A 55410-nucleotide genomic window follows, 5' to 3' on the forward strand; every position below is an offset into this window, starting at 1 on the left:
GTGGTCACCGATGGCCACTGGGCCACCCGCCTGCGCTACCAGCAACGCCGCCTGCAACGGCAACTGGCGCTGTTCGACGAGTTCGCCAGCCTGACCCGCATCCAGTTCAAGGTCCAGCCATCGACACCGCAACAGGGCGCCGCAACCCACACCCTCGACCTGTCCCACAGCGCGGCAGAGAACATCCAGGCAACCGCTGAAGGCATCACCGACCCCAAGCTGCGCGCCGCCCTGGAGCGCCTGGCCAGCCACGCCAAAGATCGTTCCTGAGCCAAACAGAGTCTGGCTGGCCAGCAGCATCTGCCGTCAGGACATGCGACGCCTGGATGCTTTCTGCTGCCTCGCCGCCCGTGAACCAAAGGGGTGTATGGAACCGCAATCCGCTTACTCACCAGGTACCGGCATTTTCCGTCCCTATAAAAAAGGGCCACCCGAAGGCAGCCCTGAAAGAATAAGGAAAGAGAGTAAAGCTTTTTTACTACGCTGCGGCCACAGGACGCATGTAGGAAATAGGAGCGGTGCTGGCGTCTTCGAAGACAACCGTTTCCCAGGCATCCTTTTGTGCGATCAGTGCGCGCAGCAAGCGGTTGTTCAGCGCGTGACCGGACTTGAAGCCGCGGAATTCACCGATCAGGCTGTTACCCAGCAGATACAGGTCGCCGATGGCGTCCAGGATCTTGTGTTTGACGAACTCGTCTTCGTAACGCAGGCCGTCTTCGTTCAGCACGCCTTCCTTGTCGACCACGATGGCGTTTTCCACGCTGCCACCCAAGGCCAGGTTGTGCTTGCGCAGGTACTCGATGTCGCTCATGAAGCCAAAGGTACGGGCCCGGCTGACTTCCTTGACGAACGAAGTGCTGGAGAAGTCCACACTGGCGCTCTGCGTGCGATCCCGGAATACCGGGTGATCGAAGTCGATCTCGAAGCTCACCTTGAAGCCTTCGAAAGGCACGAAGGTGGCACGCTTGCCGTCTTCTTCGACGGTGACTTCACGCAGGATACGGATGAACTGCTTCGGCGCTTCCTGCTCCTGCAGGCCGGCCGACTGGATCAGGAACACGAAGGGACCCGCGCTGCCGTCCATGATCGGGACTTCGGACGCCGAGAGTTCGACATAGGCGTTGTCGATACCCAGGCCAGCCATCGCCGAAAGCAGATGCTCGACAGTGTCCACCTTGATGTCGCCCTGGACCAGCGTGGTCGACAGGGTGGTTTCTCCGACGTTTTCCGCACGGGCCTGGATCTGGACAACCGGGTCCAGGTCGGTACGGACGAAGACGATACCGGTGTTCACAGGTGCGGGCTTCAGGGTCAGGTAAACCTTTTCCCCGGAATGCAGACCGACACCTGTGGCACGGATAATATTTTTCAGGGTACGTTGTTTAATCATGGCATTGGCCGCTTGAGCACTAGTTGCGAACGGGTATCAACAAAGGCTGGCGATAATAGCAGACCGAGCCTTTGCTGAACACCAATCAGCCTAATCCCCCTGATAAATTCCATCAATCGGCCTGGCGACGCAGGAAGGCCGGGATGTCTAGATAGTCCAGATCATCGTTGGGGTTGAGCTTGGTCGCAGCGCTGGCGCCGGCGTGTGCCTGGTTGCGCATCACGGTCGGACGCTCCAGGTCACGGTAGTTCACCGCGGCCGGTTCACGCACGGTAGCAGCCGGTTGCTGAACCTGCTGTTGCGGCGCAGCGCTCTGCAGGGTGTTGTCGATGACCTTGACCGGCTTCTCGATACGCGCACCCAGACCGGTGGCCACTACGGTAACGTGCAGCTCGTCGCGCATGTCCGGATCGATAACGGTACCGACCTTGACCATCGCGTGCTCGGAAGCGAAAGCCTCGATGATGCTACCCACGTCGGAGTACTCACCCAGCGACAGGTCGGGACCTGCGGTGATGTTGACCAGGATGCCGCGAGCGCCCTGCAGGTTGACGTCTTCGAGCAGCGGGTTGCGGATTGCCGCTTCGGTGGCCTCGCGTGCACGGTTCGGACCGCTGGCGGCACCGGTGCCCATCATGGCCATGCCCATCTCGCTCATCACGGTACGTACGTCGGCGAAGTCGACGTTGATCATGCCGGGACGCTTGATGATGTCGGAGATACCGCGAACGGCACCGGCCAGTACGTCGTCGGCCTTGGCGAAGGCGGACAGCAGGCTGGCATCCTTGCCCAGGATGGTCAGCAGCTTCTCGTTGGGGATGGTGATCAGCGAGTCGACGCTTTCGGCCAGCATGCGGATGCCTTCATCGGCGATCTGCATACGCTTGCGACCTTCGAACGGGAACGGACGGGTCACCACCGCAACGGTGAGGATACCCAGCTCCTTGGCCACTTCGGCGATGATCGGCGCAGCACCGGTACCGGTACCGCCGCCCATGCCGGTGGTGATGAACACCATGTTGGTGCCCTGCAGGACTTCCGCGATGCGCTCGCGGTCTTCCAGCGCAGCCTGGCGGCCGACTTCAGGGTTGGCGCCAGCGCCGAGGCCCTTGGTCACACCGGTACCCAATTGCAGGATGGTGCGCGCGCCGATGTTCTTCAGCGCTTGTGCATCGGTGTTGGCGCAGATGAATTCGACGCCTTCGATGCTGCTCTTGACCATGTGGTTGACCGCGTTGCCGCCACCACCACCCACGCCGATAACTTTGATTACCGGGCTTTGCGGGACATTGTCTACGAGTTCGAACATTTTCCCTCTCCTTCAGCTCTCTATTTTATTTACGCCTATCGCCTGCCGTTACCACTGGCCAAGCGTGGGGTTCAGAAGTTGCCCTGGACCCAGCGCTTGAAGCGCTCCAGTACCGGAGCCTTTGGTTCATCGCCATAAGAACCGTTACCGACACCGAGACCGGACAGCGAAATGCCATCCGATTGTTTCTGCAGCCCGTACTGCAGCAAACCTACACCCGTGGAATAGATCGGGTTGCGCACGACGTCGGCCAGTCCCTTGACGCTGTGTGGTACGCCCAGGCGTACCGGCATGTGGAAGATCTCCTCGGCCAACTCGACCGCGCCTTCCATTTTCGAGGTCCCGCCGGTCAGCACGATGCCCGCCGGGATCAGGTCTTCATAGCCGCTGCGACGCAGTTCGGCCTGGATCAGGGTGAACAGCTCGTCGTAACGAGGTTCGACCACTTCGGCCAGGGCCTGGCGCGACAGCTCGCGAGGTGGACGGTCGCCCACGCTCGGTACTTTGATGGTTTCACCGGCGCCGGCCAGTTTGGCCAGGGCGCAGGCATAGCGAATCTTGATTTCCTCGGCGTACTGGGTCGGCGTACGCAGGGCCATGGCGATGTCGTTGGTGACCTGGTCACCGGCGATCGGAATCACCGCCGTATGGCGAATAGCGCCTTCGGTGAAGATGGCGATGTCGGTGGTACCGCCACCGATGTCCACCAGGCACACGCCCAGCTCTTTCTCGTCGTCGGTCAGCACCGAATAGGCCGATGCCAGTTGCTCGAGGATGATGTCGTCGACTTCCAGGCCGCAGCGACGCACGCACTTTTCGATGTTCTGCGCAGCGTTCACCGCGCAGGTGACTACATGCACCTTGGCTTCCAGGCGCACGCCCGACATGCCGAGCGGCTCGCGCACGCCCTCCTGGTTATCGATCACATAGTCCTGCGGCAGCGTGTGCAGCACACGCTGGTCGGCCGGAATGGCCACGGCCTGGGCGGCATCCAGCACGCGCTCCAGGTCGGCAGAGCTGACCTCGCGATCGCGGATCGCCACGATGCCGTGGGAGTTCAGGCTGCGGATGTGATTGCCGGCCACGCCGACGAACGCCGAGTGGATACGGCAGCCGGCCATGATCTGCGCTTCTTCCACCGCACGCTGGATCGACTGGACGGTGGACTCGATGTTCACCACGACGCCCTTCTTCAGGCCGCGGGACGGATGGGTACCGATCCCGACGATCTCCAGCGAACCATCGGCCGCGACTTCGCCTACCAGCGCCACCACCTTGGAGGTGCCGATATCCAGTCCGACGATCATTTTGCCGCTTTGCACATTTGCCATGGTTCTGCCTCTAGTCAATTCTTCGCAACGGCGGGTTTGTCCGTCGCCGGCGCTGCCTGCTCACGCCATCCGACCGCAAGGCCGTTGGAATAGCGCAAGTCGACGCGCGCAATATTCGTAATTTGTTCTTTCAGCGTCTTGTCGTAGATCGAGATGAAGCGGCGCATCTTCTCGACCAGATGGTCACGCCCCAGCAATAGCTCGATCCCTGGTCCCGCACTGCCAGCCCCCGTGGTCAGGAACCAGCTGCCTCGCTCACGCAATTCCAGGCGCGCGATGGAAAAGCCCAGCGGTCGCAGCATCTGGCTCAACACCTGGTACTGCTGCATCACCTGCTGCTGGGCCCGCTGCGGGCCGAACAGCTGCGGAAGATGCTCGTAATTGGACAATTCACGCGGGGTGAACGCCTGCCCCTGGTTGTTCAGCAATGCCTCATCGCCCCAGCGCGCCACCGGGAGTTGCTCCTCCAGGCGGATCACCACCTGGTCCGGCCACACCCGCCGAACCTCGGCATGAGCGATCCATGGCATCTGTTCCAGCTCGGTACGCATGCCGGTCAGGTCGATGGTGAAGAACCTCGCCGCCACATAGGGCGCGATACGCTGCTGCACCGCCTGCTGGCTGATGTAGCTCAGGTCGCCCTGCACGTTGATCCGGCTGATCGGCCGGTCGACGTACGGCAGCAGGTACTGCGCGCCGTAGTAGGTGCCGAAGCCGAGACCTACCAGCATCACCGGCCACATCAGACGCTTGAAGAATCCTGCGCTGGGCTTGGGCATGCGCGCCGACAGCGGCTCCTTGGCCACCATGCGGCTCGCACCCCGTGGCGCCGGCTTGCGGCCGGAAACCGGGGGCTGATGACGTGCCGATGCGCCGTGCATGCTCAACCTCGCACCTGAACGCTGTCAGCGAGAATCGCCAACACCAGTTGCTGGAAATCCAGCCCCGCCGCGCGCGCCGCCATGGGTACCAGGCTGTGGTCGGTCATGCCGGGCACGGTATTGACCTCCAGCAACCAGAAGCGCCCCTCGGCGTCCTGCATCACGTCGGTACGCGCCCAGCCGCTCACGCCCAGGGCCTGGCAAGCGCTGGCGGCCAGGTCCTTGAGGGCCTGCTCGCTGGCTTCGCTGAGCCCGGAGGGAATCCGGTACTGGGTGTCGTCGGCCAGGTACTTGGCCTCGTAATCGTAGAAACTGTGGGGCGTGCCCAGGCCGATTGGCGGCAGGACCTGGCCACGCAGGCTGGCAACGGTGAACTCCGGACCTTCGATCCATTGTTCGACCATCACTTGCGAATCGTAGGTACTGGCATTCTTCCAGGCGGCGATCAATTCCTCGACGCTGCTCACCTTAGCCATCCCGATACTGGAACCTTCATGGGCCGGTTTGACGATCAAAGGCAGGCCCAGTTCCGTCGCTGTAAAAATACAGTCATCTTCGCTGGCGAGCACGGCGTACAAGGGCGTCGGCAGGCCAAGGCTGTGCCAGATCTGCTTGGTGCGCAGCTTGTCCATGGCCAGTGCAGAAGCCAGTACGCCGCTGCCGGTGTAAGGGATGCCCAGACACTCCAGCAGGCCCTGCATGCTGCCATCTTCGCCGCCACGGCCGTGCAGTACGATGAACGCACGGTCGATCTTCTCGCCGCTCAGGCGCTGCAACAGGTCGGCCCCTACGTCGATGCCGAACGCGTCCACCCCGGCGCTCAGCAGCGCATCGAGCACGGCTCGCCCAGACTTGAGCGAGACTTCGCGCTCGGCGCTGTTGCCGCCGAAAAGCACTGCCACCCGGCCGAAGGATTCCGGTGCCAGGTTGCAGGACAAGGTGGATACGCTCAGATCGGTCATTTGAGCTTCCCTTCGGTGGGCGCCACTACGGCGCCAGCGAACAGCGGACTCTTGAGCAACTGCGGCGCCAGCCCACCGATGTCACCGGCACCCTGGCAGAGCAGGATGTCGCCGGCACGCAGCAGCGGCTTGACCAGCGGCGCCAGCTCGGTGCCACGCTCGATGTAGATCGGGTCCAGCTGGCCCCGCTGACGAATGCTGTGGCACAGGTTGCGGCTGTCCGCACCGGGAATCGGCTCTTCGCCGGCCGGGTAGACTTCCATCAGCAGCAGTACGTTGGACTCGGCCAGGACCTGGACGAAATCGTCGTACAGGTCGCGGGTGCGGCTGAAACGGTGCGGCTGGTAGACCATCACCAGGCGACGCTCCGGCCAGCCGCCGCGCACGGCGTTGATCACGGCAGCCACTTCACGCGGGTGGTGGCCATAGTCGTCGACCAGCATCACGTGGCCACCCTCGACCGGCAGCTCGCCGTAGACCTGGAAGCGTCGGCCCACACCCTGGAAGCCCGACAGGCCCTGGATGATGGCGTCGTCGCTGATGCCTTCGTCGGTGGCGATGGCGATGGTCGCCAGCGAGTTGAGCACGTTGTGGTTGCCCGGCATGTTCACCGACACATCCAGCGGCTCACGGTCGCGACGCAGCACGGTGAAGAAGGTGCGCATGCCTTCCTGGCGCACGTTGATGGCACGCACGTCGGCGGCTTCGTCGAAGCCGTAGGTGACGATCGGACGCTTGACCTGGGCCATGATCTCGCGCACCACCGGGTCGTCGATGCACATCACCGCCAGACCATAGAACGGCAGGTTGTGCAGGAACTCGACGAAGGTCTTCTTCAGCTTGTTGAAGTCGCCTTCGTAGGTGGCCATGTGATCGGCATCGATGTTGGTGACCACGGCGACCAGCGGCTGCAGGTGCAGGAAGCTGGCGTCGCTTTCGTCGGCCTCGGCGATCAGGTAACGGCTGGTGCCCAGCTGGGCATTGGTGCCCGCAGCATTGAGGCGGCCACCGATGACGAAGGTCGGGTCCAGGCCACCAGCGGCGAATACCGAGGCCAGCAGGCTGGTGGTGGTGGTCTTGCCGTGGGTGCCGGCCACGGCAATGCCATGCCGGTAGCGCATCAGCTCGGCGAGCATCTCGGCACGCGGCACCACGGGGATACGGCGCTCCAGGGCGGTGGCGACTTCCGGGTTGGAGGTGTTGACCGCACTGGAGACCACCAGCACGTCGGCGCCCACGGTGTTCTCGGCCTGGTGGCCGATGAAGATCTCGGCACCGAAGGATTTCAGGCGTTCGGTGACCGCCGAACTCTTGAGGTCGGAACCGGACACCTGGTAACCCAGGTTGAGCAGCACTTCAGCGATGCCGCACATGCCGACGCCGCCGATACCGACGAAGTGGATACGGCGGATACGGCGCATTTCCGGTTGCGGCATGGCGCGTTGACTCTCAACCACGGGCCACCTCCACACAGGTATCGACGACGGTACGGGTAGCATCGGGCATGGCCAGTCGGCGGGCGGTCCGGGCCATGCTGTTCATTTGTTCGGGCTGCATCAGAACCTCTTTCAGGCGGCTGGCCATTTCGGCGGCGCCAGTTGTCGCTTGTGGCATGACGAAGGCAGCGCCTTCGCGGGCCAGATAATCGGCATTGCGGGACTGGTGGTCGTCGATCGCATGGGGCAGCGGGATCAGCAGCGCAGGCAGGCCGGCGGCCGCCAGTTCACTGATGGTCAGCGCGCCGGCACGGCACACCACCAGGTCGGCCCAGGCATAGGCCTGGGCCATGTCCTGGATGAAAGGCGCGACCTGGGCATGCACACCGGCACTGCGGTAGCGCTCGGCGGTCACCTGGTCGTGCTGCTTGCCGGCCTGGTGGAAGATTTCCGGGCGGATCTCTTCCGGCACCAGGGCCAGGGCCTCGGGCAGCAGTTTGTTCAAGGGTTCGGCCCCCAGGCTGCCGCCCAGCACCAGCAAGCGTGCCTTGCGGCCGGCCAGGGGCTGTCGCGGCGTCTCGAAAAACAGCTCGACACGCACCGGGTTACCGGTAGTGCGGCGCTTGGCGGACGCGGCAAAGGTATCAGGGAAGGCTTCGCAGATACGACTGGCGAACGAAGCCAGGCTGCGGTTGGCGGTACCGGCCACGGCGTTCTGCTCGTGGATGATCAGCGGCACGCCGGCCAGTTTCGCGGCCAGGCCGCCCGGCCCAGTGACATAACCGCCGAAGCCGACCACGAAGGCCGGCTTGAGCTGACGCATGATGCGCCGCGCCTGCAGCAGTGACTTGAGCAGCATGAACGGCGCCTTGAGCAGCGACAGGCGCCCCTTGCCGCGCAGGCCGGTGGCATCGATGCGGTGCAAGGTGATACCGGCCTGCGGCACCAGGTCGTTCTCGATGCCGCGCGGCGTGCCCAGCCAGTGGACCTTGTAGCCACGGTCGCGGAACTCGCGAGCGCAGGCCAGCGCCGGGAACACGTGCCCGCCGGTACCGCCGGCCATGATCAGCACGTTAGCGTCCATGGGGCGGCTCCTCGGCAAAATCGCTTTCCTTGAATTCGGTTTCCTCACTGCCCATGTTGTTGCGCGATTCCCATTCGATACGCAGCAACAGGCCCAGGCTGGCGCAGCAGATTACCAGCGAGCTGCCACCGTAGCTGAGGAATGGCAGGGTCAGGCCCTTGGTCGGCAACAGGCCGACGTTCACGCCGATGTTGATCAGGAACTGGCCGATCCACAGGAACGACAGGCCATAGGCGGTGTAGGCACCGAAGAACTGCTTGGCACGCTCGGCCCAGAAGCCGATGTACATGCCGCGGATACTGACGAACAGGAACAGCGCGACGGTAATCAGCGAACCGACCACGCCAAGCTCTTCGGCCAATACCGAGAACACGAAGTCGGTGTGCGCCTCAGGCAGGTAGAACTGCTTCTGCACACTGTTGCCCAGGCCCACGCCGAACCACTCGCCACGACCAAAGGCGATCAGCGCCTGGGTCAGCTGGTAGCCCGAACCGTACTGGTCGGCCCAGGGGTCGGTGAAGTTGGTCAGACGCGCCATGCGGTAAGGCTGGGCCTGCACCAGGACGAACACGGCCACCACCGCCAGCACCACCATCAGCGAGAAGCGGAACAAGCCGACGCCCCCCAGAAACAGCATCGCCGCCGCCGCGCCCATCATCACCACGGTAGCCCCGAAGTCCGGCTCCATCAGCAACAGGCCGGCCATCGGCAGCAGGACGATGAACGGCTTGAAGAAGCCCATCCAGCTTTCCCGCACTTCCTGCTGACGACGCACCAGGTAACCGGCCAGGAACAGCACCACGAACACCTTGGCGATTTCAGAGGGCTGCACGTTGAACGCGCCGAAGCCGATCCAGCGCATCGAGCCGTTGACCTCACGACCGATGCCCGGTACCAGCACCATCAGCAACAGGCCGAAGGCGCCGAGCAGCATCATCCAGCCCATGCGTTGCCAGGTGGCGACCGGGACCATCATGGTGGCGCCACAGGCACCCAGGCCGATGAGCAGGTAGACCAGATGCCGGGTCATCATGTACAGGCTGTTGCCCGACTGCGCCGCCGCGACTTCCGACGATGACGAGGTGATCATCACCAGGCCCAGGCCCAGCAGTGCCAGGCAGCCGGCCAGCATCGGGAAGTCCACGTCGATGCCGCGGCCGCTGATCAACGGCGAAGGGTAAGGTTTGAGGACGCCGAAGATCATGCCAGCGCCTCCACGGCCTGGGCGAACAGACGCCCACGCTCTTCATAGTTCTTGAACATGTCCAGACTCGCGCAGGCCGGCGACAGCAGTACCGCATCGCCGGCCTGGGCCAGCTCCGCACTGCGCTGCACGGCTTCTTCAAGGGTGGCCACACGTACCAGCGGCAGTGCATCCCCCAGGGCTTGGGCGAGGCGTTCGGCATCCCGCCCGAGCAGCACCACGGCGCGGCAATGGGCCGCCACGGGTGCGCGCAAGCCGCTGAAGTCGGCACCCTTGCCATCGCCACCGGCGATCAGCACCAGCTTGCCGGTGATGTCCGCGCCCAGGCCTTCGATAGCCGCCAGCGCGGCACCGACGTTGGTGGCCTTGGAGTCGTTGTAGTACTGCACGCCAGCGCGCTCACGCACCCACTGGCAACGATGCTCCAGGCCGGTGAAGGTGCGCAGGCTGGCCAGCATGGCGTCCATCGGCAACCCGGCGGCATGACCCAGGGCCAGGGCGGCCAGAGCATTGGCCTGGTTGTGTGCACCGCGTACTTTCAGCTCACTGGCCGGCATCAGCAGGTCGAACTGGAAGGCCAGGTATTTCTCGCCGTTTTCCTCGCGGATACCGAAGGCATGGAAGTCTGGCTTGTTCAGGCCGAAGGTCCAGCATGGCAAGCCCTCGCCGATCAGCGGCCGCGACAGGGCGTCCTGGCGGTTGACCACCACCTGCCTGGCACCACGGAAGATCCGGTGCTTGGCCAGGTGGTAGGCCGGGAGGCCGCTGTAGCGGTCCATGTGGTCTTCGCTGATGTTCAGCACGGTGGCCACTTCGGCGTTCAGCTGGTCGGTAGTTTCCAGCTGGAAGCTGGACAGCTCCATCACGTACAGCTCCACCGCGTCGTCCAGCAGATCCAGCGCCGGAGTACCGAGGTTGCCGCCCACGGCGACACGCTTGCCAGCTGCGGCGGCCATTTCGCCGACCAGCGTGGTGACCGTGCTCTTGGCATTGGAGCCGGTGATGGCCACGATCGGTGCCTTGGCATGCCGGGCGAACAATTCGATGTCACCGGACAGCCGCACGCCACGGGCCTGGGCCTGCTGCAGCGCCGGTGTAGCCAGTGCCAGGCCGGGGCTGACGTACAGCTCACTGGCGCGGCAGAGGAACTCGACGTCCAGTTCGCCACACCGAACCTCCAACTGCGGATACTCGCGACGCAGGGTCGCCAGCTCCGGTGGATTGTCCCGCGTGTCGGCCACGGCAAAGGCGACGCCCTGGTTCGCCAGGAAGCGAACCAGGGACATGCCGCTCTTGCCGAGGCCGACAACGATGCGGAACTGGTCGGTAACGATCAAAGACACTCGCGATTACCTCAGTTTCAGCGTGGCAAGGCCGATCAGCACGAGAATCACGGTGATGATCCAGAAACGGACGATCACCCGAGGCTCGGGCCAGCCCTTGAGTTCGAAATGGTGGTGAATGGGCGCCATGCGGAACACGCGGCGACCGGTCAGTTTGAACGAGGCCACCTGAATGACCACTGAAAGGGTTTCCATGACGAACACGCCGCCCATGATGAACAGCACGATTTCCTGGCGCACGATCACTGCGATGGTGCCCAGCGCGGCCCCCAGCGCCAGCGCGCCGACGTCGCCCATGAACACTTGGGCCGGATAGGTGTTGAACCACAGGAAGCCCAGGCCGGCACCGATCAGCGCGCTGCAGAACACGATCAGCTCGCCCGCGCCTGGCACGTAGGGAATCAGCAGGTATTCGGCGAATTTCACGTTACCCGACAGGTAGCAGAAAATGCCCAGGGCACCGCCGACCATCACCGTCGGCATGATCGCCAGGCCGTCCAGGCCATCGGTGAGGTTGACGGCGTTGCTGGAGCCGACGATGACGAAATAAGTCAGTACCACGAAGCCGATACCCAGCTGCCAGTGCATGTCCTTGAACATCGGCACGATCAGGGTGGTCTCGACCGGCGATTGCGCGGTGACGAACAGGAAGATGGCGGCGCACAGGCCGAACACCGACTGCCAGAAATATTTCCAGCGGCTCGGCAGGCCACGGGAGTTCTTCTCGATGACCTTGCGGTAGTCGTCGACCCAGCCGATGCCACCGAACAGCAGGGTCACCAGCAGTACCACCCACACGTAGCGGTTGGTCAGGTCGGCCCACAGCAGGGTGCTCACCGCGATGGACGAAAGGATCAGCGCACCGCCCATGGTCGGGGTGCCGGACTTGGACAGGTGCGATTGCGGACCGTCGTTACGCACTGCCTGGCCGATCTGACGGATCTGCAGGGTGCGGATCATCCATGGCCCGAGCCACAACGACAGGCTCAACGCAGTCAGCACACCCAGAATCCCGCGCAGGGTCAGGTACTGAAAGACTGCGAAGCCTTTATAGAACTGTTGTAGAAATTCGGCCAACAGCAACAGCATCAATGTTTCTCCAGGCTGGAGCCGCACAGGGCCGCGACGACATGTTCCATGGCGGCGCTGCGCGATCCCTTGATCAATAAAGTGGTGTTTGAATCTTGTTCGCCTTGCAGCGCAGCGATCAGCTCGGCCTGGGTTGCGAAGTGCCGGGCCTGCGGGCCGAAGGCCTCGGCGGCATGGCGCATCAGCGGGCCGACGGCATACAGGGCATCGACCTTGCCGACGGCATAGGCGCCCACTTCACGGTGGCCCTGCTCGGCCCACTCGCCCAGTTCGCCGATGTCGCCCAGCACCAGGACGCGTCGGCCGTCGAAACCGGCCAACACGTCGGTAGCGGCCTTGATCGAGCCCGGGTTGGCGTTGTAGGTGTCGTCGATGACACGCTGGCCGTTGGCGGCGATCTGCGCCACGGCACGGCCCTTGACTGGCTGCAAGGCTTCGAGGCCGGCGACGATGCCGTCCAGGCTGACGCCCATTGCATGGGCCGCTGCAGCAGAGGCCAGGGCGTTGCTGACGTTATGTACGCCCAGCAGGTTCAATTGCACCCGCGCCGAGCCTTGAGGGCCCTGCAGCACGAACACCGGGCAACCGCGTGCATCACGACCCAGCTCGTTGGCGTGGAAATCGGCCTGGGGGTTTTCCAGGGCGAAGCTCAGTACCTTGCGGTCACCGGCACGCATGACCCACAGCGGGTAGGCTTTGTCGTCCAGGTTCAGTACCGCGACACCCTGGCTGTCCAGCCCCTCGATGATCTCGCCCTTGGCCTCGACGATGCGCTCAGGACCGCCGAATTCACCCACATGAGCGGTGCCGGCGTTGGTCAGGATGGACACGTGGGGCTTGGTCAGGCTTGCGGTGTAGGCAATCTCGCCGACCCGCGAAGCGCCCAGCTCGATGACTGCCGCGGTGTGCTCGGGCGCCAGCTCCAGCAGGGTCAGCGGCACACCGAGGTCGTTGTTCAGGTTGCCACGGGTCGCCAGGACCGGCCCACGGGTGCGCAGGATACTGGCGAGCATTTCCTTCACCGTGGTCTTGCCACTGGAGCCGGTAACGGCAGCCACCGGGCGGTCGACGAAGGCGTTGCGATTCAGGGCACCCAGCTGGGCCAGGGCCTTGCGCGTGTCGAGTACCACCAGCTGCGGCAGGTCGACGCCTGGCACCTCGCGCTCGACCAACGCACCGACGGCGCCCTTGGCAGCCACCTGGGCCAGGTAGTCATGACCATCGAAGCGCGGGCCGGTCAGGGCCACGAACAATTGCCCGGGGGCGATGCTGCGGCTATCGGTGCTGACCCCGGAGAAACGGCAGTCGGCACCGGTGCGGCGGGCGTCCAGCGGGGTCAGCAGTTCGCTGAAGCTCAGGGCGTCAAACATGCGCAGCCTCCCAGGCAGCCAGGGCGATGCCGGCCTGTTCAAGATCGGAGAACGGATGACGCTGGCCATCGATCTCCTGGTAGTCTTCGTGTCCCTTGCCAGCCAGCAGCACCACGTCGTCGGCGCCAGCGGCGGCAACGAACTCGGCAATGGCCTGACCACGCCCCTCGACGAAACGTACCTGGTTGGCGTTGGCGAAACCGGCACGAATGTCGTCGAAGATCTGCGCAGGCGCTTCGCTGCGCGGGTTGTCATCGGTGACCAGCACGCTGTCGGCCAGGCGTTCGGCAACCTCGGCCATCAACGGGCGCTTGCCACGGTCACGGTCACCACCGCAACCGAACAGGCACAGCAGGCGCCCCTTGGCATGCGGACGCAGGGCTTCAAGCACCTTCTCCAAAGCGTCTGGGGTGTGCGCATAGTCGACCACCACCAGCGGCTGCTTGCCGCCACCCAGACGCTGCATACGGCCAACCGGGCCGACCAGTTGCGGCAGCACCTTGAGGATTTCGTCCAGGGCATAGTCCAGCCCCAGCAGTGCGCCGATGGCCGCCAGTACGTTGCTCAGGTTGAAACGGCCGAGCAGACTGCTGCGCAGGAAGTGTTCGCCCTGCGGCGTGACCAGCGTGGCGCGCACGCCATCGTCATCGAAGCGCGCATCACGACAGAACAGGTAGGCGCTCTTGTCGGTCAGGCTGTAGGTGATCAGCTTCGAGCGATGCGGCGCGTCGGCCAGCTCACGACCAAAGGCGTCGTCCAGGTTGATGACCCGGCAGCTCAGGTCTGGCCAGGCGAACAGCTTGGCCTTGGCGGCGCCATAGGCTTCCATGGTGCCGTGGTAGTCGAGGTGATCACGAGACAGGTTGGTGAACACCGCAACGTCGAATTCAACGGCCTTGACCCGACCCTGCTCCAGGCCATGGGACGAGACCTCCATGGCCACGGCACGCGCTTCGGCCTGCTTGAGGTCAGCCAGAGTGGCCTGCACGGCAATCGGATCAGGGGTGGTGTGACGGCCGCTTTCCAGGGCGCCATAGAAGCCGGTGCCGAGCGTGCCGACGATACCGCAGCGCTGGCCCAGCAGGTCGAGGGCCTGGGCCACCAGCTGGGTCACGCTGGTCTTGCCGTTGGTGCCGGTGACCCCCACCAGGTTCAGGCGGCGGCTCGGTTCGCCGTAGAAACGCCCGGCGATGGCCGACAGCTGGCCGACCAGGCCCTTGACCGGAATCAGCGGCACCTCGGTAAGTGGCAGCACGCTGGAGCCTTCGGCTTCATAGGCCACGGCAGCAGCACCACGTTGCAGGGCGTCGGCGATGTGCTCGCGACCATCGACCCGGATACCCGGTACGGCCAGGAACAGGTCGCCCGGACGCACCTTGCGGCTGTCCAGGGTCAGTTCGCGGATCAGCGGGTCACGGTCGGTGCCCGGGAAGATCTTGCTCAGATTGAACGACATCAGCCACGCCCTCCTTTGGCGACCGGGGCCGCTGCGGCCTGTTCCGGCTCCAGGTTATCCGGCGGAATGTTCATCAACCGCAACGTACCGGACATCACCTTGCTGAATACCGGGGCCGAGACCAGGCCACCGAAGTAACCGCCCTTGCTCGGCTCGTCGATCACCACGACGATCGCATAGCGCGGGTTGCTCATCGGCCCGAAGCCGGCGAACAGCGAACGGTAGGAATTCTCGGCGTAGCCTTTGGTGCCGATGGAGGTCTTGCGCGCCGTACCACTCTTGCCGGCCACGTGGTAGGAAGGCACGCGTGCGCGGTAGACGCCACGGGTGTCTTCGATCACCTGTTGAAGCATGCCGTGCAGGGTCTTGGCGGTGGCCTCCGGAATGGCCTGAACCGCGGTCGGCTCGGTGCTGGTCTTGAGAATGCTCAGGGGCACGATACGACCATTGTTCGCCAGGGCGCCGTAGGCGTGGGCGAGCTGCAGGGCGGTGACCGAAACACCGTAGCCGTAAGACAGCGTGGCAGTTTCCGCCTTGCGCCATTCGCGGTAGTTGGGCAGGTTGCCGACGCGCTCACCCGGGAAACCCAGGCCGGTGTACTGGCCGAAGCCCATGCGCTGCATGGTGCGGAAGATCGCCTCGCCACCCACGTCGAAGGCCACCTTGCTCATGCCGACGTTACTGGAGTTGATCAGGATGCCGGTCAGATCGAGCACCGGGCCTTCGGTCTTGCTTACGTCACGAATGGTGTAGCGACCGATCTGCAAGGTGCCGGGATACACCTCGACCTTATCGGAAGGCTTCCAGCGACCGCTTTCCAGCGCGGCACTCATGGAGATCGGCTTCATGGTCGAGCCAGGCTCGAACACATCGATGATCGCCCGGTTGCGCATGGCCGCCGGCACCATGGTGCGACGGTTATTGGGGTTGTAGGTCGGGCTGTTGACCATGGCGAGGATCTCGCCGGTCTTGACGTCCATGATCACCAGGCTGCCGGCCTTGGCTTCGTTCTCGACGATGGCGTTGCGCAGTTCACGGGTCGCTAGGTACTGCAGGCGCAGGTCGATAGACAACGCCAAGGTCTTGCCAGCCTTGGCGTTCTTGGTCACCTGAACATCCTTGATCAGTCGGCCGCGCCGGTCCTTGATCACCTGCCGCTTGCCCGGCACACCGGCCAGCCAGTCGTCGTAGGCAAGCTCGACACCCTCGCGGCCATGATCGTCCAGGTCGGTGAAGCCGACCATGTGCGCAGTCACATCGCCGGCGGGATAGAAGCGGCGGAACTCTTCGATGCCATAGACGCCCGGCACCTTGAGGTCGAGCACGGCCTGGCCGTGTTCAGGGGTCAGGCCGCGAACCAGATAAATGAATTCCTTGTTGGCCTGGGACTCCAGGCGTTCGGCCAGCGCCTTGGGATCCTGGCCGATCGACTGGGCGAGCAGCGGCCACTTGCTGCGATCCTGGAGCATTTCCTTGGGGTTGGCCCACAGGGTGGTGACCGGCGTACTCACCGCCAATGGTTCGCCGTTGCGATCGGTGATCAAGCCACGGTGTGCCGGAATTGGAATATGCCGCAAGCTGCGGGCGTCGCCCTGTTCCTGAAGGAAGGTGTGGTCGACGACCTGCAGGTCGATGATGCGCCAGGAAATGGCGAGCACCAGCAACGACAGCAGAGCCACGACGAGGCGGAAGCGCCAGGGGTACAAAGCCCCTTCAAGCTTCATCATGGCGCCACCATCCGCACTTCACCGGCATTGGGAATGCGCATCTTGAGCTGGTCGGTGGCCAGGGCCTCGATACGGCTGTGGGCCGTCCAGGTGCTCTGCTCGAGAATCAGCCGGCCCCATTCGGCCTGCGCCTTGTCGCGAATCGTGGTTTCGGTGTAAAGCGAATTGAGCAGCTGACGGTTCCAGTGGGCACTGTAAGAAACGCCAATCGCCGACACGAGGACGGCGATGAATAGCAGCAGCATGATGAAGCTGCCGCGCGGCAGAGGCTTGAAGAACAGGCGGCTCATCGGAGCTTCTCCGCTACGCGCATGACAGCGCTGCGCGAACGCGGATTGGCACGGGTTTCTGCCTCGGAAGCGAACTGCGCCTTGCCGACCAGACGCACGCGTGGCTCGAAGATCTTGGCCTGGATCGGCAGGTTACGCGGCATGTTGTCCGCCTCGCCCTTGACCAGCTTGCGCATGAACAGCTTGACGATACGATCTTCCAGCGAATGGAAGCTGATGACCACCAGGCGGCCGCCCACTTCAAGGGCGTCGAGCGCGGCCTCCAGACCGGCTTCCAGATCACCCAGTTCGTTGTTGACGTGGATGCGCAGGCCCTGGAAAGCACGGGTCGCAGGGTGCTTGCCCTTCTCCCAGGCCGGATTGGCGGCCTTGAGCACTTCGGCCAGGTCGGCGGTACGCTCGAACGGCTGGACCTGGCGACGCTCGACGACGGCATTGGCCATACGACGAGCGAAGCGCTCTTCACCATATTCCTTGAAGACGCGCGCCAGCTCTTCGGCCGACGCGGTGGCGACGAACTCGGCGGCACTGATGCCCTGCCCCGGATTCATGCGCATGTCCAAGGGGCCGTCGTTCATGAAACTGAAGCCACGCTCAGGGTCGTCGAGCTGTGGCGAAGAAACACCAAGGTCGAGCAGCACGCCACTGACCTGGCCTTGCAGGCCACGCGCCGCAACTTCTTCGCCCAGTTCGGCAAAGCTGCGCTGCACAATGACAAAGCGGCCGTCTTCGGCCGCCAGCGTTTGCCCTGTGGCAATCGCTTGAGGGTCCTTGTCGAAGCCCAGCAGCCGACCGTCCGGCCCCAGGTGTTCGAGCACCCGGCGACTGTGACCGCCACGCCCGAACGTGCCGTCCAGATAGCAGCCATCGGCGCGCACGGCCAGAGCCTCTACGGCTTCTTCCAGCAGTACGGTGATGTGGGTAAAACCGCCATTCATAGTCACAGGATCAGGTCACGTAAATCATCGGGCATCGCGCCAGGTTGCTGAATGGCCGCCAGGTCCGCATCGGCAAGAGCGTTCCAGGCGTCCTCGTCCCACAATTGAAACTTATTGAGCTGGCCAACCAGCATCACGCGCTTATCCAACTTGGCGTATTCGCGTAAACGGGGCGGCACCAGAAAACGTCCGCTGCCATCCAGCTCCAGGTCGACCGCATTACCAATCAGGAGCCGCTGCAAGCGGCGGTTCTCTTCACGGAAGGTGGCGAGCTCACGCAGCTTCGCCTCGATCAACTCCCACTCGGAAAGCGGATAAATGCACAAGCAGGGATCTATGGCATCGATGGTGACGATCAACTGACCGGCACTACGCGAATCGAGCTCGTCACGGTACCGGCTCGGCATAGCGAGACGACCCTTGGCATCGAGATTGATTGCGTTGGCACCACGGAACACAGGCGCGCTCTCCGAATTCTACTTTTCTGCGCTACAAAAACCCACTTCGTGCCACTTTCTGCCACTTGCGCACACTATAGGAACGCGCCCACCACACCGTCAAGGTAGGGTTCTAAGGAAAACCCTTACAGAACGGCAATTTAGGAGTGGTATTGGATGAGCGGAGAGGAATTTGCGTGGAGGCTGCGCAAATAAAACGACGCACCACAAAGCGATGAGAATCGAAGTTAAAGTGATTTATGAAGTTTAAGATTTTTTTGATATTACGAAGCGCGTCACGACTATGAAACGCGGATAAAGGAGGGATGGAGAGTCGATCTGTAAGCCGGGTTCTGTCGAGGACAGTCATTCCTCTACGACGGCCATCACTGGACGTCTTTAGCAACCTACCCGGTTCCAGCGCGGGCCACGCCTTGGAACCCTATTTGGTCTTGCTCCGAGTGGGGTTTACCTAGCCACGAACTGTTACCAGACGTGCGGTGCGCTCTTACCGCACCTTTTCACCCTTACCGGCACCGAAGTGCTTAGGCGGTTGTTTTCTGTGGCACTTTCCGTAGGCTCGCGCCTCCCAGGCGTTACCTGGCACTCCGCCCTATGGAGCCCGGACTTTCCTCCCCCACCTGTTGCGGAACAACAAGCGGCAGCGACTGTCCAATCGACTCTCCGCCGCCAAGGTTAACGGCACGGGCGCCCAAGAACAAGCTTTAAAAGCCTGAAGCTCGCTGCGCCCGCCATGAAAGCGCCTTATTTCTTCTGCTGTTCTTCGAGCGCCAGCTGGTAGAGCAGATTCTTGCGCACGCCGGTGATTTCCGCCGCCAAGGCTGCCGCCCGCTTGACCGGCAGGTCCTCCAGCAGCAACCCCAGAATCCGACGCGCCTCGCTGCCGATGGCATCATCCCCCTGCGGCTCGCTCCAGCCCGCCACCAGCACCACGCACTCACCGCGCTGCTGATTGCCATCGGCCTCGACGAATGCGCGCAGCTGCGCCAACGGCAAGCCCTTGAGCGTCTCGAAGGTTTTCGTCAATTCGCGGGCCAGCACTGCCGGACGCTCGCCGCCGAACACCACCTCCATATCCTGCAGGCATTCCAGGATCCGATGCGGCGCTTCGTAGAAGATCAGGGTACGCGGCTCTTCGCGCAGCTGCTCGAGACGGGTCTTGCGCCCCACGGCCTTGGCCGGCAGAAAACCTTCGAAGATGAAGCGGTCCGACGGCAAGCCCGCCGCCGACAAGGCCGCGATCAACGCACAGGGCCCCGGCACCGGAACCACCGGCACCCCGGCGGCACGCGCCTGGCGCACCAGGTGGTAGCCCGGATCGGAAATCAGTGGTGTACCCGCATCGGAGATCAGCGCCACATCCTCGCCCGCCAGCAACTTCTCGATGAAGCGTCCGCCTTCGTTGCGCTCGTTATGCTCGTGGCAGGCCGCCAGCGGCGTGGCTATGCCAAAGTGTTGCATCAGACGCAACGAATGCCGGGTATCCTCAGCCGCAATGAGAGCGACCTCGCGCAGCACCTTGAGCGCACGCACGCTCATGTCGTCCAGGTTGCCAATTGGCGTGGCCACGACATAAAGCGATCCCGTGGCGGAATTCGAAGCAGCCGCAACAGTCAAAACGCACACCCCATGTTCATGACTCCACACATATATAAAGAAAGCATTGTACAGACTCCATGCCCTGACAGGAGTCCACACCCCGACAGGCCTGCAAAAGGAAGCCAAGGCATGAGAGTCCCGCCCCCTTCACGACGATGACACCCCCTCGCGCTGCGCTCAGGTTGCGGCCGCGCACGCCTTCGAAGTCGCACCCCGGCCAGTGCTTGGGTACAATTCCCCGCTAATTCGCTTGAGTACCAGGAACATATACATGATCGCTTGCCTGCGGCTGTTATCTGCCCTCTGCCTCGCTGCCCTGCTGGCGGCCTGCGCCAGCTCTCCTTCGTCGAACCTCGGTGAACTGCCGCGCACACCCGACGCCAGCATCGAACAGCTGCTGGAACAAGCGGCCAACGCCAAGACACCGGACAAGGCCGCCACCCTGCGCCTGAGCGCCGCGGACCTGGCCAACCGCCAGGGCAATCCGGGCCGCGCCGCGCAATTGCTGGCGCAAGTGCAGATCGACCAACTGCCGCCAGGCCTGCAGGTCTTCGCCAGCACCCTGTCCGCCGAACTGGCCCTGGGCCGCAACCAGCCCAAGGCAGCGCTCGAGGCCTTGGCCCACCCAAGCATGCAACGCCTGGGCGAGCTGTCGACCGAGCAGCAGGTGCGTACCCACATGGTGCATGCCAAGGCACTCGAGCAGGACGGCCAGATCCTCCCGGCAGTGCGCGAGCGCGTGTTCGCCGGCCCGCTGCTCGAAGGCCAGGATGCCAGCAGCAACAACGACGCCATCTGGAAACTGGTCTCCGCACTGCCGCCTGAACAGCTGCAGGCCACTGGCAACGATGACCTGAGCGGCTGGCTGAACCTGGCCAGCGCCATCAAGAACGCCGGCACCCTGGAGCAACAGCAGGCCGCCATCGACAACTGGAAAGCGCAGAACCCGAAACACCCGGCTGCCCAGCAGCTGCCCACCGCACTGGCGCAGCTGCGCTCGCTGACCAGTGAACCGCTGACCCGCATCGCGCTGCTGCTGCCTCAGGAAGGCCCGCTGGCCAATGTCGCCAAGGCGCTGCGTGAAGGCTTCCTGGCCGCCCACTACCAGGCCCAACAGGCTGGCCAGAACCCGCCGGCCATCCAGGTCTTCGACAGCTCTCGAGTGACCTCCATGGACGACTTCTACCGCCAGGCCAAGGCTGCCGGCGTACAACTGGTGGTTGGCCCTCTGGAGAAGGAACTGGTCAAGCAGCTCAGCAGCCGCCCTCAACTGCCCATCACCACCCTGGCCCTGAACTACAGCGACAGCCCTACCGCCGGCCCGCAGGAACTGTTCCAGTTCGGCCTGGCCGCCGAGGACGAAGCTCGCGAAGTGGCTCGCCGCGCCTGGTCGGAAGGCAAGCGTACCGCCGTGGCGATGGTGCCCAAGGGCGAATGGGGCGACCGTGTACTGACCGCCTTCAACAACAGCTGGCGCGCCAAGGGCGGCACTCTGGTCGCCGTCGAGCGTATCGACCAGCCCGTCGACCTGGCCCGCCAGATCGCCGACATGTTCCAGCTGCGCTCCAGCGAAGGCCGCGCCCAGCGTCTGCAGGCCGCCACCGGCAGCCAGGTCGCGACCCAGCCTTCGCGCCGCCAGGACATCGACTTCATGTTCCTGGTCGCCACCCCGCAACTGGCCCAGCAGATCAAACCGACCATGGTCTTCCAGTACGCAGGTGATGTACCGGTGTACGCCACCTCGCAGCTGTTCACCAACAGCAACGATCACGCCCAGTACATGGACCTCAATGGCGTTCGCTTCTGCGACACACCATGGCTGCTCAGTGCCAACGACCCGCTGCGCCAGCAGGTGGTCGCCCAGTGGCCACAGGCAGCGGGCAGCCTGGGCCGCCTCTATGCCATGGGCGTCGACGCCTACCGCCTGGCGCCGCGTCTCACACAGCTCAAGGCCCTGCCTGATAGCCGCCTCGACGGCCTGTCCGGCAGCCTGAGCCTGAACCAGAACCGTCGCGTTGAACGTCAACTGCCCTGGGCCGAGTTCGTCAACGGCCAGGTCCAGCGCCTGCCGGACACCGCGCCTTGAGACCAGGCAGCCAGGTTGCAGGGCGCGAGGCTGAAACCTTCGCCCTGCAGCATTTGCAACAGCATGGCCTGCAACTGCTGGCACGCAACTGGACATGCCGACGCGGCGAGCTTGATCTGGTCATGCTGGACGACTCTACAGTAGTATTCGTCGAAGTCCGCTACCGCCGCCATAACGGCTGGGGCAGCGCCATGGAAAGCATCGATGCACGCAAGCAGGAACGGCTGATCGCCGCCGCGCAGCAGTTTCTCCATGAACAGCCGCGCTGGGCCGAAAGCCCCTGCCGTTTCGATGTCATCGCGGTCGAGGGGACGCCTGGCGAGGGCAATGTGTTGAACTGGCTGAAGAGCGCCTTCGACAGCTGAGCCGTCGCCACCCCGAGCACCCACCGAATCCAACACCGTTTTTTCGTTTGCCGCGCCGGCCAACCCGATGATGCAGGGCGCCTGCGGCGATTGCCCAGGGCGCCGAACCGCGACCCGACGCGCTAACCAAGGTCACTCCAGATGGACATGCAATCCCGAATCCGCCGGCACTTCCAGGCCAGTATCGATACCAAGCAACAGGCCATGGAGGTCCTCGCACCGCATATCGAGCTGGCCAGCCAGGTCATGGTCAATGCCCTGCTCAACGAGGGCAAGATGCTGGCCTGCGGCAATGGCGGCTCAGCGGGCGACGCCCAGCACTTCTCCTCGGAGCTGCTCAACCGCTTCGAGCGCGAGCGCCCCAGCCTGCCCGCCATCGCCCTGACCACCGACAGCTCGACCATCACCTCGATTGCCAACGACTACAGCTACAACGAGGTGTTCTCCAAACAGATCCGCGCCCTTGGCCAACCGGGCGACGTGTTGCTGGCGATTTCCACCAGCGGCAATTCGGCCAATATCATTCAGGCGATCCAGGCCGCACATGATCGCGAAATGATTGTCGTAGCATTGACTGGACGCGACGGTGGCGACGTAGCTTCGCTACTGCTGCCCGAGGACGTGGAGATCCGTGTCCCGGCCAAGGTCACCGCGCGCATTCAGGAAGTCCATCTGCTGGCGATCCACTGCCTCTGCGATTTGATCGACAGCCAATTGTTCGGGAGTGAAGAATGACCCCTAATCGTCTCAGCCTGACAGTTCTGGCCCTGTGCCTCGGCCTTGGCGGCTGCAGCTCGGTACTGACCGCCACCCGCGACCAGCCCATCGAGGATGACCGCGGCACACGTACCCTTGGCAGCAAGATCGACGACTCACTGATCGAGACCAAGGCGGCGGTGAACATCTCCAAGGCCCATCCGGACCTGGCCGAGGGCTCGCACATCGTGGTGACCAGCTACAACGGCATCGTCCTGCTGGCCGGCCAGACGCCACGCGCCGAGCTGAAGAACATCGCCGAACAGGCGGCGGCCTCGGTGCAGCGGGTCAAGAAGGTCAACAACGAGCTGCAGGTCATCCCGCCCTCTTCGTTCCTGGCACGCCAGAACGACACCTGGCTGACCACCAAGATCAAGAGCCAGATGCTGGCCGACAACTCCATTCCCGGTTCACGCATCAAGGTGGTGACCGAGAACGGTATCGTCTACCTGCTGGGCCTGGTCACTCAACAGGAAGCCAACCGTGCGACCAATCTGGTCCAAGGGGTCTCGGGCGTGCAGAAGATCGTCAAGTTGTTCGAGTACATCGACTGACCATGAACCGGTTCGCCAGGCTGGCAAGCTATCGGCAATCAGCCCCAAGCGGCATCCTGAAATGAAAAAAAGGCGATCCGCAGATCGCCTTTTTTTTCATTTCACGACTTTCAGGCTCGGCCTGCCGCTGGGGCGCGGCGGCTCACTGTCGGGTGGCGAGTTGTCGTCGTCCATGTCGATTTCTTCGACATCCCGCTCCTCCAGGGCCGGCTCCAGGTCGAAGACCATGCCCTGGCCATTCTCACGAGCGTAAATACCCAGGATCGCACCAACCGGCACGTACAAGGTATGCGGCACACCACCGAAGCGGCCCTCGAAGCTCACTGCTTCGTTATCCATATGCAGCTGGCGCACCGCACTCGGCGATACGTTGAGGACGATCTGCCCGTCATTGGCGAAACCCTGGGGCACCTGCACCGAAGGGTACTCGGCATTCACCAGGATATGAGGGGTGCAATCGTTATCTACAATCCACTCGTAAAGAGCACGAATCAGATAAGGGCGACTGGAGTTCATCAACGGCTCCTTAGGCCTTAGCGCATTTCACGCTCGGCAGCAGACAGGCTTGCCTGGAATGCCTCACGCGCGAACTGGCGTTCCATGTAGTCGAGCAACGGCTTGGCTTGCCGTGGCAATTCGATACCCAAAACCGGCAAACGCCAGAGTATGGGCAGTAGACAGCAATCGACGAGACTTAGCTCATCACTGAGAAAAAACGGCTTGTCAGCGAACAGTGGCGATACCCCTGTCAGACTCTCGCGCAGCTCCTTGCGCGCCTGGACCCGATCACTCTCCTTGCAGCGCGGATCCAGGATCTTGTCCACCAGACCGCACCAGTCCCGCTGTATGCGATGTGCCAGCAGCCGGGTATTGGCCCTGGCAACCGGATAAACCGGCATCAGTGGTGGATGCGGGTAGCGCTCCTCCAGGTACTCCATCACCACGGTCGGCTCGTACAACGCCAGGTCCCGATCGACCAGGGTCGGCAGGCTTCCATAGGGATTCACCTCGACCAGTTGCGGCGGCAGGCGATCAGCCACGACGTCGATGATCTCGACGATGACGCCCTTCTCGGCGAGCACGATGCGTACGCGGTGGGAATAGTGGTCGGCGGGGTCGGAATAACAGGCCAACCGATTGGTCACGCCCATGGTGATCCTCCTCGCTTGTAGATATGAGTGTAACGACGGCGCAAATACGCCCTGACATGCCTGCGTGGATGCACGCTGGCAGCAGGGCGTCGATACGCGAACAGGATAGCTTATTCACCTGAGGCAAATTTGCAATCTTGCTCCGCTACTATACTCGCAACGCGGGTCTTTTTCCTGAAAGCGCTACCGCCTGGTCCTCTGCTGAAACGAATATGCGCCCTATTATCCGCGCCTGTCCCCGGAAAGCTGGCCAAGCGATCAGTGCACGTCCTTCCAGTATTCGCGCTTGAGCAGCCAGGCGAATACAAAGAAGAATGCCAGGTACAGCAGCACCCAGGTGCCAATACGCTGGAGTTCCAGCTTCATCGGGTTGGCCGAGTAGGCCAGGAAGGTCACCAGGTTACGGATCTTCTCATCGAACTGCTCCTGGCTCAGGCTGCCGGTGTTGGGCAACACGGTCAGCTGGTCACAGGCTTCATGGGTCAGGACCGTACCCGTGAGCGGGTCGTACTGTTTCTTGCCGCTTTCGACCACCGGTACCTGCTTGCAGCCGATCACCTGGCGCCCCTGCAGGCCGACCAGCACATTGGGCATGCCGACATTGGGGAAGACACGGTTGTTCACCCCCAACGGCCGGGACGGGTCTTCGTAGAACGAGCGCAGGTAGTGATACAACCAATCGGTCCCACGCACCCGCGCCACCAGGGTCAGATCCGGAGGTTCGGCACCGAACCAGGCCTTGGCATCGGCCGGTCGCATGCTGCTGGTCATGTGATCACCGATCTTCGCCCCGGTGAACACCAGCTTCTCGAGCATCAGCTCATGAGGAATGCCCAGGTCATCGGCCACCCGCTCGTAACGCTGGTACTTGGCCCCGTGACACCCCATGCAATAGTTGACGAAGGTTCGCGCACCATCCTGCATCGCCGCCTTGTCGGAGACGTCGATCTTCACCGGCTCCAGCTCGGCAACCTGTTCGGCCGCCGTGCAGAGCGCCGGCAGCCAGGCCAGCATCAATACCGCCAATAGCTTGTTCATCAGCCTGTTACCCTCTCTGGCACCGGTTTGGTTTTCTCGAGCCGGGTATAGAACGGCATCAGAATGAAATACGCGAAGTACAGGAAGGTGCAGACCTGCGACAGCAAGGTCCGTCCCGGCGTGGGCGGCTGTACACCCAGCACGCCGAGCGTCACGAAGGCCAGGCAGAACACCGCCAGCCACAAACGACTGAGCCAGCCCTTGTAGCGCATCGAGCGCACCGGGCTGCGGTCCAGCCAGGGCAGCACGAACAGCACGGCGATCGCAGCCCCCATGGCCATTACCCCCATGAGCTTGTCAGGGATGGCGCGCAAGATGGCGTAGAACGGCGTGAAGTACCACACCGGCGCGATGTGCTCGGGCGTCTTGAACGGATTGGCGGCCTCGAAGTTAGGCTTTTCCAGGAAGTAGCCGCCCATTTCCGGGAAGAAGAACACGATGGTGCAGAACACGAAGAGAAACACCGCCACGCCGACGATGTCCTTTACTGTGTAGTAAGGGTGGAATGGAATACCATCCAGCGGCTTGCCGTTCTCGTCCTTGAGCTTCTTGATATCGATACCGTCCGGGTTGTTCGACCCCACCTCATGCAAGGCTAGGATGTGCAGCACCACCAGGCCGAGAATGACGATGGGCAGCGCGATGACATGCAGGGCGAAGAAGCGGTTCAAGGTAATGCCGGAGATCAGATAGTCGCCGCGTATCCACTCGGTCAGCGCATCACCGATGAAGGGAATCGCGCCGAACAACGAGATGATCACCTGGGCACCCCAATAGGACATCTGCCCCCAAGGCAGCAGGTAGCCCATGAAGGCCTCGGCCATCAGCGCCAGGTAGATGAACATGCCAAATATCCACACCAGCTCACGCGGCTTCTGGTACGAGCCATACAACAGCCCCCGGAACATGTGCAGGTACACCACGATGAAGAACGCCGAGGCACCGGTGGAGTGCAGCAGACGCAAGATGGCGCCGTATTCCACATCACGCATGATCGTCTCGACAGAGGCGAAAGCCTCTTCCGCCGTCGGCGTGTAGTTCATGGTCAACCAAACGCCGGTCGCCAGCTGATTGACCAGAACCAGCAGCGCCAACGAGCCGAAGAAATAGAAGAAGTTGAAGTTCTTCGGTGCGTAGTACTTGCTCAGATGCTCTTCCCACATCCTGGTGGCAGGAAAACGCGCATCGATCCAATCCATGAACTTGCTCATCACGCCCCCTCCTGATCGACGCCAATGACAATGACCGTGTCCGACTCATAGCTGTGCGGCGGTACCGGCAGGTTCAATGGCGCAGGTTGTGATTTGTAGACGCGGCCGGCCAGGTCGTAGCGCGAGCCGTGGCATGGGCAGAAGTAGCCGCCGACCCACTCCGGCCCCAGGTCGGCAGGCGCCACCTCCGGACGGAAGGTCGGCGAGCAGCCCAGGTGGGTGCACAGACCGACCAGCAGCAGGATCTCTGGCTTGATCGAACGCAGGGCATGGTCGACATAGCCCGGCTGCACGGACTGTTTCGATTCAGGATCCGCCAACTGGCCGCCTATCCTGCCCAAACCCTCAAGGATCTGGCTCGTTCGGCGCAGGATGAACACCGGCTGCCCACGCCACTCGGCAACCATCTGCTGGCCCGGCTCGATCTTGCCGATGTTGACCTTGACCGGCGCGCCCGCGGCCTTGGCCTTGGCGCTGGGAAACCACGATCCTACAAACGGGACCGCAGCCCCTACCGCCCCCGCCGCGCCCACCACCGAGGTAGCCGCTACCAGGAAGCGACGCCGGCCCGCATTGACGCCGTCATTGCTCATTCCGCCCTCTCCCGTCCACGCAGGCCTGATCAATCAGGAACCTGCTCGATAACAATCTAGTCATTGCCAAGTGGCCGGGATGGTAAATAATGCCCCTTCTGTCAACAAGGTCTTAAGACCCTTCAAAAGGTAGGAATAGGTGTAAACATTGACTTGCAGCAGTGAGGCAGATTGCCTCACTGGATGAACACCGATGTATCGACAACGAACATTGCGCCCTGCCCCGAAAAAATCGTGGGCATAAAAAAACGCCCGACTTCCGGAGAAGCGGGCGTTCTTCTTGAAACGTAAGCGCGTATTAACGCTTGGAGTACTGCGGACGCTTACGCGCTTTGCGCAGACCCACTTTCTTACGCTCAACTTCACGGGCGTCACGAGTGACGTAGCCGGCTTTACGCAGCGGACTGCGCAGCGACTCGTCGTATTGCATCAGCGCGCGAGTGATGCCGTGGCGGATTGCGCCAGCCTGGCCACTTACGCCGCCACCGATAACGGTGACGTAGATGTCGAATTTCTCGGTGGTCTCGGTCAGTTCCAGAGGCTGGCGAACTACCATGCGGGCAGTTTCACGGCCAAAGAACACGTCCAGCGAACGGTTGTTGATCGAGATGTTACCAGTGCCCGGACGCAGGAAAACGCGAGCGGTTGCGGTCTTGCGACGGCCAGTGCCGTAATTTTGAGTCGCCGACATAATCAACTATTCCGTTAAAACTTCAGTTCTTGGGGCTGCTGAGCGGTATGAGGGTGCACAGCGCCCGCATAGACTTTCAGCTTACGGTACATGTCGCGACCCAGCGGGTTCTTAGGCAGCATGCCTTTTACCGCAGTCTCGATCACGCGCTCAGGAGCCTTGTCGATCAGCTTTTCGAAGTTGATCGACTTGATGCCGCCAGGGAAGCCGGAGTGAGAGTAGTAGATCTTGTCGGAGGACTTGGCACCGGTCACACGAATCTGCTCGGCATTGATCACGACGATGTAGTCGCCAGTGTCAACGTGCGGAGTGTATTCAGGCTTGTGCTTGCCACGCAGACGGCTCGCGATTTCGGTGGCCAGACGACCCAGGGTCTGGCCAGCAGCGTCGACGACGAACCAGTCGCGCTTAACTGTTTCCGGTTTAGCAGTAAAAGTTTTCATTCTTTATAGCCTCAGGGGCCGCCTTGAAAAATAGACGGCGGAGCTTACTGAATAGTGCAATCCCTGACAAGCCAGAGGCCCGCCAGTGGCAGCCGGAAACAGACGCTATCGGGGGCTCGGGTCAGCGCGTCCGTATACGGCGAAATCTTTAGCAGGCGGGGCATCACTCCCTCTGCCAAGAGGTGCGCAATTATACAGGCTGCAACGAGAAGCTCAACCTCAATTTCATCTCCGCCTTCACCTTTGGCCCGCCCCCGGCGACAGAGCGGTCGAGGCTGGACAGAGCGGAAAAAACATAAGACGATTCAGCCGCTGTTTGACCACTATTACCTATAAGAACAAAGACTATGCCGATCCCACCCTCCGCCGTCCTGCGGCGCGTGAGCATCCTGGCCATCGACCGGGTGTTCGCTTCGACCCTGATGCAAGCCAAGGATTTCTTCCACCTGGCCAGCCTGCGCTACAGCAAGCAACTCGGCCACGGCATCAAGCCCGCCTTCGAGATCCGCCTGGTCAGTCCTGACGGTCTTCCCGTGAACAGCTTCAGCGATGTCATGCTGCCGGTCGACGGCGGCCTGGAATCCAGCGACATCATCGTGCTGCCGGCCTTCTGGGATGACTTCGACGCACTCTGTGAACGCTACCCGCAGGTCCTGCCCTGGCTGCGCGACCAGCATGCCCAGGGTGCGGTGCTCTGCGCCGAAGCCAGCGGTGTGTTCTGGCTGGCCGCCAGCGGCCTGCTGGACGGCAAGGAAGCCACCACCTACTGGCGCTTCTTCAACGAGTTCAGCGAACGCTTCCCCAAGGTGCTGCTCAACCAGGACAAGCACATCATCGACGCCGACAACCTGTATTGCGCCGGTGGCAGTACCTCGGCCTGCGACCTGTACATCTACATGATCGAGCGCTTCTGCGGTGCAAACGTCGCCCAGGCCGTGGCCCGCGACATCCTCTACGAAGTGCGGCGCAACTATGCACCGGGGCGCATCGGCTTCGGCGGGCAGAAGCTGCACCAGGACATGAGCATCCTGCAGATCCAGCAATGGCTGGAAGAACACTTCGCCGACAAGTTCCGCTTCGAAGACGTGGCCCGCGAACATGGCATGAGCATCCGCAACTTCATGCGCCGCTTCCAGAGCGCCACCGGCGACAAGCCCCTGCACTACCTGCAGCGCCTGCGCATCGAGACCGCCAAGGGCCTGCTCTCGGCCACCAGCAAAAGCATCAAGACCATCAGCTATGAAGTGGGCTATGACGACGCCAGCTTCTTCGCCCGGCTGTTCCGCCAACACACCGAGCTGTCGCCCAACCAGTACCGGCAGCAGTACCAGCAGGCCGCCTGAGTCGCCTGCAGGCACCGCGTAGCGGCTTCAGGCGGCCACAGGATTTCGCAGCTGAAGCCGCTACAGCCGCTGCCTTCAGGGCTTGTGGGCGCGGGACAGGAATTCGTGGGACTGCATTTCCAGCAGGCGGCTGAGGGTGCGCTGGAACTCGAAGTTCAGGCGGCCACCCGAGTAGAGGTCCTTGAGTTCGACCTCGGCAGAAATGATCAGCTTGACGTTGCGATCGTAGAACTCATCGACCATGTTGATGAAGCGTCGAGCGATGTCGTCGGTGGTCACGCTCATCTGCTCCACGTCGCTGAGCAGCACGGCGTGGAAGATCTTGCCCAGCTCGATGTAGTCGTTCTGGCTACGCGGGCCGTCGCACAGGTCGCGGAAGTTGAACCAGGCCACGTCGTCGCAGGTGCGCACCGCACGGATCTCGCGGTTCTCGATGATCAGCACGTCGTTCTCGACGGTTTCCGCGCAGTCGGGCGTCAGGGCCTTGAAGCTGGCCTTCAGGCTTTGGTGCGCCGCTTCGTCCAGCGGGTAGTGGAACAACTCGGCCTGCTCCAGATGGCGCAGGCGGTAGTCCACGCCGCTGTCGACGTTGACCACGTCGGTATGCTGTTTGATCAGGGCGATGGCCGGCAGGAAGCGCGCGCGTTGCAGGCCGTCCTTGTACAGGCCGTCTGGCACGATGTTCGAGGTGGCGACCAGCGATACACCATTCTTGAACAGCTCTTCCATCAGGGTGCCGAGGATCATGGCATCGGTGATGTCGGAGACGAAGAACTCGTCGAAGCAGATCACCCGGGCTTCCTCGGAGAAGCGCTTGGCGATCACCGTCAGGGGGTTCTTCTCACCCTTAAGGGTCTTCATTTCTTCGTGCACACGCTTCATGAAGCGGTGGAAGTGCGTACGCATCTTCTGCTTGAACGGCAGCGCGTCGAAGAAGGTGTCGACCAGGTAGGTCTTGCCCCGCCCTACGCCACCCCAGAAGTACAGGCCCTTGACGACCTCGGGCTCCTTCTTGCCGAACAGCTTGCCGAGTAGGCCAGGCTTGTTGTTCTGCGCGGCGACCAGGTCATCGTACAGACGCTGCAGGTGACGCACGGCGTTTTCCTGCGCGGCGTCGTGAAAGAAGTCCGGGCGTTTAAGGTCGGCTTGATATCGTTCCAGGGGCGTCATAGGTCATCAGCGGGCAATCAAAGCGGGCCGACACTGTAGCGACGGCCCTGGCGATTGGCAATCAGTCCTGTTGCGGGGCCAGTGCCGACTTGAGGTTTTCGATAGCCAGGTCACGCGCAGCGGTATCGGCGTACACCGGGCTTTCGCCCACGCAGGCGCCATCGAGCCACAGGCTGAAGCGGTCGCTTTCGGGACGGATGTCCAGCTCGCCACCCTGCTGCAACTGCTTGCTTACCGCTCCGGCGGCCTTGCCGTCAGGGAAAGCATGGGACAACAGCAGTTGTTCACCGTCGGCGGCCAGCAGGCGGAAACGGAAGCTGCCATCGTCTTCGCGGAAGCTGACGAAACGTGCAGCCTTGGCGGCCTTCTTCTTGCCGGTGTCAGCCGCTTGCACCGCACTGCGGAACGAGCGCAGGCCAACGGCTTCGCGCAGCGATTCGAGGAACGGCGTGGCGATGCGACGGGCCTTCTGGGCGCCGGCCAGGAGGATGTCCTCCAGGTCAGCCGGGCGCGCGATCAGCCCCTGATAGATTTCCCGCGGGCCGCTCAGCTCGGCGTCCAGCAGGCTGAACAACCGCGCCTTGGCCTCGCCCCAGCCCAGGCCATCGAGCAGCTCGGCACGGAACGCCGCGCTTTGCGCGGGGGTGGAGAACGCCTGGTAGAGGGTGAACAGGTGCGAGCTATCCGGGTCCTTGGCTTCGCCCGGCGCGCGCGAGTCGGTGACGATGCGCGAGATGGCGTCCTTGAGTTCCTTGGGGCTGCTGAACAGCGGAATGGTGTTGTCGTAGCTCTTGGACATCTTGCGCCCGTCCAGGCCCGGCAGGGTTGCCACGCTTTCTTCGATCAGCGCTTCGGGCAGGGCAAAGAAGTCCTTGCCGTTGCCGAACAGGTGGTTGAAGCGCTGGGCGATGTCACGGGCCATTTCCACGTGCTGGATCTGGTCGCGGCCCACCGGAATCTTGTGGGCGTTGAACATCAGGATGTCGGCGGCCATCAGCACCGGGTAGCTGTACAGGCCCATGGTCACGCCGGCATCGGGGTCTTCACCGGCTTCGACGTTCTTGTCCACCGACGCCTTGTAGGCGTGGGCACGGTTGAGCAGGCCCTTGGCCGATACGCAGGTCAGCAGCCAGGTCAGCTCGGGAATCTCGGGGATGTCCGACTGCCGATAGAAGGTCACGCGCTCCGGGTCCAGACCGGCGGCCAGCCAGGTGGCGGCGATTTCCAGGCGCGAACGCTGGATGCGCAGCGGATCGTCGCACTTGATCAGGGCGTGGTAGTCGGCCAGGAAGTAGAACGAGTCGACGCCGGGCTGGCGGCTGGCGACCACCGCCGGACGGATCGCGCCGGCGTAGTTGCCCAAGTGGGGAGTACCGGTGGTGGTGATACCGGTCAGGATACGAGTGGTCATGGCGGGTCGCTTAATCAGTGGGCTGCATCGGTAGAAGGCGGTGTCAAACGGGCTCGGCCAGCAGCCGTGGCATCACCAGGTCCTTGAGGTCGGTGAGCTTGCCGTGGAAGAAGTGTCCGCATTCTGCCACTTTCAGCAGCTCATGGGGACGTTGCAATGCGCCAGACCAGTCATACACCACACCGGGTTCGATGACTTCGTCGGCCTCGGGCTGAATGATGGTCAGCGGTACGCTCTGTGCCAGCGCATCGGCCTCCTTGAAGCGCGCCGCGGCCGGGGCAATGAGGAACACCTGGCGCAGGCGCTCGCCTGCCGCTTCCAGCTCGCCACTGAGGGCGCCGGCCACGTAGCCGCCGAAGGAGAAGCCGAACAGCGTCATGGGCAGTTCGGGTTGGGCCTGGCGCAGCCAGCGGGCAGCGGCGCGTGCATCGTCGATCTCCTCGACACCGGCCACCGAGGTGCCGGCACTGGCCCCCACGCCGCGATAATTGAAGCGCAAGGTGGCGAAACCGGCATCGCGCGCGGCCCGCTGCAGGGTGGAGACCACCTTGTTGAGCATCGTCCCGCCCTGAATCGGGTTAGGATGGCAGATCAGCGCCACGCCCTTGGCATCGGGCAGGTCCTGGTAGAGGGCTTCGAGCGGGCCTTGCGGGCCATCGATGAAGACAGGGGTTTCGCGCATGGCAGGAAAGAACTCCGTGACCCCATGGTGGGTCGACTCGTCTAGCTGATTGTCTGTGGCTGGCATATCGGCGACGCGTCGCGGGTATACAGCGCCTGTTCGAGCCGTTAACGTAAAGCAAAGCCGTTTATAGAGGAAGGACTCGTGGAACACTCGCTCTTAGTTTGGTTGTTGCCGACTCTTGCCCTGGTTGCCGGTGTCGTCATTGGTTTCCTGGTCGCGCGTCTGCTGCCCAACGCCGCTCCGAACAGCACCCAGCGTCAGCTGGATGACGTTCAGGAACGTTTCGATACCTATCAGAACGAGGTGGTCACCCACTTCAATGCCACGGCCAGCCTGATCCAGAAACTCAGCCAGCAGTATCATGAAGTTCAGGAACATCTCGCCGAAGGCGCCAACCGCCTGGCGCTGGACGAACTGACCCGCCAACGCCTGCTGGCCGCCATGCATCCCGAGGCCCAGCACGCGCCACGCGAACGCATCACCCCGCCGCACTACACCGAGGCGCCGAAAGACTACGCGCCCAAGGCACCGAATGCTCCCGGCATGCTGGATGAGCACTACGGCTTGAAGAAGTAACGAACCCCCCAAAGAAAAGCCCCCGCGCCGCAAGGCCGGGGGCTTTTTCTTGACTGCCGTCTGGTGTGGACGGCGGGGTCGCGAAGCTTTCGCGCCCAGCCGTCAACCCGCCTCAGATCGCGCCGCGCTTGCGCAGCACTTCCAGCACCTGACGCACGCCCTCTTCCACACCCACCTGCTGGGTATCGATCACCAGGTCGGCATCCAGCGGCACATCGTAGGCAAAGGATTCGCCCGGGATGTTGTCGCCACCGGCGGCGTACAGGCCCTGCGGGTCACGCTCACGGCATACGGTCGGCGATGCCTGCACGTAGACGGTGACCAGACGATCCTTGCCGATCAGCACCTTGGCCTGCTCGCGGCCTTCGGCATCCGGCGCGACGAAGGCGGCCAGGGTCAACAGACCGGCTTCGTTGAACTGACGCGCGACGTGGGCGGCACGACGCCAGTTCTCGGTACGCCCGGCACGATCCTGCGGCAGGCCCTTGTTCAAGTCATGACGCAGGTTCTGGCCGTCGAGCACGTAGACCGCACGGCCCATGTCGAACAGTTTGCGCTCCACGGCATAGGCCAGGGTGCTCTTGCCCGCACCGGACAGGCCGCTGAACAGCACGGTGGCTGGCTGCTGGCCGAAACGCAGCGCGCGCTCTTCGGTGGACACATGAGCCTGCTTGCCGTGCTGGCCATTGCCACCGTGCGGCAGCACCGGCGGAGCGATGATCATGCCGGCACCCACGGTGCCGTTGGTCAGGCGGTCGATGACGATGAAGGCACCGGTGGTGCGGTTGCTCTCGTAGCCGTCCAGAGCAATGGAGGCATCCAGAGCCACCTTGACCCGACCGATCTCGTTGAGCTGCAGCGCGCTGGCCGCGCCCTTCTCCAGCGTGTTCACATCGACCTTGTGGGTGATGCTGGCAATCGAGCCCGGCACGTAGCTGGTGGCGCGCTTGATGTCGTATTTCTTGCCCGGCAGCATCGGTTCTTCGGCCATCCACACCAACATGGCGTCGAACTGGTCGGTGACCGGCGGAACGTTGTCGGCGTGCACCAGCAAGTCGCCACGCGAGATGTCGATCTCGTCTTCCATGGTCAGGGTCACGGCCTGGCCGGGACCGGCCTGCTCCAGCTCGCCTTCATAGGTGACGATGGATTTGACGCGGCTGCTCTTGCCCGACGGCAACACCACCACTTCGTCGCCCTTGTGCACGATGCCGCTGGCCAGGGTGCCGGCGAAGCCGCGGAAGTTCAGGTTCGGACGGTTGACGTACTGCACCGGGAAACGCAGGTCGGTGAAGTTACGGTCGGCGGCGACTTCCACGGTTTCGAGGATTTCCATCAGCGCCGGGCCTGTGTACCACGGCGAGCGCTCGCTGCGGTTGACCACGTTGTCGCCCTTGAGCGCCGACATCGGCACGAAGTGCAGGCTCGACGGTTTCAGGTCGATGGCGTCGGCGAACTTCAGGTAGTCGGCCTTGATCGACTCGAAGACCTGCTCGTCGAAGCCTTTGAGGTCCATCTTGTTGACCGCCACGACGATGTGCTTGATGCCCAGCAGCGAGGCGATGTAGCTGTGCCGACGGGTCTGGGTCTGCACGCCGTAGCGGGCGTCGACCAGGATGATCGCCAGGTCGCAGGTCGAGGCGCCGGTAGCCATGTTGCGGGTGTACTGCTCGTGGCCCGGGGTGTCGGCGATGATGAACTTGCGCTTGGCGGTGGAGAAGTAGCGGTACGCCACGTCGATGGTGATGCCCTGCTCACGCTCGGCCTGCAGGCCGTCGACCAGCAGCGCCAGGTCGACTTCTTCACCGGTGGTGCCGCTCTTCTTCGAATCACGGGTGATGGCCTCGAGGTGGTCCTCGTAGATCATCTTGGAGTCGTGCAGCAGGCGCCCGATCAGGGTGCTCTTGCCGTCGTCGACGTTGCCGCAGGTCAGGAAACGCAGCAGTTCCTTGCGCTCGTGCTGGGCCAGGTAGGCGAGGATGTCCTCGCTGATCAGATCAGATTGGTGACTCATGGGTTCAAGCTCCAAGCTGTAAGCTTCAAGCTGCAAGCTTGTCGGCGTACAGCTAGTTAGAAATTTTGTTGATCAGCCCGCTGAGCATTCTCGACAGCTGGCGGGTTTCATTAATCCACTTGTCAGCCAGTTCAGCAGATAGATAGCCGATCTCGACAGCGATGATCAGTTGCGTGCGCAGCTCTGCACAGGAAGCCTTTGCAACGCCGAGAAGCCAGACCTTTTCTCTCCAACTCAGACGTTCCATGCCTTCGGCAATGTTGGAAGGGATGGACACCGCCGAGCGGGTAATCTGACCTTTGAAACCAAAGTCTCGGCATTCCTTGAACACCTGATAGACACTGACTGCCAGATCCTTGCTTCTCCGCCAAACCGACAACTTCTCAAAATCCACTGCGGCCACTCCCTGTGAGCCCGCAGAGCAGTCTGCAAACGACAAAAGCCAGAAACTACTCGCTCCGTTGGCGTCTTGCAGCTTGCCGCTTGTAACTTGAAGCTTAGAAGTAGCCTTGACGTTTCTTGTCTTCCATCGAACCGGCGCCATCGTGGTCGATGACGCGGCCCTGGCGCTCGGACGTCCGGGTCAGGAGCATTTCCTGGATGATGTCCGTCAGGGTCTCGGCCTGCGACTCGACGGCGCCGGTCAGCGGGTAGCAGCCGAGGGTACGGAAACGCACCTTCTTCTTGACGATGCGCGCTTTCTCTTCCTCGGAGAGGTGCTCGAGGATGCGTTCGTCGTCGATCATGATCAGGGTGCCGTTCTTCTCGATGACCTCACGCTCGGCGGCGAAGTACAGCGGCACGATCGGGATGCCTTCGAGGTAGATGTACTGCCAGATGTCCAGCTCGGTCCAGTTCGACAGCGGGAACACGCGGATCGACTCGCCCTTGTTGACCTTGCCGTTGTAGACGTTCCACAGCTCGGGACGCTGGTTCTTGGGGTCCCAGCGGTGCTTGCTGTCGCGGAACGAGTAGACGCGCTCCTTGGCCCGCGACTTCTCTTCGTCGCGCCGTGCGCCGCCGAACGCGGCATCGAAGCCGTGCTTGTCCAGTGCCTGCTTGAGGCCCTGGGTCTTCATGATGTCGGTGTGCTTGGCACTGCCGTGAGTGAAGGGGTTGATACCCTGTGCAACGCCCTCGGGGTTGACGTGGGTGATCAGCTCCAGGCCCATTTCCTCGACCATCTTGTCGCGGAAGCGGTACATCTCCTGGAATTTCCAGCGGGTGTCGACATGCATCACCGGGAACGGCAATTTGCCCGGGAAGAAGGCCTTGCGTGCCAGATGCAGCATCACGGCCGAATCCTTGCCGATCGAGTACAGCATCACCGGGTTATCGAACTCGGCGGCGACCTCGCGGATGATGTGGATGCTTTCCGCCTCCAGCTGTTTCAGATGCGTCAGTTTGTCAACCATGGCTACTCACGGATTGCTGGTGTTGGGTTCGGACCGCCGGGTATCGCACGGCGCCATCGCGGCGCGAGCCCACCCGGAAACCGAGTCCTGTTGCGGCCTACGGGCCGTATTCGAGCCGCGCACTTTATCATGCCGTGGCGGCTCACTTCAGCGCGTCAGGTAGATCGAAACGATCTAACGATATAGCCACCCGTTCGGTGTGAAGACCCGGCCTGGGCGGCCATGCAGCGGATCACACCGGGTTCGGGCAGTCGATGAACAGGTGCTCGACCGCAAACCGGCGCGCCAGGTAGTCGCCCAGTGCCTGCACGCCATAACGCTCGGTGGCGTGGTGTCCGGCAGCGATGAAACTGACGCCGTTTTCCTGGGCGCTGTGGAAGGTCTGCTCCGAGGCCTCGCCGCTGAAATACAGGTCCACGCCTTCGGCGATCGCCCGGTCGATGTAGCCCTGGCCACCACCGGAACACCAGCCCACGCGCTGGACCATGCGCTGACCTTCGATGAGCAGCGGCTCGCGGCCCAGCACTTCCTGGATACGACGGGCGAAATCCCGCGCGCTGACCGGTTCGGCCAGCGAGCCGACCAGACCCACCACCTTGGCGTCATTGGGATCGAGCGGACCTTCGACGGTAATGTCCAGTTGCCGGGCCAGCTGCACGTTGTTGCCCACTTCGGGGTGCACGTCCAGCGGCAGGTGGTAGGCGAGCAGGCTGATGTCGTGCTTGAGCAGGGTCTTCAGGCGCCGCTGCTTCATGCCTACCACGCAGGGGTTCTCGCCTTTCCAGAAATAGCCATGATGGACCAGCACCAGATCCGCCTGGGCCTCCACCGCTGCATCCAGCAGTGCCTGGCTGGCGGTGACGCCACTGACGATACGCATCACCTGCGGTCGACCTTCGACCTGCAGACCATTGGGGCAGTAATCCTGAATACGCGCACTGTTGAGGTAGCGGTCGGCTTCTTCGACCAGCGTGCTGAGGGCGACGGCCATGGAGAGGTTCCTCGATCAAGAGTTGGGTAAGGGCAAAGACAGCGTCGTAGACGGGTTAATTGCACACGAATAGAGAGACAGCGCCCACAGGGCTCGTATAATGCCCGCCATTATGGCGCACCCCGGCTGCAAAATTCTGCGCCCATCACCATCCAGGACTTCTTCGAATGCTCAAGGCACTGCGCTTCTTTGGCTGGCCGTTGCTGGCAGGCGTACTCATCGCTCTGCTGATCATCCAGCGCTACCCGCAATGGGTTGGCTTGCCCAGCATGGACGTCAACCTGCAACAGGCACCGCAGACCACGCAGATCGTCCAGGGCCCCTCGTCCTACGCCGACGCGGTGAGTGCCGCCGCGCCAGCGGTGGTCAACCTGTATACCACCAAGATGATCAACAAGGGCGCCAACCCGCTCTTCGAAGACCCACAGTTCCGGCGTTTCTTCGGTGACAACCAGCCCAAGCAGAAGCGCATGGAGTCCAGCCTGGGTTCCGGGGTGCTGATGAGCCCCGAAGGCTACATCCTCACCAACAATCACGTGACCACAGGCGCCGACCAGATCGTGGTGGCGCTCAAGGACGGCCGCGAGACCATCGCCCGGGTGATCGGCAGCGACCCGGAAACCGACCTGGCGGTATTGAAGATCGACCTGAAGAACCTGCCAGCGATCACCATCGCCCGCTCCGACAGCATTCGCATCGGCGACGTGGCCCTGGCCATCGGCAACCCGTTCGGCGTCGGCCAGACCGTGACCATGGGCATCATCAGCGCTACCGGCCGCAACCAGCTGGGCCTGAACACCTATGAAGACTTCATCCAGACCGACGCGGCGATCAACCCCGGCAACTCCGGTGGCGCGCTGGTGGATGCCAGCGGCAACCTCACCGGTATCAACACCGCGATTTTCTCCAAGTCCGGCGGCTCGCAGGGCATCGGCTTCGCCATCCCGACCAAGCTGGCCATGGACGTGATGAAGTCGATCATCGAGCACGGCCAGGTGATCCGTGGCTGGCTGGGTATCGAAGTGCAGCCGCTGACCGCTGAGCTGGCGGAGTCGTTCGGCCTCAAGGGGCGGCCAGGCATCGTGGTGTCGGGCGTGTTCCGTGACGGCCCGGCACAGCGCGCCGGCCTGCAACTGGGTGACGTGATCCTGAGCATCAATGGCGAGCCAGCCAGCGATGGTCGCCGCTCAATGAACCAGGTGGCGCGGGCCAGGCCGAAAGAGAAGATCACCATCAATGTGCTGCGCAACAACAAGGAGTTGCGTCTGACCGCGGAGGTGGGTATCCGCCCGCCACCCGCTCCGCCTGCGACACCGGCCCCGGCCGGATAACCCTGCTCAGGACGGGACAACACACAAAAAAGCCGCCCAAGGAGCGGCTTTTTTGTGTGTGGCAAGCGGCTCAGAGATCGCTCAACCCGTCCAGCAGCGCCTGATTCTGCTCCGGCGTGCCGATGCTGATGCGCAGGAACTGCGCGATGCGCGCCTGCTTGAAGTGCCGTACGATCACGCCCTGCTCGCGCAGGCGCGCCGCCAGACCAGCAGCGTCGTGCTGCGGGTGGCGGGCGAAGATGAAGTTGGCTGCCGATGGCAGCACCTCGAAGCCCTTGCCCTGCAGCGCAGCAGTCAACGCCTCGCGGCTGGCAATCACCGCCTGGCGGGTGCTGTCGAAGTGCGCCTGGTCGTCGAAAGCGGCGGCCGCGCCGGCGATCGCCACACGGTCCAGCGGGTAGGAGTTGAAGCTGTTCTTGACCCGCTCCAGCGCCTCGATCAGGTCCGGATGCCCGACCGCCAGGCCGACCCGCAGGCCGGCCAGCGAGCGTGACTTGGACAGGGTCTGGGTCACCAGCAGGTTCGGGTAGCGGTCCACCAGGGTAATGGCCGTTTCGCCGCCAAAGTCGATGTACGCCTCGTCCACCACCACGACCGAGTCAGGGCTGGCCTGGAGGATCTGTTCCACGGCCTCCAGGGCCAGCAGGCAACCGGTCGGCGCGTTGGGGTTGGGGAAGATGATGCCGCCATTGGGGCGCGCATAGTCGGCCGGGCGGATGCGGAACTGCTCGTCCAGCGCGACCGCCTCATGCTCGATGCCGTAGAGGCCGCAATATACCGGGTAAAAGCTGTAGCTGATGTCCGGAAACAGCAGCGGCAGATCGTGCTGGAACAGGCCGTGGAAGATGTGCGCCAGCACCTCGTCCGAACCATTGCCCAGGAACACCTGCTCAGGCTGCACCTGATAGTAGCGGGCCACCGCCTGCTTGAGCAGGTCGCTGTTGGGGTCCGGGTACAGGCGCAGGTTGTCCGACAGCTCGGCGCGCATCGCCTCCAGCGCCTTCGGGGAAGGCCCGTAGGGGTTCTCGTTGGTGTTGAGCTTGACCAGCTTGGTCAGCTTGGGCTGCTCGCCCGGCACGTAGGGCACCAGGCTCTTGACGAAGGGACTCCAGAATTTGCTCATGTTCACTCGCCTTGTTCGTTACGGCCTGGCTTGAAGCCGGGATCGGTGATTCGGTATTCGGCACTGCGCGCGTGACCGCTCAGCGATTCGCCACGGGCCAGCACCGAGGCCGTCTTGCCCAGTTCGGACGCGCCCTGCGGCGAACAGAAGATGATCGACGAGCGCTTCTGGAAGTCGTAAACCCCCAGCGGCGAGGAGAAACGCGCGGTGCCGGAGGTCGGCAACACGTGATTGGGGCCGGCACAGTAGTCGCCCAGCGCCTCGGAGGTGTGACGCCCCATGAAGATCGCGCCGGCGTGGCGGATCTGTGGCAGCCAGGCCTGCGGGTCTTCCACCGACAGCTCCAGGTGCTCGGGCGCGATGCGGTTGGCGACGTCGATGGCCTGCTGCATGTCGGCCACCTTGATCAGCGCGCCACGGCCGTTGATCGAGGTCTCGATGATCGCGGCGCGGTCCATGGTCGGCAGCAGCCGGGCGATGCTCGCCGCGACACGGTCGAGGAACTCACCGTCCGGGCTGACCAGGATGGCCTGTGCATCTTCGTCGTGCTCGGCCTGGGAAAACAGGTCCATGGCGATCCAGTCGGGGTCGGTCTGGCCGTCGCAGACCACCAGGATCTCCGACGGGCCGGCGATCATGTCGATACCGACCTGGCCGAACACATGGCGCTTGGCGGTGGCCACATAGATGTTGCCGGGGCCGACCACCTTGTCGACCTGCGGCACGCTTTCGGTACCGTAGGCCAGTGCGGCGACGGCCTGGGCACCACCGATGGTGAACACCCGGTCGACCCCGGCGATGCACGCGGCGGCCAGTACCAGCTCGTTGATTTCACCGCGTGGCGTCGGCACCACCATGACCACTTCGGACACCCCGGCAACCTTGGCCGGAATCGCGTTCATCAGTACCGAGGACGGGTAGGAAGCCTTGCCGCCGGGCACATAGAGACCGGCGCGGTCGAGCGGCGTGACCTTCTGGCCCAGCACGGTGCCGTCCGCCTCGGTGTAGCTCCAGGAGTCCTGCTTCTGCTTTTCGTGGTAGCTGCGCACCCGTTGGGCAGCCACTTCCAGGGCCTGGCGCTGGGCCGGTGAAATACGCGTCAGGGCCTGCTCCAGGCGCTCGCGCGGCAGGATCAGGTCGGCCATGCGGGTAGCCTGCACCGCGTCGAAGCGCTGGGTGAATTCCACCAGGGCGGCATCACCACGCTCGCGCACGGCCTTGATGATGTCCAGCACCCGCTGGTTGACCGCGTCGTCGGACACACTTTCCCAGCTCAGCAGATGATCCAGATGTCGGGCGAAATCCGGGTCGGCAGCATCGAGTCGGCGTATTGCGGTGGACGTGGTCATAGCGAGGGCCTCAGTAATTGGCGAATGCTCAGGTGCCATAAGCTACCAAGCTATCCGCGCTGGCACCTGAACAATCTGGCTATGACACGGATAGCGGGGCGCGACACGAGGGCCGCGCGATCGGAAGCAGGTCAGTGAAAGACTCCGGCTTTACAGCCGTCTCTTCAAAGACCTGCTAGCTATGGTGTCGGGACTCGACGGCGTTGCGCAGGGTGTCGATCAGCGCCTGGATGCGCGCGTGCTGCATCTTCATGGAGGCCTTGTTGACCACCAGGCGGGAACTGACGGTGGCGATCAGCTCCTGGGGTTCGAGACCGTTGGCACGCAGGGTGTTGCCGGTGTCGACCACGTCGATGATCTTGTCAGCCAGGCCGACCAGCGGCGCCAGCTCCATGGAGCCGTAGAGCTTGATGATGTCGACCTGACGCCCCTGCTCGGCGTAGTAGCGCTTGGCGACATTGACGAACTTGGTCGCCACGCGCAGGCGCCCCCTGGGCTCGGGCGCACCGATGGCACCGGCTGTCATCAGCTTGCAGCGGGCAATCTCGAGGTCCAGCGGCTCGTACAGCCCCTGGCCGCCGAACTCCATCAGCACGTCCTTGCCGGCCACGCCCAGGTCCGCCGCACCATGCTCGACATAGGTCGGCACATCGGTGGCACGCACGATCAGCAGGCGGACATCCTCCTGGGTCGTGGGAATGATGAGCTTGCGGCTCTTGTCCGGATTCTCGGTCGGCACGATGCCCGCTGCGGCGAGCAGCGGCAGGGTGTCGTCGAGGATGCGGCCCTTGGACAATGCGATGGTCAGCATGGGGAAACTCGGGTCCTTATCAGGAAGCTCATGCCCTGGTGGCGAACCCCAGAGCTTACCCGATACGCAGGGACATTGCGCGATCAGGCAAAGGAAATCTCGGCGCTACATGGAACGACGGCCCCGATACCGGTGGCATCGGGGCCGTCTGTTCACTAGCCCGGTACGCGACGGATCTTCGCGCCCAGCATCTGCAGCTTCTCTTCGATGCACTCGTAACCACGGTCGATGTGGTAGATGCGGTCAATGAGGGTATCGCCCTCGGCCACCAGGGCCGAGATGACCAGGCTGGCCGAAGCCCGCAGGTCGGTGGCCATCACCGGCGCGCCCTTGAGCACCTCGGTGCCGGTGACGATGGCGGTGTTGCCTTCGACCTGGATCTGCGCGCCCATGCGGTGCATTTCGTACACGTGCATGAAACGGTTTTCGAAGATGGTCTCGATCACCGCGCCAGTGCCCTCGCCGATGGCATTGAGCGAGATGAACTGCGCCTGCATGTCGGTCGGGAACGCCGGGTATGGCGCAGTGCGCACGTTGACCGCCTTCGGACGGCGACCATGCATGTTCAGCTCGATCCAGTCTTCGCCGGTGGTGATCTCGGCACCCGCTTCCTGCAGTTTGAGCAGTACGGCCTCGAGGATGGTCGGATCGGTATCCTTGACCTTCACACGACCGCCGGTAGCGGCGGCGGCAACCAGGTAGGTGCCGGTCTCGATACGGTCCGGCATGACCTTGTAGGTCGCCGAGTGCAGGCGCTCGACGCCATCGATGGTGATGGTATCGGTGCCGGCGCCCTGAATCTTCGCGCCCATGGCGATCAGGAAGTTGGCCAGGTCGACCACTTCAGGCTCGCGGGCGGCGTTCTGCAGAACGGTACGGCCCTTGGCCAGGCTGGCAGCCATCATGATGTTTTCGGTACCGGTCACACTGACGGTATCGAAGAAGAAGTGCGCGCCACGCAGGCCGCCCTCGGGAGCACGAGCCTTGATGTAGCCGCCGTCGACGTCGATGATCGCGCCCATGGCCTCAAGGCCACGGATGTGCAGGTCGACCGGACGCGAACCGATGGCACAGCCACCCGGCAAGGCCACTTCGGCCTCGCCGAAGCGCGCGACCATCGGGCCCAGCACCAGGATCGAGGCACGCATGGTCTTGACCAGCTCATAGGGTGCGACCAGGGTCTTGATGGTCCGCGGGTCGATCTCGACGCTGAGTTTCTCGTCGATCACCGGCTCGATGCCCATGCGCCCGAACAGCTCGATCATGGTGGTGATGTCGTGCAGGTGCGGCAGGTTCTGCACGGTGACAGGGCCATCGGCCAGCAGCGTAGCGGAGAGGATCGGCAGAGCCGAGTTCTTGGCCCCGGAAATGCGGATTTCGCCATCCAGGCGCACGCCGCCGGTAATAATCAGTTTATCCATTGCAATCTCGACACCGGTGGGTTCAGGTGCGCTCGGCCCAGGCCGCGCTGCTGAAGAATTTCATCGTGACCGCGTGGATGCTGCCATCGGCGATCCAGGGGTTCAGATGGGAGTAGATCTGTTGTTGACGCTTGACCGGGCTCAGCGCGGCCAACTCGTCACTGATGACATTGAGCTGGAAGTTGCAGCCTTCGCCTTCGACTTCCACCTTGATTCCGGGCAGCTTTCCTTCAAGGAAGCCTTTCACTTCGACAGCCTGCATGCTTAACCTCGATCGGCGCCCTGTGCGCGCGGGTCGGCCATGATACAAAAAAGCCCCTGCAATGCGAACCCCGCACGGACAGGGGGCGTGCCCCCGTCAGGCCGGGGTCGGCGTGGCGAATAGCTCGCTGGCCCCGGAAACCTCGGCGATCTTGCGCATGTCCTCGGGCATGGAATGCACACTGACCGACTTGCCCGCCACAGCGGCATCACGCATGAAGGCCAGCAACAGGGCTAGGCCGACGCTGGTGGACCGGCTAACCCCGGAACAGTCGATGACCAGTGTCGGCAGCGTGCTGGAGCGGATCAGCGCCGCGCCCTGCTTGCGCAGCAGCGGGCCGGTGCTGTAGTCCAGCACGCCGACCAGCCGCAGCTCCCCAGCCCCGACCAGGCGTACGGCAGACTCGGTCATTGCGCCGACTTCTCGGTGGCCTGATCGGTGACTTCCTTGGCCTTGGCGACTTCGCCGGCCCAACCATCGATGGTCTTGTCCAGGTCGTTGCCGTTGCGCTGCATGGCGTCGGCGAACTGGTCACGGAACAGCTTGCCGATGTTGATGCCGTTGATGATCACGTTGCGCACCTTCCACTGGCCGTTGATCTTCTCCAGCGTGTAGGAAACCGGATAGACCGCACCGTTGTTGCCCTTGACCTGCATGTCGACGCTAGTGCGGTCGCCGCTTTCATCCTTGGCCGGCGAAACGGTGATGCCCTGGTTGTTGTACTCCAGCAGCGCGTTGCCGTAGAACTGCATCAGGCTGCGCTTGAAGTTTTCCTGGAAACGCTGCATCTGCTCGGGCGTCGCCTTGCGCGAGTACTTCACGGTCATGATGCTGCGCGAAATGCCATCGGCATCCACCACCGGCCCGACGATGCGGTTCAGCGCGTCGTAGAAGGCGTTGGGGTTGGCCTTGTATTGCTCGCGGTTGGCCGACAGGTCGCTGAGCAACTGGTCGGTGGTCCCCTTCACCAGATCATGGGCCGACGGGGCGGCCGCCGCGTTGGCCAGCATCGGCAACACGGCCAGCAGGACCAGCAGACTGCGACGCAGGATAGAGATCATGGAAAGCTCCTTATTTGGCTTCTTTGCTCACGGTGTTGAGCAGGAATTTACCGATCAGGTCTTCGAGCACCAGGGACGACTGGGTGTCGTGGATCGTTCCGCCATCCTTGAGCAGGGTGTTGTCGCCACCCACGCTGATACCGACATATTTCTCACCCAGCAGGCCGGCGGTGAGGATCGAAGCCGTGGAATCGGAAGGCAGGTTGTCGACCGACTTCTGGATTTCCATGGTCACCCGACCGGTGAAGGTGTCACGATCCAGATCGATCGCCGTCACCCGGCCGATGGTCACACCTGCCATGCTCACCTTGGCTCTGACAGTCAAACCGGCAATATTGTCGAAGTAGGCGTAAAGTTTATAGGTGTCGCTGGTCGCGCTGGTGCTCAGACCACTGACACGCAGGGCCAGCAGGAGCAGGGCCAGGATGCCGGCCAGCAGGAACAGTCCGACACCGGTTTCGATGGCGCGGTTTTGCATCAGAAGTCTCCAAACATCAAGGCGGTCAGAATAAAGTCCAGGCCCAGCACTGCCAGCGAGGCGTATACCACGGTCCGGGTCGTGGCCCGACTGATCCCCTCGGAGGTGGGATCGCAGTCATAACCCTGGAAAACGGCGATCCAGGTCACTACCAAGGCAAATACGACGCTTTTGATGAGGCCATTGAGCACATCGTCGGTAAAGGAAACGCTGCTCTGCATGTTGGACCAGAACGATCCTTCATAGACGCCGAGCCAGTCGATGGCCACCCACGAGCCTCCCCAGATCCCCACCACGCTGAAAATCAGGGTCAGCACCGGCAGCGAGATGAAGCCGGCCCACAGGCGCGGCGCAATGATGTACTTGAGCGGGTCGACACCAATCATTTCCAGGCTCGACAGCTGCTCGGTGGATTTCATGTTGCCGATTTCGGCGGTCAGCGCCGAACCGGCGCGCCCGGCGAACAGCAGCGCAGCGACCACCGGGGCCAGCTCGCGCAGCAGGGTCAGGGCGACCATCTGCCCCACCGCCTGCTCCGAACCGTACTTGGTGAGGATGCTGAAGCCCTGCAAGGCCAGCACCATGCCGATGAACATGCCCGAAACGACGATGATGATCAGCGACATCACCCCTACCGAATACAGCTGCCGAACCAGCAGCTGGAAACCGCTGCCGACGCTGCTGCGCCCGAGCAGGGCATTGGCCAGGAAGATGCCGGAACGACCGAGCACGGTCACCACATCGATGGCCGAGCGCCCGAGCAGGCGGATACGCTCCATGATTGATTTCTTGCGCATCAGCGCTTCCCCAACAGGTCTTCGCGAAAATCCGAGGCCGGATAGTGAAAAGGTACGGGACCATCCGGCTCACCGGTCATGAACTGGCGAATGCGCGGGTTATCCGAGGCCATCAGCTCTTGCGGCGTACCCTGCCCCAGCACCTGGCCATCGCCGACCACATAGAGGTAGTCGGCGATGCTCGCGGTTTCGGTCAGATCGTGGGAGACCACGATGCTGGTGATTCCGAGGGCATCGTTGAGTAGACGGATAAGACGCACCAGAACGCCCATGGCAATGGGGTCCTGACCGACGAACGGCTCGTCGTACATCAGGATCTCGGGGTCCATGGCGATGGCACGGGCCAGGGCGACCCGGCGCTTCATGCCGCCGGACAGCTCGTCGGGCATCAGTTCGACCGCACCGCGCAGACCAACGGCCTGCAGCTTGAGCAGCACGATGTCGCGGATCATGTCCTCCGGCAGTTCGGTGTGCACCCGCAGGGGGAAGGCCACGTTCTCGAACACGTCCAGGTCGGTGAACAACGCGCCACTCTGGAACAGCACGCCCATGCGCTTGCGCGCATCGAACAGATCGCCACGCGACAATTGCGGCAGGTTCTGGCCATTGACCCAGACCTCACCGGCATCCGGGCGCAGCTGGGCGCCCATCAGGCGCAGCAGCGTGGTCTTGCCACAGCCCGACGGGCCCATGATCCCGGTGACCTTGCCCTTGGGAATACGGATATCGACATCGTTGAAAATGCTGCGGGCACCGCGCTTGAAGGTAACGCCCTTCAATTCGACCGCGTAAGCGTCATCGGCACTCATCTAAACTCCTTGCGATACGACCCAGTCATGGCGCCACCTCCGCCAGAGCGAAGGCAAGAGCGGCCTGAACGGGCCGGACAAGCCGCGCACTATATCATCGCCACGGCACACCACCCAAGCACGGAACCGGCGCACCGCCTCCGCTTTCATATCCATTTGCTACAGCGCCGCCCGGCCTCGTCACGCACCGGGAACACATCGGCGAACGGCTGCGACGATCAGGGCGTGAGCCGGATCGACATTACGGCTATAATCCCCGCCTTTTCCCAGTCTGACCGACCCTGACATGAGCCAATCCAGCGACCTGATCCAATCCGCACAGCGCACCATCCGCCTAGAGATAGAAGCCATCGAGAGCCTGCTGGGACACATCGATGGCGATTTCGTGCGTGCCTGCGAGCTGATCCTGGCCAGCAAAGGCCGGGTCGTGGTGGTCGGCATGGGCAAGTCGGGACACATCGGCAACAAGATCGCCGCCACCCTGGCCAGCACCGGCACCCCGGCGTTCTTCGTCCACCCTGCCGAAGCCAGCCATGGCGACATGGGGATGATCACGCGTGACGATATCATTCTGGCCCTGTCCAATTCTGGAACCACCAGCGAGATCGTCACCCTGCTGCCGCTGATCAAGCGCCTGGGCATCCGCATGATCAGCCTGACCGGCAATCCGGAGTCGACCCTGGCCAAGGCCGCCGACGTCAACCTCAATGCGCGCGTCGAACAGGAAGCCTGCCCGCTGAACCTGGCACCGACCTCCTCGACCACCGCCGCCCTGGTGATGGGCGACGCACTGGCTGTCGCACTGCTCGAAGCGCGTGGCTTCACCGCCGAGGATTTCGCTTTCTCGCACCCCGGCGGTGCGCTGGGGCGGCGCCTGCTGCTCAAGGTCGAGCACGTGATGCACAGCGGTGACACCCTGCCCAGCGTCCCGCGCGGCACCTCGCTGCGCGACGCCCTGCTGGAAATGACCCGCAAGGGCCTGGGCATGACCGCCATCGTCGAACCCGACGGCCGCCTGGCCGGAATATTTACCGACGGCGACCTGCGCCGCACCCTGGACCGCGCCCTGGACATCCGCCAGGCCAGCATCGACCAGGTGATGACCGTGCACGGCAAGACGGTGCGCGCCGAGATGCTCGCCGCCGAGGCGCTGAAGATCATGGAAGATCACAAGATCAACGCACTGATCGTCGTCGACCAGGAAGATCGCCCGGTGGGCGCCTTCAACCTGCAGGACCTGGTCAGAGCCGGGGTGATGTAATGGAGAATCACGCAGTGAACGAACAATTGCAGCAACGCGGCCAACGCATCCGCCTGGCAGTCTTCGACGTCGATGGCGTACTGACCGACGGCCGTCTGTATTTCCTGGAAGACGGCAGCGAATTCAAGACCTTCAACACCCTCGACGGCCAGGGCATCAAGATGCTCATCGCTTCGGGTGTCACAACGGCTATCATTAGCGGACGCAAGACACCGGTGGTCGAGCGCCGTGCGAAGAATCTCGGCATCGCGCACCTGTACCAGGGCCGCGAAGACAAACTGGTGGTACTCGACCAGTTGCTTGGCGAACTGAACCTGACCTACGAAGAAGTCGCCTACCTGGGTGACGATCTGCCAGACTTGCCGGTGATCCGCCGTGTCGGTTTGGGGATGGCCGTGGCCAATGCCGCGCCCTTCGTTCGCCAGCACGCCCATGGCGTGACCCAGGCTCGCGGTGGCGAAGGTGCCGCACGCGAGTTCTGCGAACTGATTCTCGCTGCCCAGGGCAAGCTGGATGCCGCCCTGGCCGCTTATCTGTAGAAACCGTCTTTTTATAGAAGCCGCATATGCTCAGCAAAAAGATCCGCACTTACCTGGTTCTCGGCGCTCTCGCCCTGCTGCTGGCTGCAGCCGGCTACTGGAACGTCAGCCCGGAAAGTTTCATGGACCAGCCGGCACAAGTGGCCGACGACACGGCCATCGACTACTACGTCATCAATGCGCGCAGCGTGCAGTACCTGCCCGACGGCAAGGTCCAGTACGAGATGACCGCCGACAAGGTCGAGCACCTGAAGGCCACCGAGGTGTCCCTGGTGACCACCCCGGACCTGCAGATGTACCGTGGCACGCTCTACCCCTGGCATGTGCAGAGTACCCGTGCCGAGGTCTCGCCCTCCGGGGACCAGGTGGAGCTGATCGACAACGTTCGCGTGGCGCGCACCGATGAAAAGCAGCGCGCGACCATCATCACCAGCAGTCGGATGACTGTATTCCCACAGAAGCAATATGCGCAGACCGAGCAAGCCGTTAAAATCGACGCCGCCGGCGGTGTCAGCACGGCGGTCGGGATGAAAGCCTATTTGAAAGACGGCAGGATGGACCTGTTGTCCAAAGTAAGAGGACAGTATGACGCTCGTTAAAACCCTCCCTTTATTGCTCGGCCTGGGCGCAGCACTGGGAAGCGCGAGCGCCTGGTCCCTGCCGACCGACCGTGATCAGCCGATCCACATCCAGTCCGACGACGCGCAGCTGGACGACAAGAAAGGCATCGCCACCTATAAAGGCAACGTAATCATCACCCAGGGCTCGATGAAGATCACCGGCAACACCGTGACCATCACCCGCAATGCCCAGGGCGAAGTCGACGTGTTCACTTCGGTGGGCAACCTGGCCTATTACGAGCAGAAGCCCGCGGTGGACAAGCCCATCGTCCAGGCCTATGCCGTCACCATCCAGTACTACGCAGCGCAGGATCGCATCGTGCTGATCGACAAGGCCAAGGTCATCAACGACGGCAACACCTCCGAAGGCGAGAAGATCGTCTACGACACCGTGCGCCAGGTCGTCAGTGCCGGCCGCGCCACAGGCAACCAGGTCACCGCGCCACGTCCGCGCATCGACATGGTCATCCAGCCGAAAAAGAAAACCGAACAGCAGCAGAAGGCGCAGTAAATGGCGACGCTTAAAGCCCAGCACCTGGCCAAGAGCTACAAGAGCCGCCAGGTCGTACGCGATGTCAGCCTGTCCATCGACAGCGGTCAGATCGTCGGCCTGCTGGGCCCCAATGGCGCCGGCAAGACGACCTGCTTCTACATGATCGTCGGCCTGGTCCAGGCCGACCAGGGCCGCGTGCTGATCGACGACCTAGACGTCAGTCACCAGCCCATGCACGGCCGCGCCCGTGCCGGCATCGGCTATCTGCCACAGGAAGCCTCGATCTTCCGCAAGCTGAGCGTGGCCGACAACATCATGGCGATCCTCGAGACCCGCAAGGAACTCGATGCCGCCGCCCGCCGCAAGGAACTGGAAAGCCTCCTGCAGGAATTCCACATCACCCACATCCGCGACAGCCTCGGCATGAGCCTGTCCGGTGGTGAACGCCGCCGCGTGGAGATCGCCCGCGCCCTGGCCACCTCGCCGAAGTTCATCCTGCTCGACGAACCCTTCGCCGGTGTAGACCCGATTTCGGTCGGCGACATCAAGCAGATCATCCATCACCTCAAGGCCAAGGGCATCGGTGTCCTGATCACCGACCACAACGTGCGTGAGACCCTGGACATCTGCGAAACCGCCTACATCGTCAACGACGGCCAGCTGATCGCCGAAGGCGATGCCGAGACCATCCTGGCCAACCAGCTGGTGAAAGAGGTTTACCTGGGCCACGAATTCCGCCTCTGACAGCGCTCAGGCTGTTGACAACAGATTATTTGTCATGACGCTCTAGGCAAGCACTCGGGCTTCAGGCATATAATTTGCTTATAAGGCGGCGCCCAGGCGCCCTGTAGTGGATGGCGCTCTCCGGCGCCGGCGAATGAAGGTGTTGAGCAACTGCCATGAAACCATCGCTAGTCTTGAGAATGGGCCAGCAGCTGACGATGACGCCGCAGCTGCAACAGGCCATCCGCTTGCTTCAGCTCTCGACCCTGGATCTGCAACAGGAGATCCAGGAAGCGCTGGAATCCAACCCGATGCTGGAACGCCAGGAAGAAGGCGACGACTTCGACAATTCCGACCCCATGGCGGACAACGTCGAGAACAAGGTGACCAGCGAGCCCCAGGAACCGACCTTCCAGGAAACCGCCACCACGGTGGACAACCTCGAGGAAGGCGACTGGAACGAGCGCATCCCCAATGAGCTGCCGGTCGACACCGCCTGGGAAGACATCTACCAGACCAGTGCCAGCAGCCTGCCCAGCAGCGACGACGATGACTGGGACTTCACCACCCGCACCTCGGTCGGCGAGAGCCTGCAAAGCCATCTGCTCTGGCAGCTCAACGTCGCACCGATGTCCGACACCGATCGCCTGATCGCCGTCACCCTCATCGACTGCATCAACGACCAGGGCTACCTGGAAGAATCCCTCGACGAACTGCTGGAAGCCTTCGACCCGGAGCTGGATATCGAGCTCGACGAGATCGAGGCCGTGCTACACCGCATCCAGCAGTTCGAACCGGCCGGGGTGGGTGCGCGCACCCTAGGCGAATGCCTGTTGCTGCAACTGCGCCAGCTGCCCGCCAAGACCCCTTGGCTGAGCGAAGCCCAGCGCCTGGTCAGCGACTTCATCGACCTGCTCGGCGGCCGCGACTATTCGCAACTGATGCGGCGCATGAAGCTCAAGGAAGACGAGCTGCGTCAGGTCATCGAACTGGTGCAGAGCCTCAACCCGCGCCCGGGTTCGCAGATCGAGTCCAGCGAACCGGAATATGTGGTACCTGACGTGATCGTGCGCAAGGACAGCGACCGCTGGCTGGTGGAGCTGAACCAGGAGGCGGTGCCACGCCTGCGCGTCAATCCGCAGTACGCCGGCTTCGTACGCCGCGCCGACACCAGTGCCGACAACACCTTCATGCGCAACCAGTTGCAGGAAGCGCGCTGGTTCATCAAGAGCCTGCAGAGCCGCAACGAAACGCTGATGAAGGTCGCCACGCAGATCGTCGAGCACCAGCGCGGCTTCCTAGAGTACGGCGACGAAGCCATGAAACCGCTGGTCCTGCACGACATCGCCGAAGCGGTAGGCATGCACGAATCGACCATTTCCCGGGTCACCACGCAGAAGTTCATGCATACGCCACGCGGCATATACGAGTTGAAATACTTCTTCTCCAGCCACGTCAGCACCTCCGAAGGCGGCGAATGCTCGTCCACGGCGATCCGCGCCATCATCAAGAAACTGGTGGCCGCGGAAAATCAGAAAAAGCCATTGAGTGACAGCAAGATCGCTGGTTTACTGGAGGCACAAGGCATTCAAGTCGCCCGTCGCACCGTCGCCAAGTACCGCGAATCGCTGGGCATTGCACCCTCCAGCGAGCGCAAGCGACTGATGTGACCGATGGGGTTCAGGCGGCGATCCCGAGCTCGATCGCAGCCGAACCCGGCCAAAGCGTTCCAGTGGCAGGCACGGCCTGCCTCTTATGCACAGGCAAAGGAGAGAGCAGTATGCAAGTCAACATCAGTGGACACCAACTGGAAGTGACCAAGCCCCTGCGCGAATATGTGGAGCTCAAACTCAAGAAACTCGAAGGACATTACGACAAGATCACCAATGTCCAGGTCACCATGACGGTCGAGAAGCTGAAACAGAAAATCGAAGCCACGATGCATATCCCTGGTGGTGAAGTGGTGGCCAACGCCGAACATGACGACATGTATGCGGCCATCGACCTGCTCACCGACAAGCTCGACAGACAATTGCTCAAGCACAAGGAAAAGCAGCAAAGCATCCTCAAGGGTGCGACCGCTCGCTAACACACCCGACCCATGATCCGACTTGAAGATATCCTGACCCCCGGCCGTTCCCTGGTGAACGTGCCGGGCGGCAGCAAGAAGCGCGTACTCGAACAGATTGCCAACCTGATCGGCCGTGAAGTACCGCAACTCGAAGCCAATACCGTATTCGAAAGCCTCGTGGCCCGTGAAAAGCTCGGCTCCACGGGCTTTGGCAATGGCATTGCCATTCCCCACTGCCGCCTCGCCAACTGCTCATCGCCGGTCAGTGCGGTGCTGCACCTGGAAACCCCGGTCGACTTCGACGCCATCGACGGCGCGCCCGTCGACCTGCTGTTCGTGCTGCTGGTCCCCGAGGCTGCCACCAACGAGCACCTCGAACTGCTGCGCCAGATCGCCAGCATGCTCGACCGCGACGATGTCCGTCGGCAGCTGCGCGCCGCGCCAAGCGGCGATGCGCTGTACCAGGCAGTGCTGAAAGAACTCAAGGGCCATTGACCATGAGCCCGCGCATGATCGTCGTCAGTGGCCGTTCCGGTTCCGGCAAGAGCACCGCGCTCGACATGCTGGAAGACAACGGTTTCTACTGCGTCGACAATCTGCCAGCGGGCCTGCTGCCCGAGCTGGCGGAACGCGCACTGCTCAACACCGAACAGACCGAGCCGCTGCTGGCGGTCTCGATCGACGCGCGCAACATGCCCAGCCATCTGAGCCGCTTTCCGCAGATCCTGGAAGAACTCCGCGCCCGACATATCCAGTGCGACGTGCTCTACCTGGACGCCGATGATGCCACCCTGCTCAAGCGTTTTTCGGAAACCCGTCGCCGCCATCCGTTGAGCAGCTCGCAGCGCTCCCTGGCCGAAGCCATCCACGACGAGAGCCTGCTGCTCGGCCCGATCGTCGACCTGGCCGACCTGAAGATCAACACCACACACCTGAACCTTTACCAACTGCGCGACACCATCAAGTTGCGCCTGCTGAACAAGCCGGAACCCGGCACCGCGTTTCTCATCGAATCCTTCGGCTTCAAGCGCGGCATGCCGGTGGATGCCGATCTGGTGTTCGACGTGCGATGCCTGCCCAACCCTTACTGGAAGCCGGAACTGCGCGAGCATTCCGGTCTGGACCCGGTGGTGGCCGAGTACCTGGCAGCGCAGCCAGACGTAGAAGAGATGTTCCAGGACATCTTCGCCTATCTGAACAAATGGCTGCCGCGCTTCGCAGCCAGCAACCGTTCCTATGTCACCATTGCCATTGGCTGCACCGGCGGGCACCACCGCTCGGTCTACCTGACCGAACGCCTGGGTCAGATCCTGCAACAAACACTCAAGAACGTTCAGGTCCGTCACCGCGACCTCAGCTGAAGGACTTTCACTGCGATGCCCGTTCGTCAAATCACCATCATCAACAAACTGGGCCTGCACGCCCGGGCCGCTGCCAAGTTCGTCGGCGTGGCCGGCAAGTTCCCCTGCCAGATCAAGGTCGGCCGCTCGCCGGAGAGCCTGGTGGACGGCAAGAGCATCATGGCCGTCATGATGCTGGCCGCTGGCAAGGGCACCGACATCCACCTGTTCGCCGAAGGCGAACAGGACGAGCAGGCCCTCGATGGCCTGGTCGAGCTGATCAACAACAAGTTCGATGAAGGCGAGTGACCACGCCAGCGAACAAAAAAGGGGATGCCACTCGGCATCCCCTTTTTCGTGATCGCCTGGGCGTCTAGGCACCCATCCACGTGACCGCGTGGGCCACCAGCAGGACAACTCCGCCAAACAACAACAGGCTGCCCAGCACCCGGCGTAAGCGCTTGAGACGCACGCCCGCAGTACTTGAACCTCTACCCTGCGCGGCTTTTTCCACCACGAGCATCAGCCCAGCGCTGCCTGGTAGCGGCGCGCCACTTCATC

The 55410-nt window shown here is 62.8% G+C and carries 60 protein-coding genes and 1 other RNA gene (2 of these 61 cut by a window edge); 18 read left to right on the forward strand and 43 right to left on the reverse strand.

Features of this window, described 5'->3' with window-relative positions:
* Positions 1-270, forward strand: partial view of a DciA family protein gene (locus tag QZ497_RS10565; protein ID WP_295474053.1) — the 3' portion only. The gene continues 186 nt to the left of window position 1, outside the view; only the last 270 of its 456 coding nucleotides appear in the window; its start codon lies off the left edge, out of view; its stop codon occupies positions 268-270.
* Between the two features lie 208 nt (positions 271-478).
* On the opposite strand, the gene lpxC is transcribed toward QZ497_RS10565, so the two are convergent.
* The 18 genes from lpxC to rsmI form a co-directional block, all read right to left on the reverse strand.
* Positions 479-1390 (reverse strand): UDP-3-O-acyl-N-acetylglucosamine deacetylase, encoded by a 912-nt coding sequence (lpxC, locus tag QZ497_RS10570; RefSeq protein WP_295474055.1) that lies wholly within the window; start codon positions 1388-1390, stop codon positions 479-481.
* A gap of 112 nt (positions 1391-1502) precedes the next feature.
* Entirely contained in the window at positions 1503-2699 is a 1197-nt protein-coding gene (ftsZ, locus tag QZ497_RS10575; protein ID WP_295474058.1) for a cell division protein FtsZ, read from the reverse strand.
* A 71-nt stretch (positions 2700-2770) separates the two neighbouring features.
* Positions 2771-4030: a cell division protein FtsA gene (ftsA, locus tag QZ497_RS10580; protein ID WP_295474060.1), complete on the reverse strand. Its 1260-nt coding sequence runs from the start codon at positions 4028-4030 to the stop codon at positions 2771-2773.
* Between the two features lie 14 nt (positions 4031-4044).
* On the reverse strand, positions 4045-4911 hold the full coding sequence (locus QZ497_RS10585; protein WP_295474063.1) for a cell division protein FtsQ/DivIB: 867 nt from the start codon (positions 4909-4911) through the stop codon (positions 4045-4047).
* Positions 4912-4913: 2 nt separating this feature from the next.
* Complete coding sequence (locus tag QZ497_RS10590; protein WP_295474066.1) at positions 4914-5873, reverse strand: D-alanine--D-alanine ligase; 960 nt, start codon at positions 5871-5873, stop codon at positions 4914-4916.
* Positions 5870-7309, reverse strand: coding sequence for a UDP-N-acetylmuramate--L-alanine ligase (murC, locus tag QZ497_RS10595; protein ID WP_295474329.1), 1440 nt, complete (start codon positions 7307-7309; stop codon positions 5870-5872). The genes QZ497_RS10590 and murC overlap by 4 nt, the downstream gene beginning before the upstream one ends.
* 13 nt (positions 7310-7322) lie before the next feature.
* The gene (gene murG, locus QZ497_RS10600; protein WP_295474069.1) at positions 7323-8393 is read right to left on the reverse strand and encodes an undecaprenyldiphospho-muramoylpentapeptide beta-N-acetylglucosaminyltransferase; all 1071 of its coding nucleotides are present in this window, start codon (positions 8391-8393) and stop codon (positions 7323-7325) included.
* A complete protein-coding gene (gene ftsW, locus QZ497_RS10605; RefSeq protein WP_295474332.1) occupies positions 8383-9594 on the reverse strand; it encodes a putative lipid II flippase FtsW in 1212 nt (403 codons plus the stop codon). The genes murG and ftsW overlap by 11 nt, the downstream gene beginning before the upstream one ends.
* Positions 9594-10940 carry a UDP-N-acetylmuramoyl-L-alanine--D-glutamate ligase gene (gene murD / locus QZ497_RS10610; protein ID WP_295474072.1) on the reverse strand — a complete coding sequence of 449 codons (1347 nt, stop codon included), beginning with the start codon at positions 10938-10940 and terminating at the stop codon, positions 9594-9596. The genes ftsW and murD overlap by 1 nt, the downstream gene beginning before the upstream one ends.
* A gap of 6 nt (positions 10941-10946) precedes the next feature.
* The gene (gene mraY, locus QZ497_RS10615) at positions 10947-12029 is read right to left on the reverse strand and encodes a phospho-N-acetylmuramoyl-pentapeptide-transferase (RefSeq protein ID WP_295474075.1); all 1083 of its coding nucleotides are present in this window, start codon (positions 12027-12029) and stop codon (positions 10947-10949) included.
* The gene (murF, locus tag QZ497_RS10620; RefSeq protein WP_295474078.1) at positions 12029-13399 is read right to left on the reverse strand and encodes a UDP-N-acetylmuramoyl-tripeptide--D-alanyl-D-alanine ligase; all 1371 of its coding nucleotides are present in this window, start codon (positions 13397-13399) and stop codon (positions 12029-12031) included. The genes mraY and murF overlap by 1 nt, the downstream gene beginning before the upstream one ends.
* Entirely contained in the window at positions 13392-14855 is a 1464-nt protein-coding gene (locus QZ497_RS10625) for a UDP-N-acetylmuramoyl-L-alanyl-D-glutamate--2,6-diaminopimelate ligase (RefSeq protein WP_295474081.1), read from the reverse strand. Before QZ497_RS10625 ends, murF begins: the two co-directional genes overlap by 8 nt.
* On the reverse strand, positions 14855-16582 hold the full coding sequence (locus QZ497_RS10630) for a penicillin-binding protein 2 (protein WP_295474084.1): 1728 nt from the start codon (positions 16580-16582) through the stop codon (positions 14855-14857). Before QZ497_RS10630 ends, QZ497_RS10625 begins: the two co-directional genes overlap by 1 nt.
* A complete protein-coding gene (gene ftsL / locus QZ497_RS10635; RefSeq protein WP_295474105.1) occupies positions 16579-16872 on the reverse strand; it encodes a cell division protein FtsL in 294 nt (97 codons plus the stop codon). Before ftsL ends, QZ497_RS10630 begins: the two co-directional genes overlap by 4 nt.
* On the reverse strand, positions 16869-17810 hold the full coding sequence (gene rsmH, locus QZ497_RS10640; RefSeq protein ID WP_295474108.1) for a 16S rRNA (cytosine(1402)-N(4))-methyltransferase RsmH: 942 nt from the start codon (positions 17808-17810) through the stop codon (positions 16869-16871). Before rsmH ends, ftsL begins: the two co-directional genes overlap by 4 nt.
* A 2-nt stretch (positions 17811-17812) precedes the next feature.
* The gene (mraZ, locus tag QZ497_RS10645) at positions 17813-18268 is read right to left on the reverse strand and encodes a division/cell wall cluster transcriptional repressor MraZ (RefSeq protein ID WP_295474111.1); all 456 of its coding nucleotides are present in this window, start codon (positions 18266-18268) and stop codon (positions 17813-17815) included.
* Between the two features lie 305 nt (positions 18269-18573).
* An RNA gene (gene rnpB / locus QZ497_RS10650) (RNase P RNA component class A) lies at positions 18574-18931 on the reverse strand.
* Between the two features lie 81 nt (positions 18932-19012).
* Entirely contained in the window at positions 19013-19885 is an 873-nt protein-coding gene (rsmI, locus tag QZ497_RS10655) for a 16S rRNA (cytidine(1402)-2'-O)-methyltransferase (RefSeq protein WP_295474114.1), read from the reverse strand.
* Positions 19886-20138: 253 nt separating this feature from the next.
* On the opposite strand from rsmI, the gene QZ497_RS10660 reads away from it, so the two are divergent.
* The 4 genes from QZ497_RS10660 (at position 20139) to QZ497_RS10675 (ending at position 23628) form a co-directional block, all read left to right on the forward strand.
* Complete coding sequence (locus QZ497_RS10660) at positions 20139-21953, forward strand: penicillin-binding protein activator (protein ID WP_295474116.1); 1815 nt, start codon at positions 20139-20141, stop codon at positions 21951-21953.
* Complete coding sequence (locus tag QZ497_RS10665) at positions 21950-22318, forward strand: YraN family protein (protein WP_295474118.1); 369 nt, start codon at positions 21950-21952, stop codon at positions 22316-22318. The genes QZ497_RS10660 and QZ497_RS10665 overlap by 4 nt, the downstream gene beginning before the upstream one ends.
* Positions 22319-22459: 141 nt before the next feature.
* Positions 22460-23053, forward strand: a complete 594-nt coding sequence (locus QZ497_RS10670; protein WP_295474120.1) for a phosphoheptose isomerase — start codon at positions 22460-22462, stop codon at positions 23051-23053.
* On the forward strand, positions 23050-23628 hold the full coding sequence (locus QZ497_RS10675) for a BON domain-containing protein (RefSeq protein WP_295474123.1): 579 nt from the start codon (positions 23050-23052) through the stop codon (positions 23626-23628). Before QZ497_RS10670 ends, QZ497_RS10675 begins: the two co-directional genes overlap by 4 nt.
* A gap of 96 nt (positions 23629-23724) precedes the next feature.
* Here the strand turns inward: QZ497_RS10675 and QZ497_RS10680 are convergent, their stop codons facing one another.
* The 7 genes from QZ497_RS10680 to rplM form a co-directional block, all read right to left on the reverse strand.
* A complete protein-coding gene (locus QZ497_RS10680) occupies positions 23725-24144 on the reverse strand; it encodes a ClpXP protease specificity-enhancing factor (protein WP_295474126.1) in 420 nt (139 codons plus the stop codon).
* Between the two features lie 17 nt (positions 24145-24161).
* Entirely contained in the window at positions 24162-24779 is a 618-nt protein-coding gene (locus tag QZ497_RS10685) for a glutathione S-transferase N-terminal domain-containing protein (RefSeq protein ID WP_295474129.1), read from the reverse strand.
* Positions 24780-25037: 258 nt separating this feature from the next.
* The gene (locus QZ497_RS10690) at positions 25038-25817 is read right to left on the reverse strand and encodes a cytochrome c1 (protein WP_295474132.1); all 780 of its coding nucleotides are present in this window, start codon (positions 25815-25817) and stop codon (positions 25038-25040) included.
* Positions 25817-27028 (reverse strand): cytochrome bc complex cytochrome b subunit, encoded by a 1212-nt coding sequence (locus tag QZ497_RS10695; RefSeq protein ID WP_295474134.1) that lies wholly within the window; start codon positions 27026-27028, stop codon positions 25817-25819. The genes QZ497_RS10690 and QZ497_RS10695 overlap by 1 nt, the downstream gene beginning before the upstream one ends.
* Positions 27028-27621 (reverse strand): ubiquinol-cytochrome c reductase iron-sulfur subunit, encoded by a 594-nt coding sequence (petA, locus tag QZ497_RS10700; RefSeq protein WP_295474137.1) that lies wholly within the window; start codon positions 27619-27621, stop codon positions 27028-27030. The genes QZ497_RS10695 and petA overlap by 1 nt, the downstream gene beginning before the upstream one ends.
* Before the next feature lie 298 nt (positions 27622-27919).
* Complete coding sequence (gene rpsI, locus QZ497_RS10705; RefSeq protein WP_295474140.1) at positions 27920-28312, reverse strand: 30S ribosomal protein S9; 393 nt, start codon at positions 28310-28312, stop codon at positions 27920-27922.
* A 14-nt stretch (positions 28313-28326) separates the two neighbouring features.
* Entirely contained in the window at positions 28327-28755 is a 429-nt protein-coding gene (rplM, locus tag QZ497_RS10710; protein WP_045487943.1) for a 50S ribosomal protein L13, read from the reverse strand.
* 446 nt (positions 28756-29201) lie between these two features.
* Here rplM and QZ497_RS10715 point away from each other — a divergent pair, with 446 nt between their 5' ends.
* A complete protein-coding gene (locus QZ497_RS10715; RefSeq protein WP_295474335.1) occupies positions 29202-30098 on the forward strand; it encodes a GlxA family transcriptional regulator in 897 nt (298 codons plus the stop codon).
* A gap of 75 nt (positions 30099-30173) precedes the next feature.
* Here QZ497_RS10715 and zapE read toward each other — a convergent pair whose 3' ends face one another.
* The 3 genes from zapE to QZ497_RS10730 all read right to left on the reverse strand — a co-directional run bounded on the left by zapE (position 30174) and on the right by QZ497_RS10730 (position 33361).
* Positions 30174-31268, reverse strand: a complete 1095-nt coding sequence (gene zapE, locus QZ497_RS10720) for a cell division protein ZapE (protein WP_295474146.1) — start codon at positions 31266-31268, stop codon at positions 30174-30176.
* 61 nt (positions 31269-31329) lie between these two features.
* On the reverse strand, positions 31330-32679 hold the full coding sequence (locus QZ497_RS10725) for a tryptophan--tRNA ligase (protein WP_295474148.1): 1350 nt from the start codon (positions 32677-32679) through the stop codon (positions 31330-31332).
* A 43-nt stretch (positions 32680-32722) separates the two neighbouring features.
* Entirely contained in the window at positions 32723-33361 is a 639-nt protein-coding gene (locus tag QZ497_RS10730; protein ID WP_295474151.1) for an alpha/beta fold hydrolase, read from the reverse strand.
* A 144-nt stretch (positions 33362-33505) separates the two neighbouring features.
* On the opposite strand from QZ497_RS10730, the gene QZ497_RS10735 reads away from it, so the two are divergent.
* Positions 33506-33940: a DUF1043 family protein gene (locus QZ497_RS10735; RefSeq protein WP_295474154.1), complete on the forward strand. Its 435-nt coding sequence runs from the start codon at positions 33506-33508 to the stop codon at positions 33938-33940.
* 112 nt (positions 33941-34052) lie between these two features.
* Here QZ497_RS10735 and cysN read toward each other — a convergent pair whose 3' ends face one another.
* The 4 genes from cysN to QZ497_RS10755 all read right to left on the reverse strand — a co-directional run bounded on the left by cysN (position 34053) and on the right by QZ497_RS10755 (position 38360).
* Positions 34053-35954, reverse strand: a complete 1902-nt coding sequence (gene cysN, locus QZ497_RS10740) for a sulfate adenylyltransferase subunit CysN (protein ID WP_295474157.1) — start codon at positions 35952-35954, stop codon at positions 34053-34055.
* 52 nt (positions 35955-36006) lie between these two features.
* Positions 36007-36348: a four helix bundle protein gene (locus QZ497_RS10745; protein ID WP_295474159.1), complete on the reverse strand. Its 342-nt coding sequence runs from the start codon at positions 36346-36348 to the stop codon at positions 36007-36009.
* A 103-nt stretch (positions 36349-36451) separates the two neighbouring features.
* Positions 36452-37369: a sulfate adenylyltransferase subunit CysD gene (gene cysD, locus QZ497_RS10750; protein WP_295474162.1), complete on the reverse strand. Its 918-nt coding sequence runs from the start codon at positions 37367-37369 to the stop codon at positions 36452-36454.
* A gap of 232 nt (positions 37370-37601) precedes the next feature.
* Complete coding sequence (locus tag QZ497_RS10755; RefSeq protein ID WP_295474165.1) at positions 37602-38360, reverse strand: Nif3-like dinuclear metal center hexameric protein; 759 nt, start codon at positions 38358-38360, stop codon at positions 37602-37604.
* A gap of 167 nt (positions 38361-38527) precedes the next feature.
* Between QZ497_RS10755 and algW the strand changes: the two genes are divergently transcribed.
* Positions 38528-39691, forward strand: a complete 1164-nt coding sequence (gene algW / locus QZ497_RS10760) for a Do family serine endopeptidase AlgW (RefSeq protein ID WP_295474168.1) — start codon at positions 38528-38530, stop codon at positions 39689-39691.
* A 70-nt stretch (positions 39692-39761) separates the two neighbouring features.
* Here algW and hisC read toward each other — a convergent pair whose 3' ends face one another.
* The 10 genes from hisC to QZ497_RS10810 all read right to left on the reverse strand — a co-directional run bounded on the left by hisC (position 39762) and on the right by QZ497_RS10810 (position 47802).
* Positions 39762-40814, reverse strand: a complete 1053-nt coding sequence (hisC, locus tag QZ497_RS10765) for a histidinol-phosphate transaminase (RefSeq protein WP_295474171.1) — start codon at positions 40812-40814, stop codon at positions 39762-39764.
* 2 nt (positions 40815-40816) lie between these two features.
* Positions 40817-42163 (reverse strand): histidinol dehydrogenase, encoded by a 1347-nt coding sequence (gene hisD, locus QZ497_RS10770; protein WP_295474174.1) that lies wholly within the window; start codon positions 42161-42163, stop codon positions 40817-40819.
* Between the two features lie 175 nt (positions 42164-42338).
* Complete coding sequence (gene hisG, locus QZ497_RS10775) at positions 42339-42974, reverse strand: ATP phosphoribosyltransferase (RefSeq protein WP_295474177.1); 636 nt, start codon at positions 42972-42974, stop codon at positions 42339-42341.
* A 155-nt stretch (positions 42975-43129) separates the two neighbouring features.
* Positions 43130-44395 carry a UDP-N-acetylglucosamine 1-carboxyvinyltransferase gene (gene murA, locus QZ497_RS10780; protein ID WP_295474180.1) on the reverse strand — a complete coding sequence of 422 codons (1266 nt, stop codon included), beginning with the start codon at positions 44393-44395 and terminating at the stop codon, positions 43130-43132.
* A 22-nt stretch (positions 44396-44417) separates the two neighbouring features.
* Complete coding sequence (locus tag QZ497_RS10785) at positions 44418-44657, reverse strand: BolA family protein (protein ID WP_295474182.1); 240 nt, start codon at positions 44655-44657, stop codon at positions 44418-44420.
* 96 nt (positions 44658-44753) lie between these two features.
* Positions 44754-45068, reverse strand: coding sequence for an STAS domain-containing protein (locus QZ497_RS10790; RefSeq protein WP_295474185.1), 315 nt, complete (start codon positions 45066-45068; stop codon positions 44754-44756).
* Positions 45065-45718, reverse strand: coding sequence for a phospholipid-binding protein MlaC (locus QZ497_RS10795; RefSeq protein WP_295474189.1), 654 nt, complete (start codon positions 45716-45718; stop codon positions 45065-45067). The genes QZ497_RS10790 and QZ497_RS10795 overlap by 4 nt, the downstream gene beginning before the upstream one ends.
* Before the next feature lie 10 nt (positions 45719-45728).
* A complete protein-coding gene (mlaD, locus tag QZ497_RS10800; protein ID WP_295474192.1) occupies positions 45729-46196 on the reverse strand; it encodes an outer membrane lipid asymmetry maintenance protein MlaD in 468 nt (155 codons plus the stop codon).
* Positions 46196-46993 carry a lipid asymmetry maintenance ABC transporter permease subunit MlaE gene (gene mlaE / locus QZ497_RS10805; protein ID WP_295474194.1) on the reverse strand — a complete coding sequence of 266 codons (798 nt, stop codon included), beginning with the start codon at positions 46991-46993 and terminating at the stop codon, positions 46196-46198. The genes mlaD and mlaE overlap by 1 nt, the downstream gene beginning before the upstream one ends.
* Complete coding sequence (locus QZ497_RS10810) at positions 46993-47802, reverse strand: ATP-binding cassette domain-containing protein (protein WP_295474197.1); 810 nt, start codon at positions 47800-47802, stop codon at positions 46993-46995. The genes mlaE and QZ497_RS10810 overlap by 1 nt, the downstream gene beginning before the upstream one ends.
* Positions 47803-48088: 286 nt before the next feature.
* On the opposite strand from QZ497_RS10810, the gene QZ497_RS10815 reads away from it, so the two are divergent.
* The 10 genes from QZ497_RS10815 to QZ497_RS10860 all read left to right on the forward strand — a co-directional run bounded on the left by QZ497_RS10815 (position 48089) and on the right by QZ497_RS10860 (position 55158).
* Positions 48089-49063 (forward strand): KpsF/GutQ family sugar-phosphate isomerase, encoded by a 975-nt coding sequence (locus QZ497_RS10815; RefSeq protein WP_295474200.1) that lies wholly within the window; start codon positions 48089-48091, stop codon positions 49061-49063.
* Positions 49063-49602 carry a 3-deoxy-manno-octulosonate-8-phosphatase KdsC gene (gene kdsC, locus QZ497_RS10820; RefSeq protein ID WP_295474203.1) on the forward strand — a complete coding sequence of 180 codons (540 nt, stop codon included), beginning with the start codon at positions 49063-49065 and terminating at the stop codon, positions 49600-49602. Before QZ497_RS10815 ends, kdsC begins: the two co-directional genes overlap by 1 nt.
* Positions 49603-49628: 26 nt before the next feature.
* Positions 49629-50201, forward strand: coding sequence for an LPS export ABC transporter periplasmic protein LptC (lptC, locus tag QZ497_RS10825; protein ID WP_295474206.1), 573 nt, complete (start codon positions 49629-49631; stop codon positions 50199-50201).
* Positions 50188-50733 carry a lipopolysaccharide transport periplasmic protein LptA gene (gene lptA, locus QZ497_RS10830; protein ID WP_295474209.1) on the forward strand — a complete coding sequence of 182 codons (546 nt, stop codon included), beginning with the start codon at positions 50188-50190 and terminating at the stop codon, positions 50731-50733. Before lptC ends, lptA begins: the two co-directional genes overlap by 14 nt.
* Positions 50734-51459: an LPS export ABC transporter ATP-binding protein gene (gene lptB, locus QZ497_RS10835; RefSeq protein WP_295474212.1), complete on the forward strand. Its 726-nt coding sequence runs from the start codon at positions 50734-50736 to the stop codon at positions 51457-51459. It begins immediately after the preceding gene.
* Positions 51460-51614: 155 nt separating this feature from the next.
* Complete coding sequence (locus tag QZ497_RS10840; protein WP_295474215.1) at positions 51615-53108, forward strand: RNA polymerase factor sigma-54; 1494 nt, start codon at positions 51615-51617, stop codon at positions 53106-53108.
* Between the two features lie 110 nt (positions 53109-53218).
* Positions 53219-53527, forward strand: coding sequence for a ribosome-associated translation inhibitor RaiA (gene raiA / locus QZ497_RS10845; RefSeq protein WP_295474217.1), 309 nt, complete (start codon positions 53219-53221; stop codon positions 53525-53527).
* Positions 53528-53539: 12 nt separating this feature from the next.
* The gene (ptsN, locus tag QZ497_RS10850; RefSeq protein ID WP_295474220.1) at positions 53540-54004 is read left to right on the forward strand and encodes a PTS IIA-like nitrogen regulatory protein PtsN; all 465 of its coding nucleotides are present in this window, start codon (positions 53540-53542) and stop codon (positions 54002-54004) included.
* A gap of 2 nt (positions 54005-54006) precedes the next feature.
* Positions 54007-54870, forward strand: a complete 864-nt coding sequence (gene rapZ / locus QZ497_RS10855) for an RNase adapter RapZ (protein ID WP_295474223.1) — start codon at positions 54007-54009, stop codon at positions 54868-54870.
* 15 nt (positions 54871-54885) lie between these two features.
* Positions 54886-55158, forward strand: coding sequence for an HPr family phosphocarrier protein (locus QZ497_RS10860; protein ID WP_295474225.1), 273 nt, complete (start codon positions 54886-54888; stop codon positions 55156-55158).
* Between the two features lie 213 nt (positions 55159-55371).
* Here QZ497_RS10860 and QZ497_RS10865 read toward each other — a convergent pair whose 3' ends face one another.
* Positions 55372-55410: the final stretch of a superoxide dismutase gene (locus QZ497_RS10865; protein ID WP_295474228.1), read on the reverse strand. 573 nt of this gene lie beyond the right edge of the window; the window shows 39 of its 612 coding nt (coding positions 574-612); its start codon lies beyond the right edge, outside the window; its stop codon occupies positions 55372-55374.

The organism is uncultured Pseudomonas sp. (genome assembly GCF_913777995.1).
GTDB lineage: Bacteria > Pseudomonadota > Gammaproteobacteria > Pseudomonadales > Pseudomonadaceae > Aquipseudomonas.

Excerpts from the sequence above, each read along its gene's own strand:
- rplM (WP_045487943.1), bottom strand. The coding sequence starts at position 28,755 with ATGAAAACTTTTACTGCTAAACCGGAAACAGTTAAGCGCGACTGGTTC.
- lpxC (WP_295474055.1), bottom strand. The coding sequence starts at position 1,390 with ATGATTAAACAACGTACCCTGAAAAATATTATCCGTGCCACAGGTGTC.
- QZ497_RS10590 (WP_295474066.1), bottom strand. The coding sequence starts at position 5,873 with ATGACCGATCTGAGCGTATCCACCTTGTCCTGCAACCTGGCACCGGAA.
- QZ497_RS10785 (WP_295474182.1), bottom strand. The coding sequence starts at position 44,657 with ATGCAGGCTGTCGAAGTGAAAGGCTTCCTTGAAGGAAAGCTGCCCGGA.
- ftsZ (WP_295474058.1), bottom strand. The coding sequence starts at position 2,699 with ATGTTCGAACTCGTAGACAATGTCCCGCAAAGCCCGGTAATCAAAGTT.
- mlaE (WP_295474194.1), bottom strand. The coding sequence starts at position 46,993 with ATGCGCAAGAAATCAATCATGGAGCGTATCCGCCTGCTCGGGCGCTCG.
- ftsA (WP_295474060.1), bottom strand. The coding sequence starts at position 4,030 with ATGGCAAATGTGCAAAGCGGCAAAATGATCGTCGGACTGGATATCGGC.
- hisD (WP_295474174.1), bottom strand. The coding sequence starts at position 42,163 with ATGACCACGTCCACCGCAATACGCCGACTCGATGCTGCCGACCCGGAT.
- QZ497_RS10725 (WP_295474148.1), bottom strand. The coding sequence starts at position 32,679 with ATGACCACTCGTATCCTGACCGGTATCACCACCACCGGTACTCCCCAC.
- QZ497_RS10730 (WP_295474151.1), bottom strand. The coding sequence starts at position 33,361 with ATGCGCGAAACCCCTGTCTTCATCGATGGCCCGCAAGGCCCGCTCGAA.
- QZ497_RS10585 (WP_295474063.1), bottom strand. The coding sequence starts at position 4,911 with ATGCACGGCGCATCGGCACGTCATCAGCCCCCGGTTTCCGGCCGCAAG.
- zapE (WP_295474146.1), bottom strand. The coding sequence starts at position 31,268 with ATGACGCCCCTGGAACGATATCAAGCCGACCTTAAACGCCCGGACTTC.
- QZ497_RS10670 (WP_295474120.1), top strand. The coding sequence starts at position 22,460 with ATGGACATGCAATCCCGAATCCGCCGGCACTTCCAGGCCAGTATCGAT.
- murA (WP_295474180.1), bottom strand. The coding sequence starts at position 44,395 with ATGGATAAACTGATTATTACCGGCGGCGTGCGCCTGGATGGCGAAATC.
- lptB (WP_295474212.1), top strand. The coding sequence starts at position 50,734 with ATGGCGACGCTTAAAGCCCAGCACCTGGCCAAGAGCTACAAGAGCCGC.
- QZ497_RS10790 (WP_295474185.1), bottom strand. The coding sequence starts at position 45,068 with ATGACCGAGTCTGCCGTACGCCTGGTCGGGGCTGGGGAGCTGCGGCTG.
- QZ497_RS10795 (WP_295474189.1), bottom strand. The coding sequence starts at position 45,718 with ATGATCTCTATCCTGCGTCGCAGTCTGCTGGTCCTGCTGGCCGTGTTG.
- QZ497_RS10840 (WP_295474215.1), top strand. The coding sequence starts at position 51,615 with ATGAAACCATCGCTAGTCTTGAGAATGGGCCAGCAGCTGACGATGACG.
- murC (WP_295474329.1), bottom strand. The coding sequence starts at position 7,309 with ATGCCGCAACCGGAAATGCGCCGTATCCGCCGTATCCACTTCGTCGGT.
- lptA (WP_295474209.1), top strand. The coding sequence starts at position 50,188 with ATGACGCTCGTTAAAACCCTCCCTTTATTGCTCGGCCTGGGCGCAGCA.
- QZ497_RS10815 (WP_295474200.1), top strand. The coding sequence starts at position 48,089 with ATGAGCCAATCCAGCGACCTGATCCAATCCGCACAGCGCACCATCCGC.
- QZ497_RS10755 (WP_295474165.1), bottom strand. The coding sequence starts at position 38,360 with ATGGCCGTCGCCCTCAGCACGCTGGTCGAAGAAGCCGACCGCTACCTC.
- cysD (WP_295474162.1), bottom strand. The coding sequence starts at position 37,369 with ATGGTTGACAAACTGACGCATCTGAAACAGCTGGAGGCGGAAAGCATC.
- ptsN (WP_295474220.1), top strand. The coding sequence starts at position 53,540 with ATGATCCGACTTGAAGATATCCTGACCCCCGGCCGTTCCCTGGTGAAC.
- hisC (WP_295474171.1), bottom strand. The coding sequence starts at position 40,814 with ATGAGCAAATTCTGGAGTCCCTTCGTCAAGAGCCTGGTGCCCTACGTG.
- QZ497_RS10675 (WP_295474123.1), top strand. The coding sequence starts at position 23,050 with ATGACCCCTAATCGTCTCAGCCTGACAGTTCTGGCCCTGTGCCTCGGC.
- mlaD (WP_295474192.1), bottom strand. The coding sequence starts at position 46,196 with ATGCAAAACCGCGCCATCGAAACCGGTGTCGGACTGTTCCTGCTGGCC.
- QZ497_RS10660 (WP_295474116.1), top strand. The coding sequence starts at position 20,139 with ATGATCGCTTGCCTGCGGCTGTTATCTGCCCTCTGCCTCGCTGCCCTG.
- QZ497_RS10625 (WP_295474081.1), bottom strand. The coding sequence starts at position 14,855 with ATGTCGTTCAATCTGAGCAAGATCTTCCCGGGCACCGACCGTGACCCG.
- ftsL (WP_295474105.1), bottom strand. The coding sequence starts at position 16,872 with ATGAGCCGCCTGTTCTTCAAGCCTCTGCCGCGCGGCAGCTTCATCATG.
- hisG (WP_295474177.1), bottom strand. The coding sequence starts at position 42,974 with ATGCTGACCATCGCATTGTCCAAGGGCCGCATCCTCGACGACACCCTG.
- petA (WP_295474137.1), bottom strand. The coding sequence starts at position 27,621 with ATGAGCAATGACGGCGTCAATGCGGGCCGGCGTCGCTTCCTGGTAGCG.
- mraY (WP_295474075.1), bottom strand. The coding sequence starts at position 12,029 with ATGCTGTTGCTGTTGGCCGAATTTCTACAACAGTTCTATAAAGGCTTC.
- rsmH (WP_295474108.1), bottom strand. The coding sequence starts at position 17,810 with ATGAATGGCGGTTTTACCCACATCACCGTACTGCTGGAAGAAGCCGTA.
- rapZ (WP_295474223.1), top strand. The coding sequence starts at position 54,007 with ATGAGCCCGCGCATGATCGTCGTCAGTGGCCGTTCCGGTTCCGGCAAG.
- QZ497_RS10860 (WP_295474225.1), top strand. The coding sequence starts at position 54,886 with ATGCCCGTTCGTCAAATCACCATCATCAACAAACTGGGCCTGCACGCC.
- kdsC (WP_295474203.1), top strand. The coding sequence starts at position 49,063 with ATGGAGAATCACGCAGTGAACGAACAATTGCAGCAACGCGGCCAACGC.
- rpsI (WP_295474140.1), bottom strand. The coding sequence starts at position 28,312 with ATGTCGGCGACTCAAAATTACGGCACTGGCCGTCGCAAGACCGCAACC.
- QZ497_RS10695 (WP_295474134.1), bottom strand. The coding sequence starts at position 27,028 with ATGAGCAAGTTCATGGATTGGATCGATGCGCGTTTTCCTGCCACCAGG.
- QZ497_RS10680 (WP_295474126.1), bottom strand. The coding sequence starts at position 24,144 with ATGAACTCCAGTCGCCCTTATCTGATTCGTGCTCTTTACGAGTGGATT.
- algW (WP_295474168.1), top strand. The coding sequence starts at position 38,528 with ATGCTCAAGGCACTGCGCTTCTTTGGCTGGCCGTTGCTGGCAGGCGTA.
- QZ497_RS10810 (WP_295474197.1), bottom strand. The coding sequence starts at position 47,802 with ATGAGTGCCGATGACGCTTACGCGGTCGAATTGAAGGGCGTTACCTTC.
- lptC (WP_295474206.1), top strand. The coding sequence starts at position 49,629 with ATGCTCAGCAAAAAGATCCGCACTTACCTGGTTCTCGGCGCTCTCGCC.
- QZ497_RS10630 (WP_295474084.1), bottom strand. The coding sequence starts at position 16,582 with ATGATGAAGCTTGAAGGGGCTTTGTACCCCTGGCGCTTCCGCCTCGTC.
- QZ497_RS10685 (WP_295474129.1), bottom strand. The coding sequence starts at position 24,779 with ATGGGCGTGACCAATCGGTTGGCCTGTTATTCCGACCCCGCCGACCAC.
- murG (WP_295474069.1), bottom strand. The coding sequence starts at position 8,393 with ATGGACGCTAACGTGCTGATCATGGCCGGCGGTACCGGCGGGCACGTG.
- raiA (WP_295474217.1), top strand. The coding sequence starts at position 53,219 with ATGCAAGTCAACATCAGTGGACACCAACTGGAAGTGACCAAGCCCCTG.
- cysN (WP_295474157.1), bottom strand. The coding sequence starts at position 35,954 with ATGAGTCACCAATCTGATCTGATCAGCGAGGACATCCTCGCCTACCTG.
- murF (WP_295474078.1), bottom strand. The coding sequence starts at position 13,399 with ATGTTTGACGCCCTGAGCTTCAGCGAACTGCTGACCCCGCTGGACGCC.
- QZ497_RS10690 (WP_295474132.1), bottom strand. The coding sequence starts at position 25,817 with ATGAACAAGCTATTGGCGGTATTGATGCTGGCCTGGCTGCCGGCGCTC.